Source organism: Allobosea rubneri (assembly GCF_032464875.1).
Taxonomy (GTDB): Bacteria; Pseudomonadota; Alphaproteobacteria; order Rhizobiales; family Beijerinckiaceae; genus Allobosea; species Allobosea rubneri.
In genome coordinates this window covers 57,341-111,778 of sequence record NZ_JAWDID010000002.1, presented here as the reverse complement: position 1 = coordinate 111,778, position 54,438 = coordinate 57,341, and the positions used below count along the sequence as shown (strand labels likewise).

At 67.4% G+C, this 54,438-nt stretch carries 56 protein-coding genes and 1 tRNA gene; 20 read left to right on the top strand and 37 right to left on the bottom strand.

Going from position 1 to position 54,438, the window contains the following annotated elements; genetic code table 11:
- Nucleotides 1-27 precede the first annotated feature (27 nt).
- The 3 genes from truA to def all read right to left on the bottom strand — a co-directional run bounded on the left by truA (nucleotide 28) and on the right by def (nucleotide 2,413).
- The gene (gene truA, locus RKE40_RS01925) at nucleotides 28-777 is read right to left on the bottom strand and encodes a tRNA pseudouridine(38-40) synthase TruA (RefSeq protein WP_316016562.1); all 750 of its coding nucleotides are present in this window, start codon (nucleotides 775-777) and stop codon (nucleotides 28-30) included.
- Between the two features lie 156 nt (nucleotides 778-933).
- Nucleotides 934-1,863, bottom strand: a complete 930-nt coding sequence (gene fmt / locus RKE40_RS01920; RefSeq protein ID WP_316016561.1) for a methionyl-tRNA formyltransferase — start codon at nucleotides 1,861-1,863, stop codon at nucleotides 934-936.
- A gap of 16 nt (nucleotides 1,864-1,879) precedes the next feature.
- Nucleotides 1,880-2,413: a peptide deformylase gene (gene def / locus RKE40_RS01915; RefSeq protein ID WP_316016560.1), complete on the bottom strand. Its 534-nt coding sequence runs from the start codon at nucleotides 2,411-2,413 to the stop codon at nucleotides 1,880-1,882.
- A 103-nt stretch (nucleotides 2,414-2,516) separates the two neighbouring features.
- Between def and RKE40_RS01910 the strand changes: the two genes are divergently transcribed.
- Both RKE40_RS01910 and RKE40_RS01905 read left to right on the top strand, forming a co-directional pair.
- The gene (locus tag RKE40_RS01910; protein WP_316016559.1) at nucleotides 2,517-3,701 is read left to right on the top strand and encodes a DNA recombination protein RmuC; all 1,185 of its coding nucleotides are present in this window, start codon (nucleotides 2,517-2,519) and stop codon (nucleotides 3,699-3,701) included.
- Between the two features lie 75 nt (nucleotides 3,702-3,776).
- On the top strand, nucleotides 3,777-5,018 hold the full coding sequence (locus RKE40_RS01905) for an MFS transporter (protein WP_316016558.1): 1,242 nt from the start codon (nucleotides 3,777-3,779) through the stop codon (nucleotides 5,016-5,018).
- Between the two features lie 3 nt (nucleotides 5,019-5,021).
- Here the strand turns inward: RKE40_RS01905 and RKE40_RS01900 are convergent, their stop codons facing one another.
- The 5 genes from RKE40_RS01900 to RKE40_RS01880 all read right to left on the bottom strand — a co-directional run bounded on the left by RKE40_RS01900 (nucleotide 5,022) and on the right by RKE40_RS01880 (nucleotide 9,154).
- Nucleotides 5,022-5,531 (bottom strand): OsmC family protein, encoded by a 510-nt coding sequence (locus RKE40_RS01900; protein WP_316016557.1) that lies wholly within the window; start codon nucleotides 5,529-5,531, stop codon nucleotides 5,022-5,024.
- Between the two features lie 107 nt (nucleotides 5,532-5,638).
- Nucleotides 5,639-6,364 carry an ATP-binding cassette domain-containing protein gene (locus tag RKE40_RS01895; protein ID WP_316016556.1) on the bottom strand — a complete coding sequence of 242 codons (726 nt, stop codon included), beginning with the start codon at nucleotides 6,362-6,364 and terminating at the stop codon, nucleotides 5,639-5,641.
- Between the two features lie 170 nt (nucleotides 6,365-6,534).
- Nucleotides 6,535-7,317 carry an ABC transporter ATP-binding protein gene (locus RKE40_RS01890; RefSeq protein ID WP_316016555.1) on the bottom strand — a complete coding sequence of 261 codons (783 nt, stop codon included), beginning with the start codon at nucleotides 7,315-7,317 and terminating at the stop codon, nucleotides 6,535-6,537.
- A 12-nt stretch (nucleotides 7,318-7,329) separates the two neighbouring features.
- Entirely contained in the window at nucleotides 7,330-8,160 is an 831-nt protein-coding gene (locus tag RKE40_RS01885) for an ABC transporter permease (protein ID WP_316016554.1), read from the bottom strand.
- 19 nt (nucleotides 8,161-8,179) lie between these two features.
- Entirely contained in the window at nucleotides 8,180-9,154 is a 975-nt protein-coding gene (locus RKE40_RS01880) for an aliphatic sulfonate ABC transporter substrate-binding protein (RefSeq protein WP_316016553.1), read from the bottom strand.
- A gap of 323 nt (nucleotides 9,155-9,477) precedes the next feature.
- Here RKE40_RS01880 and RKE40_RS01875 point away from each other — a divergent pair, with 323 nt between their 5' ends.
- Together RKE40_RS01875 and grpE are read left to right on the top strand one after the other, a co-directional pair.
- Nucleotides 9,478-12,240 carry a [protein-PII] uridylyltransferase gene (locus tag RKE40_RS01875; protein WP_390893190.1) on the top strand — a complete coding sequence of 921 codons (2,763 nt, stop codon included), beginning with the start codon at nucleotides 9,478-9,480 and terminating at the stop codon, nucleotides 12,238-12,240.
- A gap of 93 nt (nucleotides 12,241-12,333) precedes the next feature.
- Nucleotides 12,334-12,939, top strand: coding sequence for a nucleotide exchange factor GrpE (grpE, locus tag RKE40_RS01870; RefSeq protein WP_390893176.1), 606 nt, complete (start codon nucleotides 12,334-12,336; stop codon nucleotides 12,937-12,939).
- Between the two features lie 70 nt (nucleotides 12,940-13,009).
- Here grpE and RKE40_RS01865 read toward each other — a convergent pair whose 3' ends face one another.
- The 3 genes from RKE40_RS01865 to RKE40_RS01855 form a co-directional block, all read right to left on the bottom strand.
- Nucleotides 13,010-13,633, bottom strand: coding sequence for an alpha-ketoglutarate-dependent dioxygenase AlkB family protein (locus tag RKE40_RS01865; protein ID WP_316016551.1), 624 nt, complete (start codon nucleotides 13,631-13,633; stop codon nucleotides 13,010-13,012).
- Nucleotides 13,634-13,797: 164 nt separating this feature from the next.
- The gene (gene dapB, locus RKE40_RS01860; RefSeq protein WP_316016717.1) at nucleotides 13,798-14,604 is read right to left on the bottom strand and encodes a 4-hydroxy-tetrahydrodipicolinate reductase; all 807 of its coding nucleotides are present in this window, start codon (nucleotides 14,602-14,604) and stop codon (nucleotides 13,798-13,800) included.
- Nucleotides 14,605-14,745: 141 nt separating this feature from the next.
- On the bottom strand, nucleotides 14,746-15,720 hold the full coding sequence (locus RKE40_RS01855) for a TIM44-like domain-containing protein (protein ID WP_316016550.1): 975 nt from the start codon (nucleotides 15,718-15,720) through the stop codon (nucleotides 14,746-14,748).
- 183 nt (nucleotides 15,721-15,903) lie between these two features.
- On the opposite strand from RKE40_RS01855, the gene RKE40_RS01850 reads away from it, so the two are divergent.
- Entirely contained in the window at nucleotides 15,904-16,227 is a 324-nt protein-coding gene (locus RKE40_RS01850; RefSeq protein WP_316016549.1) for a hypothetical protein, read from the top strand.
- A 504-nt stretch (nucleotides 16,228-16,731) separates the two neighbouring features.
- On the opposite strand, the gene RKE40_RS01845 is transcribed toward RKE40_RS01850, so the two are convergent.
- From RKE40_RS01845 to RKE40_RS01835, 3 genes are all read right to left on the bottom strand, one after another.
- Entirely contained in the window at nucleotides 16,732-17,976 is a 1,245-nt protein-coding gene (locus RKE40_RS01845) for an amidase (RefSeq protein ID WP_316016548.1), read from the bottom strand.
- 164 nt (nucleotides 17,977-18,140) lie between these two features.
- Nucleotides 18,141-18,923 carry an SDR family NAD(P)-dependent oxidoreductase gene (locus tag RKE40_RS01840; RefSeq protein ID WP_316016547.1) on the bottom strand — a complete coding sequence of 261 codons (783 nt, stop codon included), beginning with the start codon at nucleotides 18,921-18,923 and terminating at the stop codon, nucleotides 18,141-18,143.
- On the bottom strand, nucleotides 18,923-19,621 hold the full coding sequence (locus RKE40_RS01835; protein WP_316016546.1) for a hypothetical protein: 699 nt from the start codon (nucleotides 19,619-19,621) through the stop codon (nucleotides 18,923-18,925). Before RKE40_RS01835 ends, RKE40_RS01840 begins: the two co-directional genes overlap by 1 nt.
- 119 nt (nucleotides 19,622-19,740) lie before the next feature.
- Here RKE40_RS01835 and RKE40_RS01830 point away from each other — a divergent pair, with 119 nt between their 5' ends.
- From RKE40_RS01830 to RKE40_RS01815, 4 genes are all read left to right on the top strand, one after another.
- Nucleotides 19,741-20,583: an IclR family transcriptional regulator gene (locus RKE40_RS01830; RefSeq protein WP_316016545.1), complete on the top strand. Its 843-nt coding sequence runs from the start codon at nucleotides 19,741-19,743 to the stop codon at nucleotides 20,581-20,583.
- The gene (locus RKE40_RS01825) at nucleotides 20,580-21,398 is read left to right on the top strand and encodes an ABC transporter permease (protein ID WP_316016544.1); all 819 of its coding nucleotides are present in this window, start codon (nucleotides 20,580-20,582) and stop codon (nucleotides 21,396-21,398) included. Before RKE40_RS01830 ends, RKE40_RS01825 begins: the two co-directional genes overlap by 4 nt.
- 69 nt (nucleotides 21,399-21,467) lie before the next feature.
- Entirely contained in the window at nucleotides 21,468-22,460 is a 993-nt protein-coding gene (locus tag RKE40_RS01820; protein WP_316016543.1) for an ABC transporter substrate-binding protein, read from the top strand.
- 128 nt (nucleotides 22,461-22,588) lie between these two features.
- Complete coding sequence (locus tag RKE40_RS01815) at nucleotides 22,589-23,371, top strand: ABC transporter ATP-binding protein (protein WP_316016542.1); 783 nt, start codon at nucleotides 22,589-22,591, stop codon at nucleotides 23,369-23,371.
- Nucleotides 23,372-23,384: 13 nt separating this feature from the next.
- Here the strand turns inward: RKE40_RS01815 and RKE40_RS01810 are convergent, their stop codons facing one another.
- The 7 genes from RKE40_RS01810 to RKE40_RS01780 all read right to left on the bottom strand — a co-directional run bounded on the left by RKE40_RS01810 (nucleotide 23,385) and on the right by RKE40_RS01780 (nucleotide 29,572).
- Nucleotides 23,385-24,062 (bottom strand): DUF2848 domain-containing protein, encoded by a 678-nt coding sequence (locus RKE40_RS01810; protein ID WP_316016541.1) that lies wholly within the window; start codon nucleotides 24,060-24,062, stop codon nucleotides 23,385-23,387.
- A 2-nt stretch (nucleotides 24,063-24,064) separates the two neighbouring features.
- Nucleotides 24,065-25,444 carry a TRAP transporter large permease gene (locus tag RKE40_RS01805; RefSeq protein WP_316016540.1) on the bottom strand — a complete coding sequence of 460 codons (1,380 nt, stop codon included), beginning with the start codon at nucleotides 25,442-25,444 and terminating at the stop codon, nucleotides 24,065-24,067.
- Entirely contained in the window at nucleotides 25,441-26,079 is a 639-nt protein-coding gene (locus RKE40_RS01800) for a TRAP transporter small permease subunit (protein WP_316016539.1), read from the bottom strand. The genes RKE40_RS01805 and RKE40_RS01800 overlap by 4 nt, the downstream gene beginning before the upstream one ends.
- Before the next feature lie 14 nt (nucleotides 26,080-26,093).
- Nucleotides 26,094-27,164, bottom strand: a complete 1,071-nt coding sequence (locus RKE40_RS01795; RefSeq protein ID WP_316016538.1) for a TRAP transporter substrate-binding protein — start codon at nucleotides 27,162-27,164, stop codon at nucleotides 26,094-26,096.
- A gap of 100 nt (nucleotides 27,165-27,264) precedes the next feature.
- Nucleotides 27,265-28,338 (bottom strand): TRAP transporter substrate-binding protein, encoded by a 1,074-nt coding sequence (locus RKE40_RS01790; protein ID WP_316016537.1) that lies wholly within the window; start codon nucleotides 28,336-28,338, stop codon nucleotides 27,265-27,267.
- The gene (locus tag RKE40_RS01785; RefSeq protein ID WP_316016536.1) at nucleotides 28,335-28,766 is read right to left on the bottom strand and encodes a cupin domain-containing protein; all 432 of its coding nucleotides are present in this window, start codon (nucleotides 28,764-28,766) and stop codon (nucleotides 28,335-28,337) included. Before RKE40_RS01785 ends, RKE40_RS01790 begins: the two co-directional genes overlap by 4 nt.
- Entirely contained in the window at nucleotides 28,763-29,572 is an 810-nt protein-coding gene (locus tag RKE40_RS01780) for a putative hydro-lyase (RefSeq protein ID WP_316016535.1), read from the bottom strand. The genes RKE40_RS01785 and RKE40_RS01780 overlap by 4 nt, the downstream gene beginning before the upstream one ends.
- 117 nt (nucleotides 29,573-29,689) lie before the next feature.
- Between RKE40_RS01780 and RKE40_RS01775 the strand changes: the two genes are divergently transcribed.
- Nucleotides 29,690-30,574, top strand: a complete 885-nt coding sequence (locus RKE40_RS01775; RefSeq protein ID WP_316016534.1) for a LysR family transcriptional regulator — start codon at nucleotides 29,690-29,692, stop codon at nucleotides 30,572-30,574.
- A gap of 4 nt (nucleotides 30,575-30,578) precedes the next feature.
- Here RKE40_RS01775 and RKE40_RS01770 read toward each other — a convergent pair whose 3' ends face one another.
- From RKE40_RS01770 to RKE40_RS01740, 7 genes are all read right to left on the bottom strand, one after another.
- Entirely contained in the window at nucleotides 30,579-31,727 is a 1,149-nt protein-coding gene (locus RKE40_RS01770) for an NADH:flavin oxidoreductase/NADH oxidase (RefSeq protein ID WP_316016533.1), read from the bottom strand.
- A gap of 204 nt (nucleotides 31,728-31,931) precedes the next feature.
- Nucleotides 31,932-33,470 (bottom strand): MFS transporter, encoded by a 1,539-nt coding sequence (locus RKE40_RS01765; RefSeq protein ID WP_449248200.1) that lies wholly within the window; start codon nucleotides 33,468-33,470, stop codon nucleotides 31,932-31,934.
- Nucleotides 33,471-33,741: 271 nt separating this feature from the next.
- Nucleotides 33,742-34,671, bottom strand: coding sequence for a dihydrodipicolinate synthase family protein (locus RKE40_RS01760; protein WP_316016531.1), 930 nt, complete (start codon nucleotides 34,669-34,671; stop codon nucleotides 33,742-33,744).
- A gap of 25 nt (nucleotides 34,672-34,696) precedes the next feature.
- Nucleotides 34,697-35,383, bottom strand: a complete 687-nt coding sequence (locus tag RKE40_RS01755; RefSeq protein WP_316016530.1) for a fumarylacetoacetate hydrolase family protein — start codon at nucleotides 35,381-35,383, stop codon at nucleotides 34,697-34,699.
- Nucleotides 35,384-35,534: 151 nt separating this feature from the next.
- Nucleotides 35,535-36,032 (bottom strand): GNAT family N-acetyltransferase, encoded by a 498-nt coding sequence (locus RKE40_RS01750; RefSeq protein WP_316016529.1) that lies wholly within the window; start codon nucleotides 36,030-36,032, stop codon nucleotides 35,535-35,537.
- Between the two features lie 42 nt (nucleotides 36,033-36,074).
- On the bottom strand, nucleotides 36,075-36,479 hold the full coding sequence (locus RKE40_RS01745) for a GNAT family N-acetyltransferase (RefSeq protein WP_316016528.1): 405 nt from the start codon (nucleotides 36,477-36,479) through the stop codon (nucleotides 36,075-36,077).
- Nucleotides 36,480-36,646: 167 nt separating this feature from the next.
- Nucleotides 36,647-37,117, bottom strand: coding sequence for an Lrp/AsnC family transcriptional regulator (locus RKE40_RS01740; RefSeq protein WP_066478449.1), 471 nt, complete (start codon nucleotides 37,115-37,117; stop codon nucleotides 36,647-36,649).
- Nucleotides 37,118-37,272: 155 nt separating this feature from the next.
- On the opposite strand from RKE40_RS01740, the gene RKE40_RS01735 reads away from it, so the two are divergent.
- The 3 genes from RKE40_RS01735 to RKE40_RS01725 all read left to right on the top strand — a co-directional run bounded on the left by RKE40_RS01735 (nucleotide 37,273) and on the right by RKE40_RS01725 (nucleotide 40,009).
- On the top strand, nucleotides 37,273-38,298 hold the full coding sequence (locus tag RKE40_RS01735; RefSeq protein ID WP_316016527.1) for an ABC transporter substrate-binding protein: 1,026 nt from the start codon (nucleotides 37,273-37,275) through the stop codon (nucleotides 38,296-38,298).
- A 206-nt stretch (nucleotides 38,299-38,504) separates the two neighbouring features.
- The gene (locus RKE40_RS01730; protein WP_316016526.1) at nucleotides 38,505-39,257 is read left to right on the top strand and encodes an ABC transporter permease; all 753 of its coding nucleotides are present in this window, start codon (nucleotides 38,505-38,507) and stop codon (nucleotides 39,255-39,257) included.
- The gene (locus tag RKE40_RS01725) at nucleotides 39,233-40,009 is read left to right on the top strand and encodes an ABC transporter ATP-binding protein (RefSeq protein ID WP_316016525.1); all 777 of its coding nucleotides are present in this window, start codon (nucleotides 39,233-39,235) and stop codon (nucleotides 40,007-40,009) included. The genes RKE40_RS01730 and RKE40_RS01725 overlap by 25 nt, the downstream gene beginning before the upstream one ends.
- A gap of 42 nt (nucleotides 40,010-40,051) precedes the next feature.
- Here the strand turns inward: RKE40_RS01725 and RKE40_RS01720 are convergent, their stop codons facing one another.
- On the bottom strand, nucleotides 40,052-41,059 hold the full coding sequence (locus RKE40_RS01720; protein ID WP_316016524.1) for an alpha/beta hydrolase family protein: 1,008 nt from the start codon (nucleotides 41,057-41,059) through the stop codon (nucleotides 40,052-40,054).
- Between the two features lie 190 nt (nucleotides 41,060-41,249).
- Nucleotides 41,250-42,152: a M23 family metallopeptidase gene (locus tag RKE40_RS01715; RefSeq protein WP_316016523.1), complete on the bottom strand. Its 903-nt coding sequence runs from the start codon at nucleotides 42,150-42,152 to the stop codon at nucleotides 41,250-41,252.
- 149 nt (nucleotides 42,153-42,301) lie between these two features.
- Here RKE40_RS01715 and RKE40_RS01710 point away from each other — a divergent pair, with 149 nt between their 5' ends.
- Together RKE40_RS01710 and RKE40_RS01705 are read left to right on the top strand one after the other, a co-directional pair.
- Nucleotides 42,302-43,495: an O-succinylhomoserine sulfhydrylase gene (locus RKE40_RS01710; protein ID WP_316016522.1), complete on the top strand. Its 1,194-nt coding sequence runs from the start codon at nucleotides 42,302-42,304 to the stop codon at nucleotides 43,493-43,495.
- A gap of 151 nt (nucleotides 43,496-43,646) precedes the next feature.
- On the top strand, nucleotides 43,647-44,012 hold the full coding sequence (locus RKE40_RS01705) for a hypothetical protein (RefSeq protein ID WP_316016521.1): 366 nt from the start codon (nucleotides 43,647-43,649) through the stop codon (nucleotides 44,010-44,012).
- A gap of 6 nt (nucleotides 44,013-44,018) precedes the next feature.
- Here the strand turns inward: RKE40_RS01705 and RKE40_RS01700 are convergent, their stop codons facing one another.
- The 5 genes from RKE40_RS01700 to fabA form a co-directional block, all read right to left on the bottom strand.
- The gene (locus RKE40_RS01700; protein WP_316016520.1) at nucleotides 44,019-44,264 is read right to left on the bottom strand and encodes a DUF2188 domain-containing protein; all 246 of its coding nucleotides are present in this window, start codon (nucleotides 44,262-44,264) and stop codon (nucleotides 44,019-44,021) included.
- Between the two features lie 113 nt (nucleotides 44,265-44,377).
- Entirely contained in the window at nucleotides 44,378-45,211 is an 834-nt protein-coding gene (fabI, locus tag RKE40_RS01695; RefSeq protein ID WP_316016519.1) for an enoyl-ACP reductase FabI, read from the bottom strand.
- Between the two features lie 93 nt (nucleotides 45,212-45,304).
- Nucleotides 45,305-45,577: a DUF3303 domain-containing protein gene (locus RKE40_RS01690; RefSeq protein ID WP_316016518.1), complete on the bottom strand. Its 273-nt coding sequence runs from the start codon at nucleotides 45,575-45,577 to the stop codon at nucleotides 45,305-45,307.
- Between the two features lie 8 nt (nucleotides 45,578-45,585).
- Nucleotides 45,586-46,812, bottom strand: coding sequence for a beta-ketoacyl-ACP synthase I (gene fabB, locus RKE40_RS01685; RefSeq protein ID WP_316016517.1), 1,227 nt, complete (start codon nucleotides 46,810-46,812; stop codon nucleotides 45,586-45,588).
- Between the two features lie 119 nt (nucleotides 46,813-46,931).
- Entirely contained in the window at nucleotides 46,932-47,444 is a 513-nt protein-coding gene (gene fabA / locus RKE40_RS01680; protein ID WP_316016516.1) for a 3-hydroxyacyl-[acyl-carrier-protein] dehydratase FabA, read from the bottom strand.
- Between the two features lie 284 nt (nucleotides 47,445-47,728).
- Between fabA and irrA the strand changes: the two genes are divergently transcribed.
- Nucleotides 47,729-48,193: an iron response transcriptional regulator IrrA gene (irrA, locus tag RKE40_RS01675; protein ID WP_316016515.1), complete on the top strand. Its 465-nt coding sequence runs from the start codon at nucleotides 47,729-47,731 to the stop codon at nucleotides 48,191-48,193.
- Between the two features lie 56 nt (nucleotides 48,194-48,249).
- Nucleotides 48,250-49,011: a YbaY family lipoprotein gene (locus tag RKE40_RS01670; protein WP_316016514.1), complete on the top strand. Its 762-nt coding sequence runs from the start codon at nucleotides 48,250-48,252 to the stop codon at nucleotides 49,009-49,011.
- Nucleotides 49,012-49,039: 28 nt separating this feature from the next.
- On the opposite strand, the gene RKE40_RS01665 is transcribed toward RKE40_RS01670, so the two are convergent.
- Entirely contained in the window at nucleotides 49,040-49,579 is a 540-nt protein-coding gene (locus RKE40_RS01665) for an SH3 domain-containing protein (protein ID WP_316016513.1), read from the bottom strand.
- Between the two features lie 299 nt (nucleotides 49,580-49,878).
- On the opposite strand from RKE40_RS01665, the gene RKE40_RS01660 reads away from it, so the two are divergent.
- Nucleotides 49,879-50,874 carry a 2-hydroxyacid dehydrogenase gene (locus RKE40_RS01660; RefSeq protein WP_066478476.1) on the top strand — a complete coding sequence of 332 codons (996 nt, stop codon included), beginning with the start codon at nucleotides 49,879-49,881 and terminating at the stop codon, nucleotides 50,872-50,874.
- Between the two features lie 158 nt (nucleotides 50,875-51,032).
- Here RKE40_RS01660 and RKE40_RS01655 read toward each other — a convergent pair whose 3' ends face one another.
- Nucleotides 51,033-52,037, bottom strand: coding sequence for a complex I NDUFA9 subunit family protein (locus RKE40_RS01655; protein WP_316016512.1), 1,005 nt, complete (start codon nucleotides 52,035-52,037; stop codon nucleotides 51,033-51,035).
- 191 nt (nucleotides 52,038-52,228) lie between these two features.
- Between RKE40_RS01655 and RKE40_RS01650 the strand changes: the two genes are divergently transcribed.
- Nucleotides 52,229-52,315, top strand: a tRNA-Leu gene (locus RKE40_RS01650).
- Between the two features lie 574 nt (nucleotides 52,316-52,889).
- The gene (locus tag RKE40_RS01645) at nucleotides 52,890-54,398 is read left to right on the top strand and encodes an acetyl-CoA hydrolase/transferase family protein (RefSeq protein WP_316016511.1); all 1,509 of its coding nucleotides are present in this window, start codon (nucleotides 52,890-52,892) and stop codon (nucleotides 54,396-54,398) included.
- Nucleotides 54,399-54,438: the final 40 nt, after the last annotated feature.

Here is a 54,438-nt window from a genome sequence, read left to right as displayed (position 1 = left end):
GATCCGCAACCTTGAGTAGAACGCACTTCAGCCAAACGGCGGATAGTCGACGCCGGCGAGATAGAGTCCGCAGGAGGGGGCGAGCGCAGCGCATTGCGAGCGGTCGCGTGCAGCCAGAACCTTGCCGACCTTGTTCTCGGGCCAACGCCCCATGCCGACCATCTTCAGGCAACCGACCATGGAGCGGACCTGATGGTGCAAGAACGAGCGAGCATGGGCATAGACCACGATCTCGGCGCCCTCGCGCCGGCAATCGAGCCGGTCGAGCGTGCGCAGCGGGCTGTTGGCCTGGCATTCGGCAGCCCGGAAGGTGGTGAAGTCGTGATGGCCGAGGAGAGCCTTGGCGGCGCGGTCCATCGCCTCATGGTCGAGCCGAACCGGAACATGCCAGACACGGCCGGCATCGAGCGCCGGCTGCGCCCTACGGTCGAGGATGCGGTAGATGTAATAGCGACGCAGCGCCGAGATCCGGGCATCGAACGTGTCGGGCACCGCCTCGGCGCTGAGCACCGCGACCGACAGGCGCTTCAGCCTGGCATTGCTGGCGTCACGCACCACGTCGGTGCGCCATTGCTTGTCGAGATCGACATGGGCGACCTGATGTGTGGCATGGACGCCGGCATCGGTGCGCCCGGCGCAATGCAGACGCACGGGATGGCCACAGAAGGCCTCGACCGCCTCCTCGACACTCTGCTGGACGGAAGGGCCGTTGAGCTGGCGCTGCCAGCCCGAGAACGGCGTGCCGTCATATTCGATGACGAGCTTGTAGCGCGGCATCAGACTCGCTCCACCAGGGAGACTGTACCTTTGTCGGTCGTCCCGGCCGAAGCGAAGCGGAGAGCCGGGATCCATGCCTGAACCGCTCCGGCATGGATCCCGGGTCGAGCTGAGCTCGCCCGGGATGACGGCGTGAAATGAGAGTGCTGCAACACGCTAGAGCTTCGCGCCGGCCGAGAGCCGGGCGCCGCGCAAGAACTCGCCGCCGCTCATCGGGGCGCGGCCAGCGCGCTGGACCTGCAGCAGCTTCACCGCGCCGACCTTGCAGGCGACGGTGCCCTCGTCGTCGAGCAGCGTGCCGGGCTCGGCCGCGCCGCCGGCACGTGCCGTGCGCAGCAGCTTGAGGCGCTCAGGCCCCTTGCCGAGGTCGACTTCGACGAAGGCGCCCGGAAAGGGCGAGAGGCCACGTACCAGATCGTGCACCTGCTGTGCCGGCCTGGTCCAGCTCAGCCGCGCCTCGTCATTGCCGATCTTGCTGGCATAGGTGACGCCGTCCTGCGCCTGCGGCGTGAAGCGCAGGCCCCCGCGTCCGAGCGCCGCCAGCGCCCTCACCATCAGGTCGGCGCCGAGCACGGAAAGCCGGTCATGCATGTCGCCGGCAGTGGCATCGCTGTCGATGGCGAGCCGCTCGACCATGCCGACCGGGCCGGTATCGAGCCCCTCCTCCATCTTCATCACGCAGACGCCGGTCTCGGCGTCGCCGGCCATGATCGCGCGCTGGATCGGGGCGGCGCCGCGCCAGCGCGGCAGCAGCGAGGCGTGCAGGTTCAGGCAGCCGAGCTCGGGCACTTCGAGGATCGCCTTGGGCAGGATCAGCCCATAGGCGACGACGACCGCGACGTCGGCCTGGTGCGAGGCCATGATCTCGGCGGCCTCGGCGTTCCGCAGCGTCTTCGGCGTGAACACCGGGATGCCGAAGCGCTCGGCGGTGCGCTGCACCGGCGACGGCTTCAGCTCCATGCCGCGCCCGGCCGGAGCCGGGGGGCGCGTATAGACGGAAACGACCTCGTGGCCCTGGCCGATGATCTCGGTCAGGGTGGGCACGGCGAAGTCCGGCGTGCCCATGAAGATGATGCGCAGGCTCATGTGATTTCCCGGCCGCTCAGGCCGCACTCTCCCGGCGGGCGGCCTTGGCGAAGCGCTTGGTTACACGCTCGCGCTTCAGGCGCGACAGGTAGTCGATGAAGAGGACGCCGTTGAGATGGTCGATCTCGTGCTGGAGGCAGGTGGCGAGGAGGCCATCGGCCTCGATCTCCTGGATCGCCCCGTCGAGATCCATATAGCGCACCTTGACGCGCGCCGGCCGCTCGACCTCCTCGTAATATTCGGGGATCGACAGGCAGCCCTCCTCATAGACGTTCTTCTCCTCCGAGCTCCAGGTGACCTCGGGATTGACGAAGACCATCGGGGTCTTCGGCGTCTCCTCGTCGTCCTCGCTCTTCTTCGAGACATCGATGGTGACGAGGCGGACCGGCTTTCCGATCTGGATCGCGGCAAGGCCGATGCCCGGCGCGTCGTACATCGTCTCCAGCATGTCCTCGGCGAGCTTGCGGATCTCGGGCGTGACCGAAGCGACGGGGGCCGAGACCAGCCTGAGCTGACTGTCGGGCAGGATGACGAGGGGGCGAATGGCCATGGAGCGCTCTGCAGCAAATGTCTTGAGATTGAGGCGACATAAGCACTTGTGCAGGAGCGGTCAAACTGTTCCGCTTTCGTTCGCATTAGTGTAGGCTCTTTCCATGAACCAGATCGCCTTCGTCGTGCTCGAACGGCCCGTCAGCTGGGCGGAAGCCGCCTTCGGCTTCGCCGGCCTCACCCTGCTCCTGCTCGCGCTGGCGCTGCTCTCCGCCTGGCGCGGCGGCCACCGGCACGCGGCGGAGGCGGCCGCCGCAGCCGAGCGGGCGCACGAAATGGACGACAAGGTCGCCGAGATGAACCGGATGCAGTCCGAGCTGACCGGCCGGATGCAGACCATGGCCGAGATTCTCTCGACCCGGCAGGGCGATCTCGCCCGCCTCGTGGCCGACCGGATCGACGGCCTGCGCCAGCAGGTCGGCGCCGGGCTCGAGCAGAATGTCCGCCAGACCAATGAGAGCCTCGGCAAGCTGCAGGAGCGCCTCGCCGTGATCGACAGCGCCCAGAAGAACCTGACGGAACTGACTGGCGAGGTGGTGACGCTGAAGGACGTGCTGGCCAACAAGCAGGCGCGCGGCGCCTATGGCCAGGGTCGCATGGAGGCGATCATCCGCGACGGGCTGCCGGCGGCATTCTTCTCGTTCCAGCCGACGCTCTCCAATGGCCGCCGGCCCGACTGCCTGGTGACCCTGCCCGGCGACGGCCGCGGCCTCGTCATCGACGCCAAGTTTCCGCTGGAGAGCTTCACCCTGCTGCGCGAAGCACGCGGCGAGGAGGCGAAGAAACAGGCAGCAGCGCGGGTGCGCGGCGATGTCGGCCAGCACATCAAGGACATTGCCGAGCGCTATTTCCTGCCCGGCGAGACCCAGGACGTGGCGCTGCTCTTCGTGCCGTCGGAGGCGATCCATGCCGATCTGCACGAGCATTTCGAGGACGTGATCCAGAAGGCCAGCCGGGCCCGCGTGATGATCGTCTCGCCCTCGCTGCTGGCGCTGGCGATCCAGCTGATGCAGTCGCTGGTCCGCGATGCCCGCATGCGCGAAGAGGCTCGGGTGATCCAGTCCGAGGTCGGCAAGCTGCTCGACGACGTCCGCCGGCTCGGCGAGCGGGTCGACAAGCTCGACGTACATTTCCGCCAGGCGCAGGAGGATGTCGGCCTGATCAAGACCTCGGCCGGCAAGGTCACCGGCCGCGCGGAGAGGATCGGCGCGCTCGAGTTCGACGACGGTCCGGGCAGCCAGCCGGCACTGCCCTTCGCGAGGGAAAACCGGCTCAAGGCGGCAGAATAAACCCGGGCCGCCATCTGCAGATCACATTCCGGCGTAGCCTGCGCGCCCTACCCGCTGCGCAGGAGACCGCCAGACGTGCTCGTCCAGATCGGAACGCTCATCGCCGCGACGAGCCTCGTCCAGCTCGCCAACGGCTTCTTCAACACCTTCCTGTCCCTGCGGCTGACCACCGAGAATTTCGGCCCGACGCTGACCGGCATCGTACTCAGCGCCTATTTCATCGGCTTCTCGATCGGCGCCGTCGGCAGCGGCGCCATCATCCAGCGTATCGGGCATATCCGCGCCTATGCCGCCTTCGCCGGCATGGTCGTCGTCGGCACGGCCGGGATGGCGCTCTTCGTCTCGCCGCTCGGCTGGATCCTGTGCCGGATGGCGATCGGCATCGGCTGCGTCGGCCTGTTCATCACCACGGAGAGCTGGCTGAACGCCAAGGCGCCGGCGGACCAGCGCGGCCGGATCTTCTCGATCTACATGGTCGGCACCTTCCTGGCGCTGGCGATGGGCCAGCTGCTGATCGGCAAACTGCCGATCGCCTCGTTGACCCCGTTCTTCATCATCATCGCATTGTTCGCGCTGGCGCTGATGATGGTGAGCGCGACGCGCGCGGAGGCTCCGGCCCTCTCGCCCGAAGCCTCCCTGCCCTATGGCGAGCTGACCCGGCAGGCGCCGGTCTCGGTGATCGGCTGCATCGTCTCGGGCATCGTGACCAGCGCCTTCTACGCGCTAGTGCCGGCCTGGATGGCGCGCAACGACATTCCCCAGGGAACGATCGCCCTGTTCATGCTGGTCGCGGTGCTCGGCGGTTTCGCGTTCCAGGTCCCGGTCGGCAAGGTCTCGGACCGTGGCGACCGCCGGGTCGTGCTGGCGGGACTGGCGATCGGCTTCGCCGTCGCGGCCATCCTGATCCAGCTCGTGCCGCCAAGGCTCGTCTTCGTGCTGCCGATCGCAGCATTGCTCGGCGGCTTCATGTCGACGCTCTACCCGGTCTGCGTCGCCCATGCGCTCGACCGCATGCCTCAGGACCGCGTCGTGGCGGTGAGCGGCCGGCTGATCCTGGTCAGCGGCATCGGCTCGGCGCTGGGGCCGATCCTCGGCGCCCAGGTGATGGGACAGCTCGACATCAACGGGCTGCTCTATTTCATGGCCGCCGCGGCGATCGCGCTGGCTGCGGTCGCAGGCCTGAGGATCAGGCACCGCGCGCCGCCGGAGCAGATGGCGGAGCGGCCCTTCGCGATCATCGACCCGCTGGCGGCGCCGATCTCGCAGGAGCCGGAAGCCACGGACGCGGACGGAACGCCGCGCCCGCTGCCTGCCTGAGTCTCAGGCCGTCTGCAGGGTCGCCGACAGCTCCGGCTTGACGTTCAGCGTCTGGAAGACGACGCAATAGCGCTCGGTCAGCTTGAGCAGGCTGTCGAGCTTCTCCTGCGGAGCGTCGGTCTCGACATCGAAGAACAGGCGGATCGCCTTGAAGCCGACGGCGGCGTCCTTGGCGACGCCGAGCGTGCCGCGGAAGTCGAGGTCGCCCTCGGCGCGGACGACCCCCTTCTTGAGTTCGATCTCGAGCGCGGTCGCGACCGCCTTCAGGGTGACGCCGGCACAGGCGACCAGCGCCTCGAGCAGCATGTCGCCGGAGCAGAGCTCGGCGCCTGAGCCGCCGGTCGCCGGGTGCAGGCCGGCGAGCGCGATGGCGCGGCCGGTCTCGACCTTGCAGGCGATGTGCTGGTCGTCGAGTTCGCCCTTGGCCTTGAGGGTGATCACGGCGGCGTCGGGCGCCTCGCGGTACTTGTCCTTGAGCGGAGCCTGGAGGGCGCGCAGCGCGGTGACGTCCATGATGGCTTATCCTCGATCGATCGAAACGGATGCCGGCAGGGTTTACCGCATCGGGCGCAAAAGTGGATGCGGTTTTCGGTAGGGGCGTTGCCCGCCTCGCGACCTTGTCAGGCAGCGACTTCCGCGACTTCCGACTGCACTGCGCCCAGCTCTTTTTCCAGAGAACGACGCAGTTCGCGGCGCAGGGCGACGAAACCGACCGAACGGGAATCGCGCGGGTATGGCAGGAGATTGTCGAGCCTGAAGGCAAGCGGCCCCGGCGTCTGCGGCAGCACGAGGATACGGTCGGCGAGACGAACGGCCTCCTCGACGGAGCTCGTGGCGATCGCAACCGCCGGGCGCCCCTGCCTGCAGAGTTCGGCGAGCGAGCCGGCGAGAGCGTCTTGCGCCTCATCGTCCAGCCCTGCGAAAGGCGCGTCGACCAGCAGCAGCTTCGGGCGCAGCAGCGACAGCCGTGCGATCGCGAGAGCTTGGAGCTCGGCCGCCGACAAGGTGCCCGGGCGCCGGTCCTTGAACTCGCCGAGGCCTGCCCTGACCAGCGCGTTGGCGATCAACCCTTCGCGGGCGAAAGCCGTCGCACCGGGGAGAGCGAAGGCGAGGTTCTCGGAGAGGTTGAGCCAGGGAAAGAAGCTCGGCCTCGCACCGAGCAGGCCAAGCTCGGCCGTCGGCACCGGGTCGGCAGCGGCATCGAGGCCGCCCAGAGTGCGCAGCAACGCGCTCCCGCCACCAGCCGGCCCGCCGAGCAGCGCAACGACCTGCCCGGGCGCCGGGCGCAGCGCGGCGGCGTCGAAACCAGCAGCGAAAAGCGTTGGATCATTGGGACAGATGGACATCGGACGCTTCCTTCCAGATCAGGCGAAGGGAAGCGCCGGCGGCTGAGGCCACCATCTCGTCTCCCACGCTTTAGCGGCATTTATTTCGCGCCCGCAAGCTGAGGCTCAAATCGGCGCGTATCCTTTAATAAGGTTCTTCCGTCCGTTTTGTCAAACGCAAGGGCGCTGCCTCACCACCACATTCCCGCGCTCTCGGCGGCCTTGTGCTGCTGGGGCTGGTCGTCGCGCAGCGAACGCTCGAGCGTGCGCAGCACCTCGCGCTTGCTCGCCTCGAAGGCCGGCGAGAGTCGGTCTCGCGGCCGGGTCTGCGGGTTCTCCAGCTCGTCGAAGACGCGGCCCGGCCTCGGCTGCATCACCATGATCCGGTCGGCCAGCGTCACCGCCTCCTCGACGTCATGGGTGACCATCACCACGGTCGGCCGGCTTTCCTCCCAGAGCGCCAGGAGGTGCTCATGCAGGCTGGTGCGGGTGGTGGCGTCGAGCGCCGAGAACGGCTCGTCCATCAGCAGGAGCTTCGGACGGGTGATCAGCGCCCGCGCGATGGCGACGCGCTGCTGCTGGCCGCCGGAGAGCTCGCGCGGCCAGCGCCTGTCGTAACCGCCAAGGCCGACGCGTTCGAGCGCATGGCCGACGAGGCGCTGGCGTTCGCCGGCCGCGAGGTCCGACAGGCCGAAGCCGACATTGTCGGCGACGCTGAGCCAGGGGAAGAGCCGCGGTTCCTGGAAGATCACCCCGACATCGGCGCGCGGCTCGGTGATCGCCTTGCCGTCCAGCACGATCCGGCCCTCGCTCGCTCGGTCGAGCCCGGCGACGAGGCGCAGCAGAGTGGTCTTGCCGCAGCCGGAGCCGCCGACGAGGGCAAGGATTTCGCCCGCCGCCACCTCGGCTGTGATGCCCGCAAGCGCCCTTGTGCCATCGGCATAGGTCTTGGAGAGGTTGTCGAAGGTCAGCATCGCCCCTCCCCTTCAGAGCTTGTCGCGCGCCGTGTCCTGCCAGCGCAGGAACGGCCGGGCGAGCGCGACGAGCACGCCGTCCGCGAGCTTGCCGAGCACTGCGAAGGAGATGATGGCGGCGATGATGGTGGCGGGCCGGCCGAGCTGCTGGCCGTCGACCAGGAGATAGCCGAGACCTTCGCTCGCGCCCATGATCTCGGCGGCGACGACGAACATGAAGCCGAGCCCGAGACCGCCGCGCAGCGCCGTGAACCAGTCCGGCAGGATCGCCGGGAGCAGCACGCGCCGGACCATGGCGAGCCGGCTCAGGCGAAAGACACGCCCGACCTCGACGATCTTGCGGTCGATCGAGAGGATCGCGGCGGCGACGCCGAGATAGATCGGGAAGAAGACGCCGACCGCGATCAGCGCCACCTTCGACGCCTCGAAGATGCCGAACCAGAGGATGAATAGCGGCACCCAGGCGATCGAGGGGATGGCACGCAGCGCCTGCAAGGTCGGATCGAGCAGGCTGCGCGCCACGGGCAAGGCGCCCGTCAGCGCTCCCAGCACGGTGCCGGCGACCGCGCCGATCCCGAAGCCGGCCAGCACGCGCCAGAGCGTCGCGGCGGCGTGCGTGGCAAGCTCGCCGCTGCGCGCGAGCTCCCAGAGCGTCGCGCCGACGACGCTGGGCGGCGGCATCAACCGGCCATTGGCGAGGCCGGTCCTGACCAGCGCCTCCCAGATCACGGCGAGCACGACCGGCAGCACCAGCCCCGCGAGCCGCAGTTGCGCCCGGCCCGCCCGTTTCGCCGGGGCGACTTCAGGCGCTGCAGCCGCCGTTCCGATCTCGATCGCGCTCATCGCCGCCCGGTCACGCCGCTCAGTTGGTGGCGGCGAAGCGCCGGTCGAGCAGCGCGTCGACCGCCGCCTTCACATCGGTGCTCGCGGGCAGCACCCCGGCCTGCTGCAAGGCGAGGCCGGCAGCGAGGATCGTCTCGGCCTGGGCCGGCCCGATATTGCTGTGGGTCAGTTCGGTGCGGGTGAGCTGGCGCTCGATCACCGCGTCCGAAAGCTTGGTCGCTTCGACCAGCGCCTTCTTCACCTCACCCGGATTGGCGAGGGCGATGGCGCGCGCCTCCTCATAAGCCTTCAGCACCTTGCGGACGAGATCCGGGTTCTTTTCGGCGAACTCCTCGCGGACGTTGAGCACGCCCCAGGTGTTGTCGGCCGCCTTGCGGTGGAAGAGCTTGGCACCGCTCTCGACCTCGGCAGCCGCCATAAGCGGGTCGAGCCCTGCCCAGGCCTCGACGTCGCCGCGCTCGAGCGCGAGGCGGCCATCGGCATGCTGCAGCAGGACGAGCTTGACGTCCTTCTCGGTCAGGCCGGCATCGGCGAGCGAACGGACCAGGAAGATGTGCGGATCAGTGCCGCGGGTGACGGCGACGCGCTTGCCCTTGAGATCAGAAACCTTGGCGATCTCGCTCTTGGCGCCGGTGACCAGCGCCGTCCATTCCGGCCGGGAATAGACATAGACAGACTTGATCGGATTGCCGTTAATCTTGCCGATCAGCGCGGCGGCACCGGCCGTGGAACCGAAATCGAGCGAGCCGGCATTGAGGAATTCGAGCGCCTTGTTGGAGCCGGCGGAGAAGACCCAGCGCACCTTGATGCCGTCGGCTTCCAGCGCCTTCTCCAGGATGCCGCGCTCCTTCAGGACGAGGCCGACCGGATTGTAGGTCGCGTAGTCGATGCGGATTTCCTTCGGCGCCTGGGCCAAAGCGGTGCCGGCGGTGATGCTGAGAGCGGCGAAGCCGGCAAGCACAGCGCGGCGGCTCGGAAGCAGAGTCCGGATCATGGCGTTTCCCTTTTGTCACATGGCTGCGAAGGGATCGGAGGCCTTTGCCGGACCTCCCGCGCCCCACGCTTTAGCTGCACTTGTTTCGCGCCCGCAAGCTGGTGGCTCAAATCGGCGCGTATCCGGTTTTTAGGTTCACGCGTTCTGTTTGTCAAACAATCCTTCTCAGAATCGGTTTATTAAATTTCTACATCAAAATTATGTTTAATAAGGATTTCAGCCATGGCCGCCATCGTGCTAGGGATCGTTCCCGACCCCTACGCCGCGAAAGCGCAGCCGTGCCGCCAGCGAACGACAAGCCTGCCCTAAAACTGGCCGAGCTGATCGAGGACCCGGCTGCGGCCGTCGCAAAGCTGGCACGACCAACCCGCGGCGGAAGCGATGCGTTGCGTGCCGAACTCGTCGCCGTGCTGCGCGACGCGCTCGAGGACGGCCGCGCCTCGGCCAAGGACCTCCTCGCTCGCACCCGTAACGGTCTAGCCTGCGCCAAGCGGCTCTCGGCCGCGATGGATGCCGTCGTCGCCAGCCTGCATGCTGCGGCAACCCGGCATTTCTATCCCGTCCAGAACCCCTCTTCCGGCGAGCGCATGGCGGTCGTCGCCGTCGGCGGCTATGGCCGCGGCACGCTGGCCCCCGGCTCGGATGTCGACCTCTTGTTCCTCTTCCCGGACAAGCAGACCGCCTGGGGCGAGAGCGTGGTCGAGGCCGTGCTCTATCCGCTCTGGGACCTGAAGCTGAAGGTCGGCCACTCCGTCCGCTCGATCGAGGACTGCATTCGCGAAGCCCGCGGCGACATGACGATCCGCACCGCGCTGCTGGAATCCCGCCTCGTCGCCGGCGATGCCACGCTGTTCAAAGAGATGCAGCGGCGCTATGGCGCCGAAGTCGTCGAGGGCACGGCGCCCGCCTTCACCGAGGCCAAGCTCGCCGAGCGCGAGACGCGGGTGATGCGGGCCGGCACCTCGCGCTATCTGGTCGAGCCCAACGTCAAGGACGGCAAAGGCGGCCTGCGCGACCTCAATACGCTGTTCTGGATCGCCAAATACGCCTATCGCGTCGACGATCCCGCTGATCTCGTCGAGGCCGGCCTTTTCGACGCAAGAGAGCTGGCGATCTTCCAGCGCGCCGAGGAGTTCCTCTGGCGGGTGCGCTGCTGGATGCATTTCATCACCGGCCGTGCCGAGGAGCGCCTGTCCTTCGACCTGCAGCGTCAGGTGGCGGCGGCGATCGGCTATGCCGGCCGCAACGGTCAGGCGCCGGTCGAGCGCTTCATGAAGGCCTATTTCCTCACGGCCAAGGATGTCGGTGACCTCACCGCGATCGTCTGCGCCGCGCTGGAGGCGCGCCAGCAGAAGCCGCGCGCCACGCTGACGCGACTTCTGGGTTCGCTGACCAAGCGCAAGCGCGTGCGGGCGCTGGGCCATCCCGATTTCACGCTGAAGGGCCAGCGCCTCGCAGTCGTCGATGACGACGCCTTCAAGCGCGATCCAGTCAACCTGCTGCGGCTCTACGAGATCGCCAGCCGCGACGACCTCGCGATCCACCCCGACACCAGCCGGCTGGTGACGCAGTCGCTCCGCCTGGTGACGGCCCAGTTGCGTCATGATCGCGAGGCCAACCGGATTTTCCTAGAGATCCTCACTTCGCGTCGCTCGCCCGAGGCCGTGCTGCGGCGCATGAACGAATCCGGCCTGCTCGGCCGCTTCATCCCTGATTTCGGCCGCGTCGTCGCGATGATGCAGTTCAACATGTATCATCACTACACGGTCGACGAGCATCTGATCCGCTCGATCGGCATCCTGGCCGAGATCGATGCCGGGGCGCTGGAGGCCGAGCATCCCCTGGCCAATTCGATCTTCGCCTCAATCGCCAACCGGCGCGCCCTCTATGTCGCGCTCTTCCTGCACGACATCGCCAAGGGCCGGCCGGAGGACCATTCGGTCGCCGGTGCACGCATCGCCCGCAAGCTCTGCCGGCGCTTCGGCCTGAGCGAGGCGCAGACCGAGACCGTGGTCTGGCTGATCGAGAACCATCTGGTGATGTCCACCGTCGCCCAGAGCCGCGATCTCGGCGACCCCAAGACGATCGAGAGCTTCGCGGCGATTGTGCAGACGCTGGAGCGGCTGAAGCTGCTGCTCGTGCTCACTGTCGCCGACATCAAGGCCGTCGGCCCCGGCGTCTGGAACGGCTGGAAGGGCCAGCTCCTGCGCACGCTCTATTACGAGACCGAGATGGTTCTCGCCGGCGGCCACTCGGCGATCGAGCGCAAGGCCAGGGTCGAGCTGAAGCAGGACGCGCTCGCCGCCCGGCTCTCGGACTGGCAGCCGGCGGCGCGCGAGGCCTATCTCGCCCGGCACTACCCGGCCTACTGGCTCAAGGTCGAGCTCGACCGGCAGGAACAGCATGCGCGCTTCCTGCACGCCGCCGAGGCGGCCGGGCGCACCACTGCCACCAAGGTCGAGACCGACAGCTTCCGCGGCGTGACCGAGCTCACCATCCTGGCGCCGGACCATCCCCGCCTGCTCGCCATCGTCACCGGCGCCTGCGCGGCAGCCGGCGGCAACATCGTCGACGCCCAGATCTTCACCACCAGCGACGGCCTCGTGCTCGACACGATCTTCGTCTCGCGCGCCTTCGAGCGCGACGACGACGAACTGCGCCGGGCCGAGCGGATTGCAGCTGCGATCGAGCGCGCCCTCAAGGGTGAGATCAAGATCGCCGACCTTGTGGCGCAGCGCCGCGCCCCGCCGCCGCGCGGCCAGACCTTCCAGGTCGCGCCCGAGGTCATCATCGACAACGTGCTCTCGACCCGGCACACCGTGCTCGAGGTCTCCGGCCTCGACCGACCGGGCCTGCTCTACGATCTCACCACCGCGATCTCGAAGCTCAATCTGAACATCGCCTCGGCCCATATCGCCACTTTCGGCGAGAAGGCGGTCGACGTCTTCTACGTGACCGACCTCACCGGAGCGAAGATCACCACGACCGCGCGCCAGCTGATCATCCGTCAGGCGCTGCTCGCCGTGTTCAGCTTCGAGCACGACAAAGCCCAGACGGCGCGGGGCAAAGCGCCAGCCCGAGCTTGATTTCAGGCGACCGAAATCCGATATCGGCCTCGAAACAGGTGCGGGACCCGCTTCCGCCCCTGACAGTTTGCATGACCGGAGTTTGATGACGCGATGACGCAGAACCCTGCGATGGACGATCCCAAGCCCGAGACGGAAGCCCAGATCGAGACCGAGGGCCAGACGCCCGACGCCCTCGCCGCCGCCGAGGCCGAACGCGACGACCTCAAGGACAAGCTGCTGCGCACGCTCGCCGAGATGGAGAACCTGCGCCGCCGCACCGAGCGCGAGATCGCCGATGCCAAGGCCTATGCCGTGACCAGCTTCGCCCGCGACATGCTGGGCTCGGCCGACAATCTCCGCCGCGCCATCGAGAGCGTGCCGGCAACGGCCGAGGCTGCCGCCGACAGCGCCTTGAAGTCCGTCGTCGAGGGCGTCGAGCTGACCGAGCGCGAACTGCTCAAGACGCTGGAGCGCCATGGCGTGCGGCGCATCGAGCCGCATGGCGAGAAGTTCGACCCGAACTTGCACCAGGCGATGTTCGAGGCGCCCGACGAGAGCATCGCCAAGGGCCTGGTCTCGAAGGTGGTGCAGACCGGCTACAAGATCGGCGAGCGCGTGCTGCGGCCGGCGCTGGTCGGTGTCTCGGCCGGCAGCGCGAAGCCGGCGGCGAACGGCGCCCAGACTCCCGAGGCCGGCGACAAGCCTGCCGGAAACTAAGAACGGCGCGAGGGCGCGCGACGTCGCCCGCCCTCGCCTTGCTCAATCTTCTTGGCCGAGCCGTCGCGCCTCAGACCGGCGGCTTCGTCACTCGGCGCAGCGTCAGGTTGATCCGCCCGCTCTGCGGCAACAGGCTCGACGAACCGGCGAGGATGCGGTCGATGCCGTGATAGGCCAGCCTCGCCTCGCCGCCGAAGACGAGCGCATCGCCCGAGGCCAGTTTCAGTGAAATCGTCTTGCCGCCGCGCACCGTGCCGCCAATGCGGAAAACGGCGGTGTCGCCGAGCGAGAGCGACAGGACCGGAGCGGCGAACTCCTCCTCGTCACGGTCCTGGTGCAGGCCCATCTTCGCGGTCGGCTCGTAGAAATTGATCAGGCAGGCCTGCGGCGGCTGCGGATAGCCCGCGAGCTCCTCCCAGGCGCGTAGCAGCCGCAAAGGCATGGCCGGCCAGGGCTGCCGGGTTTCGGGATGGCTGGGCTGGTAGCGATAGCCACCCTCGTCCGAGACCCAGCCGAGCGAGCCGCAATTCGTCATCCTGACCGAGAAGGGCTTGCCGGTCTTGGGCATGCGCGGGGTAAAGAACGGCGCCTGACGCGCGACCTCGCGCAATTCGTCGACCAGCGCCGCCTGCTCGGCCGGATCGAGGTAACCCGGCCAATGGGTGACACCGGGGGCGACCGCGAGCGCGGTCATGGTGGCTCTGGCTCCGCCCGGGAATTAGCCCTCATCCTGAGGAGCGCCGCAGGCGCGTCTCGAAGGATGTTCCAGCTGTCTCCGGAACCTCCTGAAGCATCCTTCGAGACGCCGCTGACGCGGCTCCTCAGGATGAGGGCTGTGGAGGTTTGCAAGACGGACGTTCAGAGCTTGTCGAGGCCGAGCACGTCGGCCATCGAATAGAGCCCGGGCTTGCGGCCGCGGCCCCAGAGCGCCGCCTTGACCGCGCCCTGTGCGAACAGGCTGCGATCCTCGGCGATATGGGCGAGTTCGAGGCGCTCGCCGGCACCGGCGAAGATCACCTTGTGATCGCCGACCACGGTACCGCCGCGCAAGGCGGTGAAGCCGATAGCCCCGGCCGGGCGAGCCCCGACCTGGCCGTCGCGCACGGCAACGCGGGCCTGGGCGAGATCGACGCCGCGGCCTTCCGCCGCCGCCTCGCCGAGGAGAACCGCCGTGCCCGAGGGCGCGTCGACCTTCATGCGGTGATGCATCTCGGCGATCTCGATGTCCCAGTCGGTACCGAGCGTCGCGGCGACCTTGCGCACCAGCGCCGCCAGGAGATTGACGCCGAGGCTCATATTGCCGGAGCGGATGATTGCGGCATGCCGGGCGGCGGCCTCGAGCCTCGCAAGATGGCCGGGCTCCAGCCCGGTCGTGCCGACGACATGGGTGATGCGGGCCTGGGCGGCGAGGCCGGCAAAGGCGACGGTGGCCTCGGGCGAGGTGAAATCGAGCACGCCCTCGGCCTCGACGAAGGCCGGCAGGGCATCGTCGGTGACGATGACGCCGCCGGCGGGCAACCCAGCCAGCACCGCCGCATCCTGGCCGATCGCAGGCGAGCCGGGACGCTCGATCGCGGCGCTGAGCACGCAGCCCTGCGTCTCCGCGACCGCCTTGATCAGCGTGCGGCCCATCCGGCCGGCGGCGCCGACGACGACAAGGCGCATGTCGCTCATGATGAAACGCTCCAGAAATGCCAGGCCACCGCCCAAGCGGGCGACGCGAATGCCTATAAGCCGCTTCGGCCTCGGCCGAAACGAAAAACGGCCGGGCGAACCCGGCCGTTCCGATAAGAGGTGAAGCTGGCCCTACTCGGCCGGCTGGATCGCCGAGACCTGCCACTGGCCGCCGCGCGGACGCACGAAGGTCCAGAGCTCGGTGACCTCGCGCGGGATCGTGGCGTGGCCCTCGACGACGCGGCCGCCCTCGCGCTCGACCAGCGCATTGAGCGAGCTGAAGCGCATCGCGACCGTGGCGTATTCGAGGCCGGCCTCGCGCCAGGACTCGGCGAGATCGCCCTGCAGCAACTTGACGTCGGCGACGCGGTCGACGAGGCCCTTGCTGGCGTTCTCGGCGATGTCCTCGGCAAAGTAGCCGGCCATCTCCGGGGTCGCCATCTGGCGCAGCCGCACGACATCCTCGTTCGAATAGGCGATCTGGACGTCGTTGAGCAGACGCTCGAAGCTGCCGTAATCGGCAGGCGCGAGCTCGAACTCGACCGGCTTGGCCGCGGCAGTCGCCGCGCCCATGCCGCCCATCATGCCGCCCACGCGCTGCGCAGCCTGGGGCTGCTGCGGCTCATAGGTCTCGCGGCCGAGCGGCGCGCCGGCAGAGGCGAGCTGCGGCTGCGAGCGGCGACGGAAGAAGCGCAGCGCGAGCCAGATCAGGCCGCCGATCAGCGCAATCTGGAACAGCATGCCGAGCATGCCGGCAAGGCCGCCGAAGCCGGCGCCCGAGAGCAGGCCGAACAGGCCGGCGCCGAGCAGACCGGCGCCGATGCCCATCATCATGTTGCGGGCGAAAGACGGACGCGCCGCCTGGGCGGCGGCAGCGCCGGGGGCGGCCGCCGAAGCGCTGGGCGCAGGGGTCGCGGTACGCTGCATCGGCGCAGCGCCGGTCGGCGCCGTCTGGGTCGGCGCTACCTGCTGCGTGGTGCGCGAACCGCGGCTGCCAAAGCCCTTGCCACCGCCGGGCCGAGCCTCGGCGAGGACGGGAACGAGCAGCAGCGCACCAGCCACAAGGGCGACGGCCCGGCCACGCCGGGCAAGCGAAATCAAAGACATGGTCCCTCCCGGGGCCGGATTGGCCCTCTTCGCGCAAATATGGAGGGGTCGTACGACTTTCGCAAGGTGAGAGCCCCGCTCGAAAGCGCAGTTTCCGCACGCCGCGACCGGTTTGGGCCGCGAGCGCGCCGTGCTATGCTTTCGGCTTCGTTACGCCTCGACAGCGAACGAAAGGAGCAGGCCATGATCCGGATCATTCGGAGGCTGCACCGCACCGGCGCGACGGCACCACGCCTCGCCGCGCTTCTCGCGACATCGCTGCTGCTCTTGACGCTCCAGGCGCCACTCCTGCCGGCGCAAGCGCAGGAGCATGCCGAGGCGCTCGACCAGCCGCGGCTGGCCCAGGCGCCCGAGCCCTATTGCTTCTGCTGGAGCGACGGCAAGAAGATCGCGGAGGGCGCGACCGCCTGCATTCGCACCACCAAGGGGCGACGCCTCGCCCTGTGTGGCCGGGTCATCAACATGATGTCCTGGGAGGTCAGCGAGAATCCTTGCCCCGAGAGCTGAGCACCACATCACGGCAGCGCGTCGCGAAGGCCGAGCGCCGCCCATGCGCAGGCCACGGAAAAGGAAAAGCGCCGCCGGATTCTTCCGGCGACGCTCCCCTAACCGTCTCTATGGTCTTTCGACTTCAGACTGACTTTTGTCAGAACGCTCCGACCACGATCGCCAGAACCAGCAAAAAAGCCGCTCCCATGGCCAACCGGTCGAGACTTAGCGCAAGGCTCATTGAACCCTCCTTTGTCATTGACCTGTCACCGACGTTAGCAGAATCGAGCCTCGCCGCAAGCGGAAACGACGCGGGAAGCGGAAGCCGGCGAGAGCAATGACCTTAATCAAGGGTTAAAGCATTCATTCGCTTTGTATACGGTCAAGATCAAGACCTTTCCTGTAAAAGACTTTAGTATTCACAGGTCAACAATAGACGGCGACCATCACAATCCCGCCCGAGTTGTTGCGACGCAATATTGTCCCACGCGGAACAGACGCCACGCTCCGGCCGACGTTTCGTCAAGCGGCGGCCACGATGAGCCGCTCCAGCGCCTTCGCCACGGCGATCACCTGCGCGTCGGCGCCGAAGCGTCCGACGAGCTGGAACGAGACCGGCAAGCCGCGCGGACCGCGCATCAGCGGCACGGTCAGGCATGGCGTCCCCATCAGGGTCCACAGCCGGTTGAAGCGGGAATCGCCGGTCGAGGCCAGCGTCGCCGGCGCCTCGCCGGGCGCAGCATAGGTCACGAGGACATCGACCTCGCCGAGCCAGGCCTCGGTGACGTGACGCCCGCGCCGCGCAACGCGTCTCGCCTCGTCGTATTGCGCCGGCGTCGTCAGGCGGGCCTGGTCGAGATAGGCGCGCAGCTTGGGCGGCAAGGCGTCGCGATGGTTGGCATATTCCCAGCCCAGCGCCTGCGTCGCTTCCCAGTCCTGCAAGGGCCCATGCGCCTTGTAGGCATCGGCGAGTTCGGCAGGGGCGGCCCGTTCGATCACGCTCGCGCCAGCCTGCCCCGCCAGCGCGGCGATGCGCTGCAAGGCCTCCTCGCAGGCCGGCTCCGGCGCCTCGGCGAACTCCTGGCGGTTGAGGCCGAGCCGGAGCCCTTCCAGCGACGCCTCGGCTGCGTCGAGTTCCGGCCGGGCGGTCAGCGCCGCCAGGGCGAAGCCGAGATCGTCGGCGCTGGCCGCCATCAGGCCGAGCGTGTCGAGCGAGCGCGAATACGGCTTCACGCCGACGGTCGGCAGCAGATCATAGGAAGGCTTGATCGCGGCCGCACCGCAATAGGCAGCCGGGCGGATCACCGAGCCGCCGGTCTGCGTGCCGATCGCCAAGGGGATCAACCCGGCCGCGACCGCCGCCGCCGAACCGGCCGAGGAGCCGCCCGGGCTCGCCGTCGGGTCATGCGGATTACGGGTCGGCGCCGGGTCGAGAAAGGCGAAGGCCGTCGTCTGGGTCTTGCCGGCGATCGTCGCGCCGGCGGCCTTCAGGGCCATGACGATCGCCGCATCGGCGCGCGGCTGCCAGCCTTCATAGATCGACGAGCCCATTCCGGTCGGCAGATCGGCGGTGTCGATGATGTCCTTGACGCCGCAGGCTACCCCCGCGAGCGGGCCTTCGCCCGGAACCAAGGCCTGCGGGCGACTGGCGAAAGCGCGCAGCTCGCCGTCACGTGCCTCGATGCGGCTTTCGCTCTCGACAAGGGCGGCCTGAGCCGAAATCTCGCCATTGGCGACACGGCGGGCAATCTCGCGAACCGAAAGCATGGCACGTTCCTGGATAGCTTGGCGGCCGCAGGATCGGGCCGGACGCGGGCATGCTGGCACGAAGCCGCCGGCCCCCGGTAGCCGGCAAATCGCGGCCGGGGGCAGCGATCACGCATGCCCTCGGCAGCGCCAGGCGCCGTTCGGCCAATGACGGACGGCTGGGCTCAGTAGCTCGCCCGCCCACCCGAGAGGTCGAAGATGCCGCCGGTCGAGAAGGAGCAATCGTCGGAGGAGAGCCAGAGCACCATGCGGGCGACCTCGTCGACCTCGACGAAACGTCCCATCGGGATGCGCGCCATGATCTCGGCCCGGCGTTCGGCCGAGATCTCCTTCGCCATCGCCGTCTCTGCCGCGGAGGGCGTCACCGCCGTGACCATGATCCCATCCGTGGCGGTGTCGCGAGCGACGCTCTTGGTCAACGCGATCATCCCGGCCTTGGAGGCGGAATAGGCGCTGGCCATCGGCATGCCCTCCTTGCCCTGGATCGAGGCGATGTTGACGACATGGCCGCGCAAGGGATGACCGCCGGCGCTCGGCGCCCGCGCGGCCTGCTGGCGCATCAGGCCGACCACGGAACGAGTCACCAGATAGGTGCCGAACAGGTTGACCTGCAGCACGCGCTGGAAATTCTCCGGCGAGGTCTCCCAGATCGGCTTCACCTCGCCGAGCACGCCGGCATTGTTGACGAGGATATCGATCCGGCCATGGCTGGCGAAGGCCGCCTGCGCCGCCTCCTCGACCGCCCCGGCCACCCGGATGTCGAGCTGGCGCCGGCTTACGCGGCGGCCGAGATCGACGACAGCCTCGGTCAGCGCATTCGCATCCTGATCCCAGAGCTCGACGCTCGCCCCGGCGGCGAGAAGCGCCCGGGCGATGCCTCGCCCCAGACCGCCTGCACCGCCGGTGACAATGGCGCAGCGGCCGGAAAGATCGTAGCGCACGCTCATCAGCCGGCACTCCATTGCGTCTTGGTGCGGGTGATCTGGTGGCGATAGAGGCCGAGATTGAATGGCCCCTCGCCGCCCAGCGCCGCCAGCCGGTCGCCGGCGAGCTCGGCCTTCGCCAATGCGGCGAAATCGGCCTCGTCGCCCCAGCCCTCGACCAGCAGAACCCAGCGCGGCACGGCATTGGCGACGCCGCGCGCCTTCTGCTCGGCGGTGGCGACACCGCTCGCCTGCGCATCGGCGTTGAGCAAATGAACACCAGCAACGCCCGGCCGGGCCAGCAGGTCGGGAATGAGGCCGTGCTGCAGAGCCGCCTTGTGGCTCTCGGCGGCCTCGTCGGGAACGTCATAACGCAGCGTCGCGATCAGCCCGCCCTGGGCCGGCCCCGCCGTGTGCGTGACCCGGCAGATCGAGCGCGCGACGGCGCGGAAATGCTTGACCGCCGAGAGGGTCCAGGGCGTCGGCGCATTGACGCGGGCGGTGTAGTCCTGCCCCTTCAGCACCTCGACGGTTTGCGCCTCGTAGAGATTGAAGAATTCGAGATCGGCCTCGATCGCGACATAGCGCCGGCCGCGCAGGAAGCCGGGAATGCCGACCCGCTCCGGCATGTGCTCTTCGCCATGCCAGGCGTAGAACTCCGCCCTGCCCTCCGGCGCGATGTCGTGCCAGATCGCGACCGCCCCCTCACCCGCCAGGCTCATCTTTCCTCCGTCAGGCTCGCTGCCGGGCACATTGACTCGGCCCATTTCCGTCTCTATACGAAAATCAAATCCAAATTGGAAATCATTTCCAATAACAATATCGAACGGGGACGGAACGGGTGACGATCGCTGCGGTCGAGCGCGCATTGAAGATGCTGGAAGCCCTGGCCGGCGAGGCCGAGGGCGCCGATCTCAGCCTGCTCGCCGAACGGCTCGACCTGCCGGTCAGCGCCACGCATCGTTTGCTGGCGACGCTCGCCGAGCGCGGTCTCGTCGCGCAGGATGCCAGCTCCGGCGCCTATGGGCTGACCCTGAAACTTGCCCAGCTCGCCTTCCGCAATCTCGACCTGCGCGGCCTGCCCGATGCCGGCCAGCTGGTGCTCGACGACCTTGCCCGCGCCACCCGCGAATATTGCCGGCTCGCCGTCATCGAAGGTGAAGACCTGGTCTGGATCGCCCGTGCCCAGGGCGCGACCGCAGGCCTGCGCTACGAGCCGCCAATGGGCACAGACATCGTCCTGCACGCCACCGCGACCGGAAAAGCCTGGCTCGCCAGCCTGCCCGAGGCGGAAGCGCTGCGCATCGTCTGCGCCCGCGGCTTCAAGGCAGAGGGGCGCACCGGCCCGAACGCGCTCAGCGATGTCGATGCGCTGCGCGCCCATCTGGACGAGACCCGCAGGAGCGGCTTCGCGCTCGCCGTCGAAGAGGGTGAGATCGGCACCGTGGCCATGGCGACGACGTTCCGTGCCGGCCCCGAGCCGGAGGCAGCCATCGCCGGGACATTGAGCGTCGCCGGCCCGCTTCAGCGCATGCACGAGGCCCGGCGCGAAGAGATCGCCGCCGCCTTGCGGCACGCCGCGCAGGCCATGGCCGACATCTGGCCGCTCCGCCGCCGACAGATCACGCCGGCCGGCGCGCAGGCGCCGCGCCTGCGGGCGACGGCAACGGGAACAGCCGCATGAGCCAGGACAGTACCGCCACCACTTCGGCCCCATCGCCGGCCATCACCGGCAGTGCGAAAGCCGGCGCCCTGGCCTCGGCCATCGCCTGGCCGCTCGCGAGCTTCGCCGTGCTGCTGCTCGCCTGGCAATGGTTCGTGCCGATAGCCGGCATTCCGGAGTACATCCTCCCGGTTCCGAGCGCCTTCTTCGAGCGGCTCTGGACCGACCGCGCCCTGATCTTCCAGCACACGCTCGTCACGGCGAACGAGATCGTGCTCGGCTTCCTGATGGCGGCGGTGATCTCGATCCCGCTCGGCTACATCATCGTTTCGGTGAAGCTGCTCGAGAAGGCGATCTATCCGGTCATCGTCTTCTTCCAGCTGGTGCCGAAGATCGCGATTGCGCCGCTCTTCGTGGTCTGGTTCGGCTTCGGCCTGTTCCCGAAGGTGCTGCTGACCTTCCTGCTCTGCTTCTTCCCGACGCTGGTCGCCAGCATGACCGGCTTCCGTGCGCTGGACGAGCGCGTGCTTTACCTCACCCGCTCGATGGGCGCCTCGGCCTGGCAGACTTTCCGCTACGTCCGCGTGCCGGCGGCGCTGACCTACATCTTCTCGGGACTCAAGGTATCTGCGGTATTCGCCGCGACCGGCGCGATCGTCGGCGAGTTCGTCGGCGCCAATGCTGGGCTCGGTTACCTGCTGCTGCGCGGCACCAGCTTCCTCGACATGCCGCTGATCTTCGCCTGCCTGGTGGCGCTGAGCTTCGTCGGGATCCTGTTCAGCTATCTCGTCGACGGGCTCGAAGTGCTGCTGATGCCATGGCAGCGCAAGGGCTGACGACCGGCTGAAGACCAAGGGAACGACCATCAATCCGGGCAAACCGGAACCATAAGGGAGGACAGGACCATGCTGAGACGGACACTACTGACCGCCGCCGCCGTGCTGGCGCTCGGCACCACGGGCGCGCTCGCCCAGGCCGGCGGCAAGCCGATGAAGATCACGCTGAACTTCCTCGCCGCCGCGCCGAATGCCGGCTTCATGATGGCCAAGCAGATGGGCCTCTACGAGAAGGCCGGGATCAACTTGACGATCGAGGAAGGCAAGGGCTCGGGCACGACGGCGCAGATGGTCGCGACAGGCCAGACCGATGTCGGCTTCGCCGATGCGCCGGCCGCGATGCAACTGCGCACCAAGGGCGCGCCGGTGAAGATCGTCGCCCCCGTGCTGCAGACCAACGGCTTCGCGATCATCTCGCTCGAGGAGAGCGGCATAGCCTCGCCGAAGGACCTCGTGGGCAAGAAGCTCGCGGTCCAGCCCGGCACGGCGCAGACGATCCTGCTCGACGCGATCCTCGCCTCGAACCAGATCGACAAGAGCAAGGTCGACGTCATCAACATCGATCCCGGCGCCTTCGTCGGCGCGCTGCTCGAGAAGAAGGTCGACGCCATCCTCGGCGGCGCCGACTTCCACTCGATCCAGATCCGCGAGCGCGGCTTCAAGGTGCGCGACATGTTCTACCGCGATGTCGGCGTGCCGACGGTCGGGCTCTCGATCATCGCGCGCGACGACAGGATCAAGGCCGATGCCGATCTCTACAAGAAGTTCATCGAGGCGAGCCTGCAGGGCTGGGACGCCGCCCGCAAGAACCCCGACGCCGCTGCCGATGCGGTCGTCGCGCAGTTCCCCGCGGTGAAGAAGGCGCAGGTGCTGGCCCAGTTCGAGGTCGTCAACAAGCTGCTCTGCGCGCCCGGCGCGACCGCGCTCGGCAAGGTGCCGGAGAAGAACTGGAACACCAGCTTCGAGCTGCTGACCCAGTATCTCGGCCTGCCCAAGGATAAGCCGATCACCGATTACTACACCACCGAGCTGCTGCCGGCTTCGCCGCCGGCCTGCTCTTAAGCTCAGCTCGGCCAGTCATCCCGGACGAAGCGAAGCGGAGATCCGGGATCCATGCCTGAACCGTTCCGGCATGGGTCCCGGGTCTCCCTCCGGTCGCCAGGGACGACCGCGAAATTGGACGTGAAAGCATGACGATCACTGCCGTTTCCGCCGCCGCCTCGATCGAGGGGCGCGGCATCGTCAAGACCTTCGGCGGCTTCACCGCCGTCGATGGGCTGACGCTCGACATCAGGAGCGGCGAGTTCGTCAGCCTGATCGGCCCATCCGGCTGCGGCAAGAGCACCTTCATGCTGATGGCCGCCGGGCTGATCCCGACCAGCAGCGGCGAACTCCTGGTCAACGGCAAGCCCCTGCGCGAACCGCTGACCGATATCGGCATCGTCTTCCAGGACCATCTCCTGCTCGAATTCAGGACGGCGCTGGAGAACGTCATGCTGCAGGCCGAGATCCGCGGCCTGCCGCTCGCGCCAGCGAAGGAGCGGGCGCTCGATCTCTTCAAGAAGCTCGGCATCAGCCATGCGGTCGACCGCTACCCGAAGCAGCTTTCGGGCGGCATGCGCCAGCGCGTCTCGATCGCCCGCGCGCTGATCCACGACCCGTCCGTGCTGATGATGGACGAGCCCTTCGGCGCGCTCGACGCGATCACCCGCACCCAGATCCGGCACGACCTCGAAATGCTCTGGCTCGAACAGGCCAAGACCGTGGTCTTCATCACCCATTCGATCGACGAGGCGATCGGCCTCTCCGACCGGGTTCTGGTGATGTCGCCGACGCCGGGGCGGATCGTCGACGAGATCAAGATCGAGCTGCCGCGGCCGCGCCCGGCGCATCTCGGCGACTATCCGAGCTTCAACGCCTATGCCGACCGCATCCACGACGCCTTCCGGCGCTTCGGCGTGATCAAGTACTGAGCGTCGGCGCGCCTCAGCTCACCACCGGCAGGACCTCGACGTCGTAGCCGTGCGAGATGCTGCGGCCGAGCCTGGGGTCGTGCAGCTCCATCTCGAAGCGGCTCGCCGAGCGGATGCCGCCGATCGCGCCGAGCGTGCCGCAGAACATCGCCGAGCCCGGAGGCAGGCCGCCGCCGGGCTTGCGCGACAACAGGTCCGCCGGCGTGCGCAGGCTCGCGAGCTTGCCTTCCTGATAGAGCTCGCGCTTGCCGTCGATCACGGCGAAGGCGCGCATCTCGATCTCGTCCCAATGGCCTTCGACCTCGGCGAGGCGCCAGAGTGCGCCGGCGATCGGCTTGCCGCAGAGCTGCTTCGACAGGGCGATGCCGAAGGTCTCGGCCTTGCGGTCGGTATGATCGGAACCGAGCCCGAGCCAGAGCCCGTCGGCGAGCGAGACCAGCAACGGCTCGACCTCGCCTGAGGAATCCGGGCCGAGCACGGAAAGGCTCGGCGCCTGCGTCAGCGTCTGCGCACCGACCCGGTAGAACACCGGCATCGCGCTCGGACGCGGCACGCCGATGGCGGCGAGCTCCTCGACATGGTGGCGCAGAGCCGCCTCGTCGCGCCCGGCCCAGCCGGCAATGACGAGATGGTCGACCTCGACCGCGACCCTGTCGCGGCCGGCCATGGTGAAGCGATCGAAGCTGAGCATGATTATTGTGCCACTGATGGGAGCCAAAGGGCGAGTTGCGGGAACCACATCAGGATCAGGACGCCCAGGATGTAGACGAGGAAGAAGGGGATGACGCCGGAGAAGACGTCGGTGATCGGGCCGCCGTCGCGGCGCATGCCCTGCAGCACGTAGAGAACGGTGCCGTCAGGCGGCGAGATCAGCGCGATCTCGACCAGCATGGTGACGATGACGCCGAACCAGACCGGGTCGTAGCCGAGCGCGACGACGACCGGGAAGATCACCGGGATCGTGGTGATCACCATGGAGAAGCCCTCCATGAAGGTGCCGAGCGCAAGGTAGAAGCCGATGATCAGCAGCATCACCGCCCAGGGCGGCAGCGGCATCTCGCCGACGAGCTTCGCCAGCGCCTGCGGCACGCCGAGACCGACGAAGACGTAGTTCAGCACATAGGCGCCGAACAGGATCAGCCCGATCAGCGCAGTGTTGCGCGCCGTCGCCTCGGCCGAGTCATTCAGCATCTTGAAGGAGAGCCGGCCCTCGATCGCGGCGAAGACGATGGCGCCAATCACGCCGAGCGCGGCCGATTCCGTCGCGGTGGCGAGACCGCCATAGATGGTGCCGAGCACGATCAGGATCAGGATCGCGGTCGGCGCGAGATCGACGAGGCTGCGCAGCTTGACCGAAAGCGGAATCCGCGGCGTGGCGGGGTCGACATGCGGCGCGTCGGTCTTCGCCTTCCAGAGGATGACGAGCACGAAGAGGATGACGACCAGAATGCTGGGTCCGACGGCGGCGAGATAGAGCGCGCCGACCGAGGTCTCGGTGATCAGCCCGTAGATGATGAAGGTGATGCCGGGCGGGATCAGGTTGCCGAGCGCGCCGCCCGCAGCAAGCGAGCCGAGCACCATCTTGGGATTGTAGCGCGTGCCCTTGAAGAAGGGCAGCGCGACCGAGCCCATGGTCGCTGCGGTGGCGACCGATGAGCCCGAGATCGCCGAGAAGACGCCGGACGCCGCGATGTTGGTGTGCAGCAGGCCGCCGGGCAGCCGGTCGAGCCAGACGTTCAGGGCTTTGTAGAGCCGGTCGGACAATCCGGCGCGCAGCAGAATCTCGCCCATCAAAAGGAAGAGCGGCACCGCGACGAGGACGAAGCTCGAGGACGGGTTCCAGACGGTCTGGCCGATGAAGGTCCAGAACGGTCGGTCTGAGAAGGAGAAGCCGATGATCAGGCCGAGCACGCCGAGTGCCGCGCCGATATAGATGCCGGCGCCGAAGAACAGCAGGAACAGGCCGACGAGCAGCAGCACCTCTCCGATCAGGAGGTTGCCGGGGCCGATGCCCATGAAGCTCATCGCCACCATCATGCCGACGAGGACGAGCAGGAAGACGATGGCGATCATTTCGTCGCTCCGTTGGCGATAGCCGTGGGCGCAGCATCGGCCGCGCCGCAGGCTTCGAGCGCTTCGGCTGCCTCCTCGTCATAGGTGCGCTGGTGCAGCAGCGCCTCGGCCTCGCTGCCGCGCCCGGCCAGCACCAGCAGGGTGCTCTCCGCCAGCATAAGCAGGATCAGGACGAGGAAGACGAGGATGCCGAAGGTCCACAGGCCCTGCGGGATCCAGAGTGGGGTACGCAGCACGCTGATGTCGGTGGCGCCGAAGAGCAGGGATTCGTCGACCAGCTCCCAGGCGCCCTTTGCGACGAAGCCGATGAAGACCGCGAGCGCCGCGAGGCTGAGCAGATGCATGGGATAGCGGATCTTCGCCGGCAGGAAGTTGATCAGCACGTCGATGCGGACATGGGCGCGGCAGGTCAGCGCATGGGCGAGCGCCCATGAGATGCCGAAGGCCAGCGCATAGCCGGTCAGTTCGGTGGTCGACTGTGATGAGAAGCCGAGGAAGCGGCGCGCCAGCACGTCGAAGGTGATGAAGGCGGCGCAGAGGATGAACCCCCAGCCGGCGGCATAGCCCATGAAGGTGCCAAGCCTTGCCACGAGCCGCCGACATAAGGCGGCCGCGACGATCATTCGGTCGAGCATCGCGGCCGTTCCCTTCAGCGTGCTTCGTAACGGACACCGGTGATCGGAGCGACCAACCGGTTATAAGCTTCACCACAGCGCTCGCCGCAGCGCTTGACCCAGGCCGGCAGCACCGCTGTGCGCAGGCTGGCCCGCAGCGTCTCCATGTCGGCATCGGTCGGGCGGGTGATGGTCATCGGCTTGTTCTCGACGACATGGCCGATCTTACAGCCGTCCTTCTGGCCCGCATTGCAGGCGATGCCGTCCTCCGTCGCCTCCAGTCCGAGCGCCCATTGCTGGTCCTCGACCTGCTTGAAGGTGGCCTGCAGGAAGTCGCGCACCGCCGGGTCGAGCTTGTTCCACCAGGCGAGGTTGGCGACGTAGGCCGAGTTCCCCCAGGAAACCGGCAGCGCGTACATGTGCTTGGTCACCTCGTACCAGCGCGCGCCATTGCCGGTCGCGGTGCCGGTGATGGCGCAATCGACGATGCCGCGTTCGAGCGCGCCATAGACCTCGGGGAAGCCGATCGCGGTGGGCTGGGCGCCGAAGGACTGCACGAAATCATTGGTCGAGCCGCCGGCGGTGCGGATGCGACGCCCCTTGAGGTCGGCGAGGCTCTTCACCGGCTCGCGGCAATAGAAGACCTGCGCCGGATAGGGGAAGGTCGCGATGATGCGGACCCCGAAGCGCTCGAGCTCCTTGTTCACCTCCGGCAGCACGGCGTCGATGACCTTGCGCGACTGCGCATGCGACGGGTTGAGTCCTGCGAGATCGGACATTTCCAGCATCGGCACGTCGCCGGCGACGGTCGGCAGGGCCGGAGCGCCGATGTCGATCTGGCCGGAGCGGATGACGCGCAGCAATTCCGGGCCGGTCAGGGCCCGCTCGGGCCAGCTCGCCAGCGTGACCTTGATGCGGCCGCCGGACTTCTCCGGGATCCCCTCACGCAGCATCGGGATGTCGACCTTCGTGTATTGCGGAATGGTCGGCGAGAGCTGCGTCACCATGGTGACGTTGACCGCCGGTCCCGGCGGCACGGTCTGGGCATGAGCCGTCCCGATGGCGCACACGGCCAAAGCCGCCGCCAGAGATCTGGAAATCCTCATATGGTTCTCCCGGTGCGTGGCCGCGACGCGACGGCCACGCATCATGGATGCAATCGCGATGCCCGCAACGACCTTGTGCCGTTGCGTCATCAAGAGCGCATTACTTGGCCTGGTAGGTAACGCCGGAGATCGGCGCCACGGCGCGGTTGTAGACCTCGACGCAGCGGGCGCCGCAACGCTCGATGAACTGCGGCAGGATCGCCGAGGTCAAGGTGGCGCGCAGCACGTCCTGGTCGGCCTGGACCGGGCGGAACAGGCCCATCGGCTTGGTTTCGACGACCTTGCCGATCCTGCAGCCGGCCTTGTCGCCGCTGTTGCAGGCGAGACCGTCCTCGGTGGTCTCCTCGCCGAGTTTCCACTGGGCGTCCTCGACCTCCTTCATCGTGGTTTCGAGGAAGGCGCGGACCTGCGGATCGAGCTTGTTCCACCAGTTGAGGTTCACGACATACATCGAGACCGACCAGAACAGCGGCAGCGCATATTGCGACTGGCTGACCTCGTACCAGCGCGCGCCGTTGCCGGAGCTGGAGCCGGTGATGGCGCAGTCGACCACGCCGCGCTCCAGAGCGGTGTAGACCTCGGGGAAGCCGATCGCCGTCGGCTGGGCGCCGATCGAATTGACGAAGGTGTTGGACGAGCCGCCGCCGGTGCGGATGCGCTTGCCCTTGAGATCGGCGAGGCTCGCGACCTTGTCGCGGCAGAAGAAGACCTGCGCGGCGAATGGGTACATGCCAACGATGCGGGTATTGAAGCGCCCCAGCTCCTTGTTGAGCTCGGGCAGCAGAGCCTGCGCAACCTTGCGCGCCTGGCCGACCGTCGGATTGAGGCCCGCGAGGTCGACCATGTCGAGCATCGGCACCTCGCCGGAAACCGTGTTAAGCGGCACGGCGCCGATATCGACCTGGCCGGAGCGGACGAGGCGGATGATCTCGGGCCCGGTGAGGTTGCGCTCCGGCCAGCTCGCCAAGGTGACGTTGATGCGCCCGCCCGACTTCTTGGGCACGCCCTCGCGCAGCAGCGGGATATCGACCTTGGTGTATTGCGGCAGGGCCGGGCCGACCTGCGTCACCGCCTGGATGTTGACCGTCGGGCCGGCCGGCAGGGTCTGCGCCGATGCCGGGCCGGCAAGGGCGAGCATGAGGGTCGCGAGCGAGGCATAGCGAAGACGTTTCATGGCAAGCGCTCCTGTCGGGTCGAGGGGGACGGCGGGTAGTAGTTGAACTCGATCATCAGGCAGCCGCCTTCGGTGAAGAACGGGCCATGCAGGACCTGGGCCGGGCGGCAGGCATAGGAGCCGGCCGGCAGCAGCTCGGAGCCACCAAGATCACCGGGGCGGCCGATGCGGAGCGAGCCCGAAATCAGGAGGACCTCCTCGCACCAGTCGTGCACCACCGGCTCTGCAACGAAGGCACCGGGCGCCCAGCGCGAGAGCCGCGTCACTGCCCCGCTGCGCGCGGCATGGTCGAGCCCGCCGGAGAGGAGCTTCTGCTCGACACCGGCGTAGCCTGCGACCGGCTCCCAGCCTTCGGGCGCCAGCGCGTCGAAGAATTCGCGATGAGCTTTCGCGAAGGCGCCGAAGCCGGGGTGAGCGGCGGCACTCACAGGATCGACAGCCGGCTGTTCTTGAGGTCGGTGACCAGCATGGCGCCGGGCGCATGCGTGATCGCGAAAGGCGGCCTGGCTGCGGCAATCACCGCCTGCGGCGTCACCCCGCAGGCCCAGAACACCGGCAGCTCGCCATCACGGATCGCGACCGGGTCGCCATAATCGGGCTTCGACAGGTCGCGGATGCCGATTTGCTCGGGCTGCCCGATATGGATCGGCGCGCCGTGGACCGAGGGGAAGCGCGAGGTGATCTGGATGGCGCGGATCGCGTCCGCCGGGCTGAACGGGCGCATGGTCACAACCACCGGCCCGGCGAAGGGACCCGCCGGCGCGCAGGGGATCGAGGTCCTGAACATCGAGACGTTGACGCCCTCGGCGACGTTGCGGACCTCCAGCCCATCGGCGAGCAGCGCTTCCTCGAAGGAAAAGCTGCAACCGATGACGAAGCCGACGAGATCGTCGCGCCAGTGCGAGAGCAGATCACCCGGCTCCTCGACCAGTTCGCCGTCTCGCCAGACCCGGTAGCCCGGCAGGTCGGTGCGCAGATCGAGATCGACGCCGAGATCCGGGATATGCGGATCGCCCGGCTCGGTCATGCCGATGATCGGGCAGGGTTTTGGGTTGCGCTGGCAGAAGCGCAGGAAATCGCCGGCAATGTCCTGGGGCAGGACGACGAGATTGCCCTGGACGTAGCCCGGCGCCAGCGAGGACGTCTGGCAGGAGAGCCTGCCCTCGCGCACGGCGCGACGCGCTTCTTCTCCGGTCATGGAGCCGCGCTCCGACCTGGTCGACTGTTCCAGCATTCCCCTCGTGCCCCTTGGCGGTGCCTCTGCGTCAATATTGGGCGGAAGCTGGCGATGTCGTCCAATTGTCATTTAAGATCGGATTCGATAAATCTGATTTATCGAAAGGGACGACCTTTGATCGAGTTCCGCACGCTCGAAACCTTCGTCTGGGTGGCGCAGCTGAAGAGCTTTCGCGGCGCCGCGGCGCGGCTCAACACCACCCAGCCGGCGGTTTCGCAGCGCGTCGCGCAATTGGAGGAGCAGCTCGGCGTGCGTCTGCTGGAGCGCGGACGGCGTTCCTTCGCGCTGACCGAGGCCGGGCGCTCGGTGCTCGCCCAGGCCGAGCGCCTGCTGCGGCTGCGGACCGAGCTCGTGGCTTCGGTGACGGATCGCTCGCAACTGCGCGGCACGCTGCGGCTCGGCGCGGCGGAAACCATCGTCCACACCTGGCTGCCGCGCTTCATCGAGGCGATGTCGGCGCGCTACGAGCACATCACGCTGGAGATCGAGGTCGACATCTCGCCGAATCTGCGCGAGCGGCTGCTCGGCCAGCAGATCGACCTCGCCTTCATGCTCGGCCCGATCAGCGCGCCTTCCATCCAGTCCCAGCCGCTGCGCAACGAGCCGATACGCTTCTTCGCCAGCCCGAAGCTCGGCTTCGCCGCCGGCGTGAATCCGCTCGCGCGGATCGCCGCCTTTCCGATCATCACCTTCGCGCGCAACACCCAGCCCTATATGCGGCTGCGCGAGCTGCTCGCCGACCCTCATCTGCCGCCGACCCGCATCCATGCCAGCGCCGCGATGGCGACGGCGGTACGCATGGCGCTGGACGGGCTCGGCGTGGCGCTGATCCCGGCCTCGATCGTCACCGAAGACGTCGAGGCCGGCCGGCTGGTCGAAGTCGGCTGCACTCGGACGATCCCCGACCTGCAGTTCGTCGCCGGCTGGCTGGCGGCCCCCGATACCCGCATCATCGACCTCGCGCTCGAGATCGCGGCAGATTCGGCCGCCCGGCGCTGAGCCTTTAGAAGATGTTCGAGCGCTCGTACTGAACCGGCCAACTCGCGGCGTTGGACTTGAGCGCTCCCGCGGCGCGCAGCGGCCAGACCGGGTCGGCGAGGAGGGCCCGGCCGAGCAGGACGAGATCGGCCGAGCCATTGGCGATGATGCTCTCGGCGAGGTCCGGCGAGTGGATCAGCCCGACGGCCCCGGTCGCGATGCCGGCACCATCGCGGACGGCACGCGCCAGCGGCACCTGATAGCCGGGATGGATCGGGATCTGCTGTCGCGGATCGTTTCCTCCGGAGGAGCAGTCGATCAGGTCGACCGTACCGAGCTCCTTCAGCAGCCGCGCCAGCCTGACGCTGTCCTCCAGCGTCCAACCGCCTTCGACCCAGTCGCTGGCCGAGAGCCTGATGAAGAGCGGCAGCTCCTCCGGCCACTCCGCCCTGACCGCCTCGATCGACTGCAGCAGGTAGCGGATGCGGTTCTCGAAGGAGCCGCCATAGGCATCGCTGCGGCGATTGCTGAGCGGCGAGTAGAATTGGTGGATCAGGTAGCCATGGGCGGCGTGGAGCTCGATCAGCTTGAATCCCGCTTGGCGGGCCCGGCGGGTCGCGGCGGCAAGTGCCCGGAGGGTTTCGTCGATGCCGGCCTGGTCGAGCTCCGCCGGAACCGGCCAGCCCTTGGCATAGGACTCGCCGGACGCGGAAACCACCGACCAGCCGCCTTCCCCTTCCGGAACCGGCCTCGTCCCCTCCCAGGGCCGGCCCACCGAGGCCTTGCGGCCGGCATGTCCGAGCTGGATCGCCGGAACGGCGCCGCGCGAGGCGATGAAGGTGGCGATGCGGGCGAGCGCGTCGCGCTGCGCGTCGTTCCAGAGGCCGAGGCAATGGCTGGTGATGCGGCCACGCGGCTCGATATGGACCGCTTCGGTGCAGACGATGCCGGTGCCGCCGGCAGCCCGGGCGCCGAGATGGACGAAATGCCAGTCATTCGCCAGGCCGTCCTGCGCCGAATACTGGCACATCGGCGAGAGCATGATGCGGTTGCGGGCGGTCACCGAGCGGAAGCTGATCGGCCGGAACAGGTGCGGATTGGGGTCGCGCCGGAGGATACGGCGCTCATTCTCGCCGCTGATGCGGGAGTCGATGGTCGTCAGAAGCTCGCTCACCTAGGATGTCCGATCTCGTCGCCGGTTGCCGGGACTGTCCGGGCGGCCGCGCATTCGCACCACCGCCCGAGCTTCCCTTAGGTCGGCATGTAAGCATCGGCCGACGAGATCAGAAAATCATCATTTCTGATGCAGATCGATAAGTGGGATTTATCCGAACGATGCCATCTCGCAGCGGCGTTCGCATCGGGTCCGGCAGGACGCCTAATGGGTATGCGATGCCTGCGGCTCCCTAAGGAAAGCCAGCGCCAGCGCCGCCGTCGCCAGCAGGCCGACCACCGCCAGCCAGGCGTTGAGCTGCATGCCGCGGGTGAAGGCCTCGCGGGCGAGGCCCAGCATCGGCTCGGCATAGGCCGGGGCCTGGTGGGCGGCCATGACGGCGCCGCCAAGCGTCGCCCGCGCCGCCTCCGCGATGTCGGCAGGCAGGCCGGCGGGCACCGAAGCCGCCATCTGCACGCGGTAGATCGCAGTCGCGGCGCTGCCGAGGATCGCAATGCCGAGCGCGCCGCCGAGCTCGATGCTGGTTTCGGACAGTGCGGCGGCGGAACCGGCGCGCTCCGGCGGCGCGGCGGAGACGACGAGATCGGTGGTCAGCGCCACGACCGGGGTAAAGCCGAGCGAGAACACCACCGTGCCGATGACGGTCACGGCGATCGAGCTGCCCGCCGTGATCTGCGTCATGACCAGGAAGCCGAGCGCCGCAACGGCGAGGCCCGCCACCATGATGTGGCGCACGCGCAACCGGCCCGCCAGCGCCGGCACGAACATCGAGCCAACGATGAAGGCCAGCGCCGAGGGCAGCGTGTAGAGCCCGGCGACCAGCGGCGAAAACCCGGCGACGAGCTGCAGATATTGCGCGACGAACAGGAAGATGCCGAACAGGAAGAAGAAGCCGAGCACGTTGATCGCCAGCGCGACGCGGAACGCCGCGCTGCGGAACAGGCTGAGATCGACGAAGGGGTCGGCGAGCCGGGTCTGCCGGCGCAGGAAGATGACGCCGATGGCGAGGCCCGCAAGCATGATCGCGACCGGCAGCCAGGCCAGCCCGTCTTCGGCGATGCGCTTCAGCCCGTAGATCAGCGCCAGCACGGACGCGACCGACAGCACCGCGCTCGGCAGGTCGATGCTGCCGGCATCGGGGTCCTTGTACTCGGGCAGGAGCAGCGGGCCGAGGATCAGCAGCAGCACCATTACCGGCACATTGGCGAGGAAGACCGAGCCCCACCAGAAATGCTCGAGCAGGAGGCCGCCGGCCAGCGGTCCGATGGCGCCGCCGGCCGAGAAGCTGGAGATCCAGATGCCGATGGCGAAGCGGCGCTCGTCCGGATCCTCGAACATGCTGCGGATCAGCGACAGCGTCGAAGGCGCCAGCGTCGCGCCCGCAAGCCCGAGCAGAGCACGGGTCGCGATCAGCATCGGCGCACTGGTCGAGAAGGCGGCGACGATCGAGGCCAGGCCGAAGGCTGCCGCGCCGATCAGCAGGAGCTTGCGCCGGCCGATCCGGTCTCCCAGCGTGCCCATGGTGACGAGCGCGCCAGCGACCATGAAGCCATAGATGTCGACGATCCAGAGCAGTTGCGAGGCACTCGGCCTGAGGTCCGCGGTGAGATGCGGCACCGCCAGGTTGAGCACCGTCAGGTCCATCGCGTAGAGCAGGCAAGGCAGCGCAATCACGGCCAGCCCGACCCATTCGCGTTTCGTCGCCTTGCGGTGGGTCGCTGTCGTTTCCATGCCTTGCCTCATCAAGCCGGTCACCCGCGGACCTGCCGCGGGGGGCGCCCGCTCTGACGGCAGCTCCTGTCACCTATTGTCAGGACGCCGCAACGTCAGCCCGGCTTTCGTCGATTCTTGCGCCGTGCCATCGCAAGGACGCACGGGGTTGCGCGAATCCGACACTGAAAGAGAAGCCGGCAATCGCCGGTTGCGCCGGCATCCAGCGCCCAGAAACAATGAGGGCGCTCCGGATGCGACCGGAGCGCCCTCCTCATGAGGATGATCTGGTCCTGCCGCGCGCTCAGATGTCGGCGCGCGGATCGTGCTTGGCGAGGCGGGCGAGCAGGTAGTCGACCTCGGCCTTCGCCGCGGCGGAAAGGGCAGAGCCCGGCTTGCGCTGGGCGTTATGAGCGAGAATGCCGCGCTTCATCATCGTATATTTGCGCACAGCGAGGCCGACGCCCTGCTGCTGCTCGTAGCGCATCAGCGGCAGATGCGCGTCGAAGATGTCATGCGCCTCGTCGCGCTTGCCAGCCTTGCTCAGCCTGACGACGTCGATCAGCAGTTCCGGGAAGGCGTAGCCGGTATTGGCACCGTCGACACCGCGTTCCATCTCGAAGTCGAGGAAGATGCCGCCATTGCCGGTGACGATCGAGACATGGCGCAGGCTGCCTTCGGCCTCGAACTTGCGCAGGGCCGAGATCTTCTCCAGCCCCGGCCAGTCCTCATGCTTCAGCATCACGCAGGAGGGGTTGTCCTGGATGATCTTGCGGATCACGGCCGGCGTCATCACCACCGAGAGCGTCAGCGGATAGTCCTGGATGACGAAAGGGATGTCGGTGCCGATCGCCTCGACCGCCTGGGCGTAGTAGCCGGTGATCTGGTCGTCGGTGCGCAGCGACGGGGGCGGCGCGATCATCACGCCGCCGGCGCCGAGATCCATGACCTGGCGGGCGAGCGAGCGCATCGCCGCGAAGCCAGGCGCCGAGACGCCGACGATGATCGGCTTGCCGCCCATCTTGGCGACGGCACGCTTGACGAGGCCGACCGACTCCTCCGGCTCGAGCTTGGGCGCCTCGCCCATGATGCCGAGCACGGTAACGCCATCCGAGCCGATGTCGGCGTAGAATTCGAAGAGCTTGTCGGCGGAGTTCCAGTCAACGGCGCCATCCGGCATGAACGGCGTCGGGGCGATCGGGAAGACGCCGCTGGCTTCAGGGGTCAGGCGCATGATCGGGTTCCTTCGGAGGTCTTGGTCAGACGATACGGGCGCGGACGCTGCCGACGCCGGCGATGGTGCCTTCCAGCAGATCGCCCTTCACAACCGCGGCGACGCCTTCCGGCGTGCCGGTCATGATCAGGTCGCCGGGCGCGAGTTCGACCAGGCCGGAGAGATAGGCGATGGTCTCGGGCACGTTCCAGATCTGCTTGGCGAGATCGGAGGTCTGGCGGACCTTGCCGTTGACCTTGAGTTCGATCAGCCCGGCGGCGGGATAACCGGCCTTGGCCGCCGGCACGATCTCGCCGACCGGCGCCGAAAGGTCGAAGCCCTTGGCCATGTCCCAGGGACGGCCGGCCTTCTTGGCGGCGGCCTGCAGGTCGCGGCGGGTCATGTCGAGGCCGGCGGCATAGCCGAAAACGTGCGAGAGCGCGTCGGCCTCGGCGATATCCTTGCCGCCCTTCCCGATCGCGACGACCAGTTCCATCTCATGGTGCAGGTCGGCGGTCTTCGGCGGGTAGGGCATGTCGGCGCCGCCGGTCAGCACGGCGTCGGAAGGCTTGGTGAAGAAGAACGGCTCCTCGCGATCGGGATCGCCGCCCATCTCGCGGGTGTGCTCGGCGTAGTTGCGGCCGACGCAGAAGATGCGGCGCACCGGGAAGAGCCCCCCGCCGGCCACGGGGATCGCGGCGGCCTTCGGCGGATCGATGACGTAGCTGGACATTGCGGCGCTCCCCTGAGGCGTTCTCGCTCGCTTCATGAGCGACGGCGAAGGCCGGGGCAAGTGCCGGCCGGCTGGGGGCGGGGCTGCGCGGCGCTCAATCCGCCAGTGCGGGGCGAATGGTCTCGCCCTCGCCTCGGGTGCGTCGCTCCCCTCACCGCTCAGCGAACTTGAGGACGACTTCGACCTCCTCGTCGAACATGCCGCCGGTGGGAGTAAAACCGAGCTTTTCGTAGAATGCCTGCGGGCCACCCTCCCCGAGACCATAGCTCGTATAGAGTTCCCCGATGCCCCGTGACCGCAGGCGATCGGCGATCTGGACGATCGCGCGCTTTCCGAAGCCGCAGTTCTGGTACGGCCTCGCGATCATGAAACGCCAGAGATAGGGGCCGGGGCAGTCGATCCCGTCATCCCAGTCCGAGCCGTCATGCAGCATGACGAAGCCGACCAAGGTCTCGTCCGCGTAGATTCCGCGAAACCAGGCCGATTCCGAGCAGAAACCCTCCGCGATCGAGACGCCGTTGTCGGCGACGAAATTCCTCTGTTCATCGGGGAGGGTTTCGCTCAGCTCGCAGATCTCGGAGACATTGGCCGACGTCACGCGGCGGAACGTGACTTGAGCACTCTTGGGAAGCATCTGCATCGACTTCATTTATCTGTATTCGAAGAACTGACTGGAATTGACGTATCGGCGCTAGCCAATGACGAAGCGGTAGAACGGACCGTCCTCGTCGAGGCCGTGCCGCACGCGCTGCGCGTCGGCCGCCGCAATGGCCTTCGGCCAGAACGCCTTCGCCGGCTCGTTGCCGGCCATGATGGCGACATTCCAGGAGCCGGGGTGCCGGCGCATGACCGCGGAAGCCATCATCCGTCCATAGCCACGCTGGCGCGAGCCGGGGACGATCGAGAACTCGGCCATCGAGAAGTCGACCCCGCCCTCCTCCGGAGCGCGCACCAGCGCGAAACCGACCGGGCTCTCTCCTTCCAGAAAAAGGTACGGCCACCTCGCATCGACGTCCTGCCAATAAGCATCGAAATAGGGGTAATCGCCGTCCATGTCGCCAAAGGCCGACAGCTCAGACAGATACGACTCAAGCATGTCCTTGAGGATCGGCTTGTCTGATATTTGGGCCTGCCGCAGGTCAGGAAGGTTGCATACTTTGCTCATAGCCTGCGGAAAGCTCGCTCAAGAAGGGCGAGCTTCTAAACAGGTCTTCCCAGCCTTGCATAGCCCCTGCGGCATGGTTGGCGCCGCAGGCTCCGCCGTCACGACGCCTTGGGCAGGTCCGGCACCTTGTAGGCGGTGGTCGCCTTGATCCGCTCCATGGCGAAGCGCGAGGTGACGTTCTTCAGCGGGATCGTCTCGATCAGCTTCTTGTAGAAGCCGTCATAGGCGGCCATGTCGGCGACGACGACGCGCAGCATGTAGTCGACATCGCCGGCCATCCGGTAGAACTCCATCACCTCCGGCATCGCCGCGACGCTCTGGGCGAACTTCTCCAGCCAAGGGCCGGAATGATCGGCCGTCTCGATCTGGACGAAGACGGTGAGACCGAGCCCGATCCGCTCCGGGGCGACCAGCGCGACGCGCTTGGTGATGACGCCGGACTGCTCGAGCCGCTGGATGCGCTTCCAGCACGGCGTCTGTGACAGGCCGACCCGGTCGGCAAGCTCCGCGATCGAGATGTTGGCGTCCGCCTGCAGGACGGTGAGAATCTTCCGGTCGATCGCATCCATTCCTTAGATCCTTGAATTTCGAGACTAATTATCTCTCTCGACCGGCGTAACGAGAAGAAATTTCTTTTTACCGGCGAGTTATTGTCTTTAGATAGAAAATCCTTTTATCAGACGTCAATAGGCTCGAATACACACACTGATCGAGGGATTAAGCCATGGACCGCCGCCAGTTCCTGCTCGCCGGCTCTTCGCTGCTCGCTGCGGCGCCCTTCGCCGGCGCGCGTGCCCAGGCGGCTATCCCCGCCCGCATCGGCTACATCCCGATCATCGGCACCGCCCCGATCTTCGTCGCCAATGGCGAGGGCTGGCTGAAGCAGGCCGGCATCGAGCCCGCCTTCACCGTGTTCGAATCCGGCCCGAACATGATCCAGGCGCTCGCCTCGGGCACGATCGACCTCTATGTCGCCGGCGTCGCGCCGCTCGCCGTCGCCCGCTCGCGCGGCGTCGACATCCGCGTCGTCGCCTCGACCGCGACCGGCGAGAACGTCTTCGTCGCAGCCCCGGCGCTGGCCAAGTTCTTCACCGCCGGCACCGCCGCGGCAGCTGCCTTCAAGGCGCACAAGGCCGCGACCGGCAAGGTCGCGCGGCTCGCGACCCAGCCGGCCGGCTCGGTGCCCAACACCGTGCTGCAATACTGGCTCTGGGAGGTCGCCAAGGCCGACAAGGGCGATGTCGAGATCGTGCCGATGGGCATCGACGCGACGCAGCAGGCGGTGCTCGCCGGCGCGGTCGAGGGCGCGATCGTGCGCGAGCCGGCGCTGACCATCGTCCAGACCCGCAACCCCGGCATCAAGCTGATCGCCGGCGGCGAGGAGCTTTTCCCGGGCCAGCCCGGCACGGTCGTCGCTGCCTCCGGCAGTTTCGTCACCAAGAACCCCGATGCGGTCCAGAAGCTGGTCAACGGCCTCGTCCGTGCCGCCGACCTGCTTGGCAAGTCGCCCGACAAGGCCGCCCCGCATGTCGGCGCCGCGCTCGGCAAGGGCATCGTCGACCCAGCCTTGATCCAGAAGGCGCTGGTCTCCCCGGCCAGCAAGTTCGAGATCGATCCGCGCAAGATCATCGAGCCGGCGCGGGCCATGCAGGCCTATCAGGTCAAGCTCGGCTCGCTGGAGAAGGAACTGCCCTTCGACGGCCTGTTCGAGACGCAGTTCTACGAGCGCGCGCTCAAGGCGGCCGGCTGACGGCGGCTGCGAGACCGCCGCGCAGAAGCAACTCCCTCATCCTGAGGCGCGATCCGCGGGGATCGCATCTCGAAGGATGTTCCAGCTCCTGCCGGAGCCTCCTGGACCATCCCCGAGACGCCGTGGAGCTTATCCTTAGGCCGGCCAAAGGCCGGACCCGAGGGCGGCTCCCGAGGGTGAGGTCCGAGTATTCGATAGGAACGAACTTGCAATCACTGCGGGCTCCGGCCCTAGCCCTGACGGGCCTCGTCGCCTTCCTGCTGCTGTGGGAGGCGATTCCCTATTTCGGCATCGTCAACCCGGCCTTCCTGCCGGGGCCGAGTGCGCTGCCGGCCGCGTTCCTGCGCGAGGTGCAGTCCGGCGCCTGGCTGTCGGCGATTGCCGGCTCGCTCGGGCACTATTTCATCGGGCTCTTCACCGGCGCAGGCCTCGGTATCGCGCTCGGCGTGCTCACCGGCATGTCGAAGATCGCCGAGGAGCTGAGCTCCTGGGTGGTGCGTCTGCTGCGGCCGATCCCGGGCCTCGCCTGGGTACCGTTCGCGATCATCTGGTTCGGCGTCAGCCCGCAGGCGGCGGTGTTCATCATCGCGATCGGCGTGTTCTGGATCGTCTTCTTCGCGGCGCAGGGCGCGATCCGCGGCGTCGACCGCGACCTGATCGAAGTCGCCGACGCCTTCGGCTTCCACACGGCCTGGCAGCGGCTGAGCAAGATCCTGCTGCCGGCGGCGATGCCCGGCATCCTCGTCGGCGTGCGCACCGCGCTCGGCCAGGCCTGGATGGCGGTGGTCGCGGCGGAAATCTTCGGCGTCGCCGGCGTCGGCCAGCGGATGATGCAGGCCTCGAGCCTGCTCGCGACCGATCTCGTGGTGATCTACATGCTGACGATGGCGGCGCTGTACGGGCTGCTCGACACGGCCTTCGTCGCCTTCCAGAAATGGGTGCTGCGTTGGAAAGCGTGATCGACATCAAGGGCCTGTCGCTGACCTTCACCCGCGACGGCGAGGCGACCGAGGTGCTGCGCAAGCTCGACCTTCAGGTCGCGCGCGGCGAATTCCTCGCCATCGTCGGCCCTTCCGGCGTCGGCAAGTCGACCCTGCTGCGTGTCATCGCCGGGCTGGCCAAACCGAGCGGCGGCGAGGTTACGATCCATGCAAAGGACAATTCGCGCCGGCCGGTCGCGCTTGTCTTCCAGGATTCGCGCCTGCTGCCCTGGCGCAAGGTGGTCTCCAACGTCGGCTTCGGTCTCGAAGGCCGGGCCTCGCGGAGCGAGCGCCACGCCAAGGCGCAAGAGACGCTCGACCTCGTCGGCCTCGGCAGTCTCGCCGAGCGCTGGCCGCACCAGCTCTCCGGCGGCCAGCGCCAGCGCGTTTCGCTTGCGCGGGCGCTTGCGGTCGAGCCCGAGATCCTCCTGATGGACGAGCCGTTCTCGGCACTGGACGCGCTGACCCGCGAGACGCTGCAGGACGAGTTGATCCGCGTCTGGCAGCGCACGGGCAAGACGGTGCTCTTCGTAACCCACGACATCGACGAGGCCGCCTATCTCGCGGACCGGGTCGTGGTGCTCTCCGGCGCGCCCGGCCAGATCATCGCCGAGCACCGGATTTCGGCGCCGCATCCGCGCCGGCGCGGGGCGGCAGCGGAAGCCGAGATCGTCCGCGCAGTCCGCGTCGACCTCGGCGCCGATACGGTCAGCGACGGCGCGGCGATTTGAGTATTCCGGGGCTTGCGGAGGCCGATATCACCGCTTCGCTGGTCACTCGGTGGGCTGCATTCCCACCTCCTGCAGCGCCGCCCTGATGGCGCCAATCGGCTCCCCGCGTGCGACCAGCTCGGCTGCACGCCGGCCATGTCGCGCCAGGGCGTGGTGGTTCTTGTCCGTGGCGGACAGCAGGATTTGCTGCGGCTCGAAGCCGGCGGCCTGCAATCGGCGAACATAGGTCAATTGGCTCGGATAAGGCACAATCCGATCCTGAGGATCGGACAAGACCAAGATCATCGGCCTGGGGTCACGGCGAATGCCAGCGAGGTGATCGATCGGATCGTATAGCACAGCCCCGTCGCTCTGGACCGTGCGCCGCTTGTTCCAATAGTCGGTCACCTCGCGCACGGACAGCAAGGCTGACGACAGGACCACTGCCGAGACGTCCCGCCGCCTGTTGAGCAGCGAAGCGGCGATGTGCCCGCCTCCCGATTGCCCGACCAGAATGAAGGTCGAGACGCGATGGTGTCGCTTGATCGCATCGAGAGTGCGCTCCATCAGCATGACCTCGCGCGGTTCACGACGCTGATTGTGATCGCCGGAAGAGCCGAACATGCCGGGACGAGCGATGAAGATCGCCGGGACGCCCGCCCGCTCGGACCAGCGCGCCATGTCGCGCTCGATGAGCTTCGGCGACCGCCGTTCGTAGCCTGATCCGACGAAGCGGACGCCCTGCTTAGTCTTCAGCAGCACGTCGCCGCTGAAATAGACCAGGACTGTCGGGTTATCCGCCGTGCTGAAGCCCTGCGCATAGCTGCGCAGACAATCGCCCTTGCCGCCGAGCTCGACCCAAAAGCCTCCGGGAACGCCGGCGCAATGCGCGGATGAACTGAATGATCCATGCAACGCCTCATAGGGCTCGAAGCGCTCGCTCGCGCTCGGAACCGCGAGTTCCTTTGGTGCGACCGGAGCAGCCGAGGGCAATTCCAGCCTTTCAGCGAAAGCGCTCGGCGCGGCAACCGTTGCAACGGCGACGATCAACCAGCGAAGCAGCTGTTTCATGGCTCAACTTCAGATCAGCGTTGAAAATGCGAACCGACGACAACCAACTGCGCCTTCGCCAATCGCTCAGCGGACCTTCGGTTGTGGCTGATCCAGATTATCGATCAAAAGTTGCCAATGCATTCGCGCCATACTCCCGCACGAAAATCCACCTGCTTCAACGCAAGAGACCATTCCGCATGATCCGCAATCACCGCTCGAAGCGTGTATTGCGGACGGGAACAACCCCGTCGAAGGACATTTGCACCGCCGTTCCGGAGCGCGCATCGACGGCGTGGATATGCAGATGCGGCTCCGTGCTGTTGCCGGAGTTGCCAACCTGGCCGATCGGCGCGCCGGCGCCGACCTGCTGACCGACTTCGACGACGACGCTGCCCTTGCGCAGATGCCCGAGCTCGACCTGCAGCCCGTCGCAAGCGAGGACGACATGATTGCCGGCGGGGTTGCCGCGATCGGCGGTCGGCGGCGGCAGGTCGGGCAGGCCGTCGACCGCCGCGGTCACCGTTCCGCTGCAGGGGCTGACGACAACCTTGCCGAAGACCGCATAGCGGGCGGGATCGCCCGGCAACAGGCCCGGAGCCCGGAAGCCGGCCGCATCGACCGCCGTGATGTCGAGCGCATGGCGCTGCGCGGGATGACGGCTGTGATGGTTGAGGATGCCGACGCCGCCGCCATGCGCGACGACGAACGAGCCCCCCTTGAGCGGAAACAGGAACGGCCGCGGGTCTTGCCGCGCCATGCCCCAGGCAGTGACGTAGACCAGCGCTCCGCCGATGAGCACGGGCGAAGCCAGCATCGGGCCGTGGCCATGCCAGAAGGATGCTTCGCCGCGGACGCGCCACGGACGCTGTAGATGCCGGACGCCTGACACGACCGCCGCGACGAGAACCAGACAAGCCAAAGCGGCGCGCGTCCACATGCCGGCGATGTCCCATCGTCCGAGCAGCAGGATCAGCCATACAAGCCCCGCCGTTTCGGCCGCGACGATCAGCCAGGCAAGGCGGGTCGGCAGATCCAGGCGCCATAGTCGCCACGCGAAGGTGAGCGGAATGGCGATGCTGATGAACACGAACAGGCCGACGGCATAGATCATCGCGCTGATCTATGCCGCTCGGCGGGTTTGGCTAGAGCAGCAGACTTGCCATAAGTGTTCCCCACAAAGGAAATTCGTTCGCCTTTACGAACGAGAGCAGAGCTGATATTCCCTTTGTCCGTTATAACGAACGGAACGGACGACAGGTCATGACCATCGAAGCGGCGAGCACGGCTGGCCTGCATCCCGAGACCCGGCTGGTCCATGCCGGCACGCTGCGCTCGCAGTTCGGCGAGACCTCCGAAGCGCTGTTCCTGACCCAGGGCCATGTCTACGACAGCGCCGAACAGTGCGAGGCGCGCTTCCTCAACAAGGATCCCGGCTTCCAGTACGGGCGTTTCTCGAACCCGACCGTCTCCATGCTGGAACAGCGCATGGCCGCCTTCGAGGGCGCGGAATCCTGCCGCGCGACCGCGACGGGCATGGCGGCAGTCACAGCCGCGCTGATGAGCCAGGTCAGGGCCGGCGACCATGTCGTCGCGGCGCGCGCGCTGTTCGGCTCCTGTCGCTACATCATCGAAGACCTGCTGCCGCGCTACGGCGTAGCGTCGACCTTGGTCGACGGCACCGATCTCGCCGCCTGGCGCGCCGCCGTCCAGCCTAACACCAAGGCCTTCTTCCTTGAGAGCCCGGCGAATCCGACGCTAGAGGTGATCGACATCGCCGCCGTCTCCGGGCTGGCGAAAGCCGTCGGCGCGAAGCTCGTGGTCGACAACGTCTTCGCAACGCCGCTATTCCAGCGCCCGCTCGAACTCGGTGCCGATCTCGTCGTCTATTCCGCGACCAAGCACATCGACGGCCAGGGCCGCTGTCTCGGCGGGCTCGTTCTCGGCTCAAAGGAACTGATCGAGGGCGAGATCCAGATCTTCCTGCGCCAGACCGGCCCTGCCCTGTCGCCCTTCAACGCCTGGGTGATGCTGAAGGCGCTGGAGACGCTGCCTTTGCGCATCCGCCAGCAGGCGCAGAACGCGACGGCGGTCGCCAAATGGCTGAAGGGCCGCAAGGAATTGCCACATGTCGCCTTCATCGGCGATCCCGAGCATCCGCAGGCAAAGATCATCGCCAAGCAGATGAGCGGCCCCTCGACGCTGATCGCCTTCGAGGTTGCCGGCGGCAAGGATGCCGCCTTCCGCTTCCTCAACAAGCTCAGGCTGATCCGCATCTCCAACAATCTCGGTGACGCGAAGAGCCTGATCGTCCATCCGGCGACGACGACGCATCAGCGCTTCACGCCGGAGGTCCGCGCCAGCATGGGCGTCAGCGATGGGCTGATCCGCCTCTCGATCGGGCTGGAGCATGCCGACGACCTGATCGCCGATCTCCAGCAGGCACTGGGCGGCTGAGCTCCGGCCAGACGCCATCATTCCGGCCGGCGCGAGGGGGAATGACGGAGCTGCACCTCGCTGCGGCCCATCCTGAATGACGCTCGCCACGGGCAAGAATTGAACCGGGCAGGCCGATCCGCGTTGAACCTCGACAGCAACCGAGGTTCACATGTTCCGACACATCGCCTGCGCGACCGCGCTGCTCGCTTCTCTCGCCGCCCCTGCCCTGGCGCAGAACGCCTCGCCGGCCTCGCCCGCACCTGTCGAAAAGCCCGCCTCGCCGGAGCTTGCTGCCTGCAAATCGACGGCGATGGTGGCGATCTCCGCGCGCGAGCCCGAGATCAAGGACATCGTGATCGACGAGGACGGGCTGACGATCGCGACCTCGGAAACCAAGGTCGAGGATACGCGGATCACGCGCATCATCATGGGCGAGGCCTATCTGAAGACCGATCGTTCCGACAAGCCGCGCCGCTTCCTCTGCCTGCTCGGCGAGAAGGGTAAGGTGCTGCTGACCTTCTTCACCCAGAACTGAGGCGGCTCAGGGCTCGTCGACGACGCGCGTCCCCGGCCGGTCGCGCCCGTCAGCGAGTTCCTCATGCCATTGGCCATCGGCGTCCTGATAGACGATGCCGTCGGTCGCTCCGGGGCGCTTCTGGCGCGCCGCCGCCTTCTCGGCGGCCTTCAGCGCCGCATCATGCGTGCGGTACGTCTCGGACAGCGCCCCGCCCACCTTGTAGGCCCAGCCACCATCGTGCTGGACGACCTCGTACTTGACGATGACCATGAGCATTCTCCATCGCTCACAGGTCGAACCGCCGCGGGCGCGCCGGGTTCCACCATGAGCGAGGATAACGCCGTCAGGCCGACCGAGGGAAGGGCCGCGCCCCGCCCCTAGCCTTATTCGCCATTGCCGGTGTCGGCGGCACGCAGCCCGTCCAGCACCGGCATCGAGGTGATGTTGTAGCCGGCGTCGACGTGATGGATGTCGCCGGTGACGCCGCCCGAGAGATCGGAGAGATAATACAGCGCCGCGCCGCCGATATCGTCGAGCGTCACCGATTTGCGCAGGGGCGAATTGGCGCGCTGCCAGGAATACATCGCGCGGGCATCGGAGATGCCGGCACCGGCCAGCGTGCGCACAGGTCCGGGCGAGAGCGCGTTGACGCGGATGCCGCGCGGGCCGTAATCGGCCGCGAGATAGCGCATGCTCGCCTCCAGCGCCGCCTTGGCGACGCCCATGACGTTGTAGTTCGGCATCACCCGGGTCGAGCCGCCATAGGTCAGCGTGATCATGCTGCCGCCCTTAGGCATGCGCTCCGCCGCGCGCTTGGCGGCCTCGGTGAAGGAGAAGCAGGAGATCACCATGGTACGCGAGAAATTCTCGCGGCTGGTGTCGGCATAGAGCCCCTTGAGCTCGTTCTTGTCGGAGAAGCCGATGGCATGGATCAGGAAATCGAGCGTGTTGCGCTCGGGATCGCCGCCCCAGGCCTCGTCCAGCGCCGCGAAGGTCGCGTCAACTGAAGCAATGTCCTCGACGTCGCAGGGAATGACCAGCTTCGAGCCTATGCTCTCGGCGAGCGGCTTGACGCGCTTGCCCAGCGCCTCGCCCTGATAGGTGAAGGCCATCTCGGCGCCATGGGCGTGCAGGGTGCGGGCGATGCCCCAGGCGATCGAGTTTTGGTTGGCGACGCCCATGACGAGGCCGCGCTTGTTGTGCATCAAGGGGAGCATGGGATTCCGGTCTGGCTGCGGTCAACTGCCGCTCATAGCGGCATTTTCACCGCGCCGGAAGCCCGGGGCGGCTTAGGCGCCTCACGGCGCGGATCAGGTCTTGCCGCTCAGGGCTGCGGCGGTCGCCTTCGAACTCGCCAGCGGCACGATCTCGAAGCGGACGAGATCGTCCCAGGCGAGTACCCATTGCTGCAGCAAGGTGACGTCGTCGCATTCCATGACCTGGAAGCAACGTGAAAGATCGGCCGCAACCCAGCTGTCGACATAGCGCAGCCCGTCCGGCGCCATCCGGCCGCGCTCGGCGAACCGAGCGTAAACATCTTTCACGCGCCCCTGATCGAAATGCTCGATCACCATGAACAGCATGGCGGCTTTCAGGCCTCCAGGCGCTTCATCACGATGGTGGCGTTGGTACCGCCGAAGCCGAAGGAGTTGGAGAGGACACAGCCGAGGCCGGCATTGTCGATGCGCTTGCGCACGATCGGCATGTCGGCGAAGGCCGGGTCGAGCTCGTCGATATGAGCGCTCTCGCAGATGAAGTCGTTGTTGAGCATCAAGAGCGAGTAGATCGCCTCCTGCACGCCGGTGGCGCCGAGCGAGTGGCCGGTGAGCGACTTCGTCGCCGAGATCGGCGGGCTCTTGTCGCCGGCGCCGAAGACGGTACGGATCGCCTCGATCTCCTTGGCGTCGCCGACCGGCGTCGAGGTGCCGTGCGGGTTGATGTAGTCGACCTTGGCCTTCACGCCCTGGAGCGCCATGCGCATGCAGCGCTCGGCGCCCTCGCCAGACGGGGCGACCATGTCGTAACCGTCGGAGGTCGCGCCATAGCCGACGATCTCGCCATAGATCTTGGCGCCGCGGGCCCTGGCGTGCTCGAGTTCCTCGAGCACCAGGACACCGGCGCCGCCGGCGATGACGAAACCGTCGCGGTTGACGTCATAGGCGCGCGAGGCCCGCGCCGCGGTCTCGTTGAAGTTGGACGACATCGCGCCCATGGCGTCGAACAGGACCGACAGCGTCCAGTCGAGCTCCTCGCAGCCGCCGGCGAAGACGACGTCCTGCTTGCCCCACTGGATCAACTCATAGGCGTTGCCGATGCAGTGGTTCGAGGTCGCGCAGGCGGACGAGATCGAATAGTTCACGCCCTTGATCTTGAACCAGGTCGCGAGCGTCGCGGACGCGGTCGAGGACATGCCCTTGGGCACGGCGAAGGGGCCGACCTTCTTCGACGAGCCGCTCTCGCGCGCCTTGTCATAGGCGTCGATCAAAGCGCGGGTCGAGGGACCACCGGAGCCCATGACAATGCCGGTGCGCTCATGGCTGATCTCGCCGGCCTCGAGGCCGGAATCGAGGATCGCCTGGTCCATGGCGACATGGTTCCAGGCGGAGCCGCCGCCATGGAAACGCATGGCACGACGGTCGACGACATCGGCGGCGACGAGCGAAGGCACGCCGGCGACGCGGCTGCGGAAACCGTGCTCCTCGAAGTCCGGGACATAGGAGATGCCGGACTTGGCCTCGCGCAGCGAAGCCAGCACTTCCTGCGTATTGTTGCCGATGGACGAGACGATGCCCATCCCGGTGACCACAACGCGTCTCATGCTCGTTTCTCCGGCTGTTTGGTGGCGTGCCGGGTCGCCAGGCCCGGCTCGTTAATCATGTCGATACGGCGCAGATGGACCGAGCGGCCGCACAGCGCAAGACGGGCCGGCGATTTTGCTCAGGCCGCTTCGGGCTTGAACAGGCCGACCCGCATGTCGGAGACCGTATAGATACGCTTGCCGTCGGCCTCGAGCCAGCCATCGGCGATCCCCAGCACGAGCTTCGACTTGAAGACGCGCTTGAACTCGACGCCGTAGACCACCTGCTTGACGCTCGGCAGCACCTGATCGGCGAACTTGACCTCGCCGACGCCGAGCGCGCGGCCGCGGCCCGGCAGGCCGAGCCAGCCGAGGAAGAAGCCGGTGAGCTGCCAGAGAGCATCGAGGCCGAGACAGCCCGGCATCACCGGATCGCCCTTGAAGTGGCAGTCGAAGAACCAGAGGTCAGGGCGGATATCGAATTCGGCGCGGACGAAGCCCTTGCCGTGCGGGCCGCCATCCTCGCTGATTTCGGTGATGCGGTCGAACATCAGCATCGGCGGCAGCGGCAGCTGCGCATTGCCCGGCCCGAACAGCTCCCCGCGACCGCAGGCGAGGATCTCCTCGTAGCTGAATGACGATTGCCGCTCCATATCCCGTTCCGCTCCATTCCGGCCGCCCGATCTCATGGCGGTCATCTGTCGTGACGCGTGCCTAACACGGTGTCGCCGCGAAACGAAAGGGCGAAAGGCGTCGCAAAGCGTGGATGATCCGGCCGTTTCTTTGAGCAGCACCACCATGACAGGCCGCTGCAAAGACGAGATGACGCAGCCCTGCGCCGCAATGCTTGCGGCCCGGAGCTCGAAGCCTTAAATCGGTGAGAGGAGCCAGTCGCCTTTCCCGGCCCGGCATGCAAGCAAGGACGCAGACCCGAAGCATGAACGATCTGACGCCACAGGAACCGGGCTACGGATCGAGCGCGCGCCAGGGATGTCCATTCCACGACGTGCGCCAGCGTCTGCGCCGCGTTGGCTTGCGTCCGACGCGGCAGCGGGTCTCGCTGGGCTGGCTTCTGTTCGCCAAGGGCGACCGCCATGTCAGCGCCGAGATGCTGTTCGAGGAAGCGATGAAGGCCCGCGTGCCGGTTTCGCTCGCGACGGTCTACAATACGCTGCATCAGTTTACGCAAGCCGGCCTGCTGCGTGAGCTCGCGATCGACGGCGCCAAGACCTTTTTCGACACCGACAGCAGCGACCACCATCATTTCGTCGTCGACGGCGAGGACAAGGTGATCGACATCCCCGCTTCGGCGGTCGATGTCGCGGAGCTCCCGCCACCGCCGCAGGGTTATGAGATCGCCCGCGTCGACGTCGTCGTCCGGCTGCGAAAGATCGACGGCTGAGTCATTCCCCACTCGGGGCGAAGCGAAACGCCACGACAGAGAGGGGACTTCACATCATGACTGCATCGCGGCGCGACTTCGTCGGCACCCTTGCGCTCGGATTTCTGGCGCCCGCCGGCGGCGCCCTTGCGGCGACCGCGACCTTGCGCGGAACGGTCTCGTATCGCGAGCGCATCGCCTTGCCGCCAGGCGCCATCGTCGAGGTGAAGTTGCTCGACGTCTCGCTCGCCGATGCGCCGGCACGCACCATCGCCGAGACCAGGGCCAGCGGCGCGCGCAATCCCACGCGCTATGTGCTGCGGTTCGACCGGGCGCAGATCCAGCCGCGCCGACGCTATGCGTTGCAGGCCCGCATCCTGCATCGTGGCCAGTTGCTCTTCATCAACACCAGTCATCACGGCATTTTCGACGGCGGGTCGGAAGAGACCGATATCCGTGTCGAGCGGGTCGCCGCCGCGCCCTCGCCCGCCCCGGAGCGTCCTGCCTCGCCCGTTGGGCGCTGGCTGCTCGAGGACATCAGGCAAGGCGGGGTGATCGACCGGCTGCAGACCGTGCTCGAAATCGCGCCCGATGGCAGAGTGAGCGGCTCCGGCGGCTGCAACCGGATGAGCGGCTCGGCGCGGATCAGCGGCACGCGAATCAGCTTCGGACCGGTGGCCGCGACGCAGATGGCCTGCACGCCGGCCGCCATGAATCAGGAACAGAAATTCTTCGCCGGATTGCGCGAGGTGCGACGCTGGCGGGCCGATCCTGCGCGCGGCAAGCTCGTACTGCTCGATGCGCGCGGGCGGAAGCTGATGACCTTCGCTGCGATGTGAGCTGTTGCCGTCGGCGCGTCGTGCCGCCTCAGTTCAGCTTCTCGTTGGGGTAGACGCCCCAGAGCCGGTCCTGGCGCAGATAGCCGTTGATCTTGTTGACCGTGACATTGCACCAGCCCCCGCCTGGGCAGGAATGGACGTTGGCGATCACACCGGGCTCGAGGCTGGCGAGGATCGTGGCGTTGTCGCTGGCGGATTCGCGCAGGGCAAACGTCTCGCCTTTCGTCTTCGACCAGGGCGCGACGAGCACGGTGCGCCGCCCGGAGAGCAGGCTGTGCAGCACCCAGCCTTCGGTCCCGTCGGCATCGCGCACGCGCCGCCAGGTCTCGAACTCGGCGGTGACCTCGACCGGCAGTCCGGCGCGCTGGAAGACCCAGCTGGTGCGATGCTCCTTGGACGGCCCCTCGCGCAGATTGACCCGGTCCGACTTCAGGCTGACATAGCGCGGCACCGGCAGGCCGCTGACCTGGCCGGTCGCGAGTTCCTGCGCGAGCGCACCCGCCGAAGCGAGGGCAAGCCCCGCCATCACCGCCAGGCCTGCAAGACCGCCCCTCATGCTAGCCGCCATCCAATTCTCTCCTTCGCCCTGCCGGCCGGCGCTCCGTACAGGAGGCGCGGCAGGCCCGGGTCATGTTCGACGGCGTCGCAGCCCGGAGCCGGATCTGCGCGAAAAACCGGTTTCCACTTTTCCGCATCCTGCTCTAGACAACAGATCGGCTGCCGGCGTCGAAAATCCACCAGAACCCATTCCTGAAGCGCCTCGGTTAATGGCGGGTTGAGGCGGAAACGAGACCGGCGAAGCCGAAGCGTTGGGAGCATGCGGCGATCGGGCGCGGGCCTGGGCCAAATGCCCCGGAGGAGCCGCTTATGTCGAAGAAGAAGCCGCTGGTCGTCGTTACGCGCAAGCTGCCCGCCGTCGTCGAGACGCGGATGCGCGAGCTGTTCGACGCAAGGCTCAATCTCGACGATACGCCGATGAGTCAGGCCGCCCTGGTCGAGGCCCTGAAGACCGCCGACGTGCTAGTCCCGACCGTGACCGACAAGCTCGATGCCGGGCTGATCGCGCAGGCCGGAGAGCAACTGCGCCTGATCGCGAATTTCGGCAACGGCGTCGACAATATCGACGTCGCCAGCGCCGTTCAGCGCGGCATCACCGTGACCAATACGCCGGGCGTGCTGACCGACGACACCGCCGACATGACGATGGCGCTGATCCTCGCCGTGGCCCGCCGGATCGCCGAGGGGGCGCGCGTCATCACCGACGACGAATGGGGCGGCTGGTCGCCGACCTGGATGCTCGGCCGGCGCATCACCGGCAAGCGCCTCGGCATCGTCGGCATGGGCCGGATCGGCCAGGCGCTCGCCCGCCGCGCCTCCGCCTTCGGCCTCTCGATCCATTATCACAACCGCCGCCGCATCGATGCGCGCACCGAGGAGGCGCTCAACGCGACCTATTGGGATTCGCTCGACCAGATGCTGGCGCGCATGGACGTCGTCTCGGTCAACTGCCCGCACACGCCGGCGACTTACCACCTGCTCTCGGCCCGCCGGCTGAAGCTGATGAAGCCCGATGCAATCCTGGTGAACACGGCCCGCGGCGAGATCGTCGACGAGACGGCGCTCGCCCGGATGCTCGAGGCCGGAGAACTCGCCGGCGCCGGGCTCGACGTGTTCGAGCACGAGCCGGCCGTCAATCCGCGCCTGCTGAAGCTTGCCCGCCAGCACCGCGTCGTGGTGCTTCCGCATATGGGCTCGGCCACGCATGAGGGCCGCGCCGATATGGGCGAGAAGGTCATCGTCAACATCAAGACCTTCATGGACGGGCACAAGCCGCCGGATCGCGTGCTGCCGAGCATGCTCTGAGCGCAGCCCGAAGGCCTGCGCCGCGCAAAAAATCCCCGTCCGACGCGAATGATTGCTTAGCGCGCCGTCAGATCGACAGCGCGCTCACGCGGCCATGCCGTGTTCCCAGGAAACGGCCCGCGCTCCAGGCGACCCTGCCCCGGAGCGGGAGCTAACCTTCAGCCGCCGCGCGAGGTGGCGAACTGGCCCGCCTTGCGGAAGCGCCAGAGATAGGACGGCACCTCCGCCTCGAACGAGACCGGCGCAATGCCGATCCCGGCGAGCGTGCGGCCGTCCCTGCGGGCGGCTTCGGAGACGACATTGTCGCTCTCCAGCAGGGCGACCTGGTCGCGGGTCAGCAGGAACTCGTCCGGCAGCAGGCCGAGCGAGAGCGTGTTGACGATCTCCAGGATCCGGGCCTGGAAGCGGGCCAGCGGGAAAGGCAGCGAGGCGATGACGCGCCGGCGGCCGGTGACCTCGCAGACGTACTCGACCAGCTCGCGGAAGCTCTTCGCCTCCGGGCCGCCGAGCTCATAGATCTTGCCGCCCTCGACCTTGCCCTCGATCGCAAGCGCGACGGCCTTGGCGACGTCGCCGACGAAGACCGGCTGGAACTTCGTCTCGCCACCGCCGACGAGCGGCAGGACCGGCAGCATGCGGGCGAGCGAGGCGAAGCGGTTGAAGAAGGTGTCCTCGGGGCCGAACATGATCGAGGGCCGCATCACGACGGCACCCTTGACCAGCTCCAGCACCGCCGCCTCGCCTTCCGCCTTGGTGCGCGCATAGTGCGACTTCGAATCGCGGTCGGCGCCAAGCGCCGAGATCTGCACGAGGCGTTCGACGCCGAGGCTGGCGCAGGCATGGGCGACGGTATGCGCGCCCCGCGCCTGGACGTTGGAGAAATTCTGCCGGCCGCTCTCGCTGAGGATGCCGACCAGATTGATCACCGCATCCGAGCCGCGTACGGCGGCGGCGACCGAATCAGGGTAGCGCAGATTGGCCTGGACGGCATGGATCTGGCCGACGATGCCGAGCGGCTGCAGGAAATTGGCGAGATCGGGCCGGCGCACGGCGACACGGACGCGATAGCCGCGCCGGGCGAGCGCCCGCACGACGTGCCGCCCGAGGAAGCCCGAGCCGCCGAAGACGGTGACGAGTTGCTGAGCGGGAGGCTGGGTCGCCATGGTCACGCGAGCTCCGATTTGGAAGCGTTGGAAACTGTTCCTGTCGCGCCTGTCCTAGTTCATCGCATCCCAACTGTGAAGGCGGCGCAACGCCTCGCCGCCCGCTGCAGAGCCCTCTGCACAGCCGCTTGATAATTTCGTCGGCTAGGCCGTTGACAGGCGCGTCCGCCCCCCCTAAACGGACCCTCGTTGCCCAGGTGGCGGAATTGGTAGACGCACCAGCTTCAGGTGCTGGCGCTCGCAAGGGCGTGGAGGTTCGAGTCCTCTCCTGGGCACCACTCCTTCTCTTCAGCAAAGAGAAAGAGTTCCGCATCGAAGATCACCGGTTTGGCACCGCATTTATCTTGCGGTTGCATTGAACGGTTCATTGGATGCCACGACCCGTCACTACCAAGACGGGTTTTTATTTTCATAATACGAAGCAGGAACTGGCCTTTTGCCGCCTCGCCAAAGGTGGCGGGCCAGCCCGTCTGCAGGTGACGAAAGAGCGCCTCCGCTCGCGCCGAATGCCGTTGCAAGCCTCCCTGCGAATTACCCGGGGCAGGCGAAGGCTGCGAGCAGAGCCGACATATTGTCGAACCCCGCTGCCGCCAGGACCGGAGCCGCCCGCTGGCCATGGGGCCGTGGGGCGCCCCGCCCTGCGATAGATCTTGGAGCGCCCGCGAGGGTCTATTCCCATCTCCGCAACCCAAAACCTGCGTCCGCTGCGACCATGGCGATGCTTGACCTTGGCGCCGTCTCGGCATGGAAGAGGGCGAGGCGTCCTGCGACGCATTGCCGAGCTATATGAGCCGCGACCGGAGAGCCTTGACGGCAGCCGCGGCGGCGGAGCGATCAAGAACGGGTTTCGAGATGTCGAGAATTGCGAACGCGGCCCTGCGCGCGAAGGTCATGGGCGCAGAGGATGCAGCGGCGCTCATTGAAAGCGGAATGACCGTCGGCCTGAGCGGCTTCACCGGCTCAGGCTATCCGAAGGCGGTACCGCTCGCGCTGGCGGCACGCATCGAGGCGGCCCATGCGGTCGGCCATCCGTTTCGCGTCAAGGTCTGGACCGGCGCCTCGACCGGCCCGGAGCTCGACGGCGCCCTGGCCAAGGTCGACGGCATCGAGTTCCGCCTGCCCTATAATTCCGACCCCATCGCCCGCGAGAAGATCAACAGCGGGCAGATGGACTATTTCGACATGCACCTCTCGCAGGTGGCGCCGATGGCCTGGCAGGGCTTTCTCGGCCCGCTGGACGTGGCGGTGGTCGAGATCACCGGCATCCGCGAGGACGGCTCGCTCATCCCCTCCTCCTCGGTCGGCAACAACAAGACCTGGCTCGACCGCGCCGACAAGGTGATCCTCGAGGTCAACCGCTGGCAGAGCGCCGCGCTCGAAGGCATGCACGACATCTATTACGGCACGGCCCTGCCGCCGCACCGGGTGCCGATCCCGCTCGTCAAGCCGCAGGACCGCATCGGCGAGCCCTATCTGCGCTGCGAACCCGCCAAGATCGCCGCGATCGTCGAGACCGACGCGCCGGACCGCAACCTGCCGTTCTCGCCTCCGGACGCGACGGCGAAGGCCATCGCCGGCCATCTCATAGCGTTCCTCAGCCATGAGGTGGCGAAGGGACGCCTGCCCGCCTCGCTGCTGCCGCTGCAATCGGGCGTCGGCAACATCGCCAACGCCGTGCTCTCCGGCCTGCTGGACGCGCCATTCGACAAGCTGACCTCCTACACCGAGGTCATCCAGGACGGCATGATCGACCTGATCGATGCCGGCAAGCTGACGCTCGCCTCGGCCACCGCCTTCTCGGTCAGCCCGGAGGCGGCCGAGAAGATCAATGCCGGGATGGCGCGCTACCGCAACCATATGATTCTGCGGCCGCAGGAAATCAGCAATCATCCCGAGCTGATACGGCGGCTCGGCTGCATCGCCATGAACGGACTGATCGAGGCCGACATCTACGGCAACGTCAATTCGACCCATGTGATGGGCTCGCGTATCCAGAACGGCATCGGCGGTTCGGGCGACTTCGCCCGCAACGCCTACATCTCGATCTTCATGACGCCCTCGACCGCCAAGGGCGGCGCGATCTCGGCGATCGTGCCGCAGGCGAGCCATGTCGATCACATCACGCAGGACGTGCAGGTCATCGTCACCGAGCAGGGCCTCGCCGATCTGCGGGGCCTCAGCCCGAAGCAGCGCGCCCGCACCATCATCGCGAACTGCGCGCATCCGGACTACCGGCCGGCGCTGGAAGACTATTATCGCCGGGCTCAGGCCGGGTCCTACGGCCTGCAGTCGCCTTGCCTGCCCGGCGAGGCGCTGTCCTGGCACCAGCGCTTCATCGAGACCGGCAGCATGCGAGGCTGAAGAACCCGCCGGATATCGTCGCCCTCCACGCCGGTGCAGC

Bases quoted from the DNA above. Each gene is read 5' to 3' on its own strand.
- RKE40_RS01805 (WP_316016540.1), bottom strand. From the start codon at position 25,444: ATGATCGCCATCGTCTTCCTGCTCGTCCTCGTCGGCATGATGGTGGCG.
- RKE40_RS01740 (WP_066478449.1), bottom strand. From the start codon at position 37,117: ATGGATGCGATCGACCGGAAGATTCTCACCGTCCTGCAGGCGGACGCC.
- RKE40_RS01745 (WP_316016528.1), bottom strand. From the start codon at position 36,479: ATGCTTGAGTCGTATCTGTCTGAGCTGTCGGCCTTTGGCGACATGGAC.
- RKE40_RS01700 (WP_316016520.1), bottom strand. From the start codon at position 44,264: ATGGTCATCGTCAAGTACGAGGTCGTCCAGCACGATGGTGGCTGGGCC.
- RKE40_RS01660 (WP_066478476.1), top strand. From the start codon at position 49,879: ATGTCGAAGAAGAAGCCGCTGGTCGTCGTTACGCGCAAGCTGCCCGCC.
- RKE40_RS01760 (WP_316016531.1), bottom strand. From the start codon at position 34,671: ATGCGCCTGACCCCTGAAGCCAGCGGCGTCTTCCCGATCGCCCCGACG.
- RKE40_RS01825 (WP_316016544.1), top strand. From the start codon at position 20,580: ATGAGCCAGGACAGTACCGCCACCACTTCGGCCCCATCGCCGGCCATC.
- RKE40_RS01900 (WP_316016557.1), bottom strand. From the start codon at position 5,531: ATGGACGTCACCGCGCTGCGCGCCCTCCAGGCTCCGCTCAAGGACAAG.
- RKE40_RS01715 (WP_316016523.1), bottom strand. From the start codon at position 42,152: ATGATCTATGCCGTCGGCCTGTTCGTGTTCATCAGCATCGCCATTCCG.
- RKE40_RS01890 (WP_316016555.1), bottom strand. From the start codon at position 7,317: ATGCTGACCTTCGACAACCTCTCCAAGACCTATGCCGATGGCACAAGG.
- fabB (WP_316016517.1), bottom strand. From the start codon at position 46,812: ATGAGACGCGTTGTGGTCACCGGGATGGGCATCGTCTCGTCCATCGGC.
- fabI (WP_316016519.1), bottom strand. From the start codon at position 45,211: ATGCTCCCCTTGATGCACAACAAGCGCGGCCTCGTCATGGGCGTCGCC.
- RKE40_RS01895 (WP_316016556.1), bottom strand. From the start codon at position 6,364: ATGTCCATCTGTCCCAATGATCCAACGCTTTTCGCTGCTGGTTTCGAC.
- RKE40_RS01655 (WP_316016512.1), bottom strand. From the start codon at position 52,037: ATGGCGACCCAGCCTCCCGCTCAGCAACTCGTCACCGTCTTCGGCGGC.
- RKE40_RS01645 (WP_316016511.1), top strand. From the start codon at position 52,890: ATGTCGAGAATTGCGAACGCGGCCCTGCGCGCGAAGGTCATGGGCGCA.
- irrA (WP_316016515.1), top strand. From the start codon at position 47,729: ATGAACGATCTGACGCCACAGGAACCGGGCTACGGATCGAGCGCGCGC.
- RKE40_RS01670 (WP_316016514.1), top strand. From the start codon at position 48,250: ATGACTGCATCGCGGCGCGACTTCGTCGGCACCCTTGCGCTCGGATTT.
- RKE40_RS01880 (WP_316016553.1), bottom strand. From the start codon at position 9,154: ATGATCCGGACTCTGCTTCCGAGCCGCCGCGCTGTGCTTGCCGGCTTC.
- RKE40_RS01845 (WP_316016548.1), bottom strand. From the start codon at position 17,976: ATGCTTTCGGTTCGCGAGATTGCCCGCCGTGTCGCCAATGGCGAGATT.
- RKE40_RS01885 (WP_316016554.1), bottom strand. From the start codon at position 8,160: ATGAGCGCGATCGAGATCGGAACGGCGGCTGCAGCGCCTGAAGTCGCC.
- RKE40_RS01850 (WP_316016549.1), top strand. From the start codon at position 15,904: ATGATCCGGATCATTCGGAGGCTGCACCGCACCGGCGCGACGGCACCA.
- RKE40_RS01780 (WP_316016535.1), bottom strand. From the start codon at position 29,572: ATGCTGGAACAGTCGACCAGGTCGGAGCGCGGCTCCATGACCGGAGAA.
- RKE40_RS01720 (WP_316016524.1), bottom strand. From the start codon at position 41,059: ATGAAACAGCTGCTTCGCTGGTTGATCGTCGCCGTTGCAACGGTTGCC.
- dapB (WP_316016717.1), bottom strand. From the start codon at position 14,604: ATGCGCCTTGTCGTCGTCGGCGCCGCCGGCCGGATGGGCCGCACGCTG.
- RKE40_RS01765 (WP_449248200.1), bottom strand. From the start codon at position 33,470: ATGAGGCAAGGCATGGAAACGACAGCGACCCACCGCAAGGCGACGAAA.
- RKE40_RS01815 (WP_316016542.1), top strand. From the start codon at position 22,589: ATGACGATCACTGCCGTTTCCGCCGCCGCCTCGATCGAGGGGCGCGGC.
- RKE40_RS01855 (WP_316016550.1), bottom strand. From the start codon at position 15,720: ATGTCTTTGATTTCGCTTGCCCGGCGTGGCCGGGCCGTCGCCCTTGTG.
- RKE40_RS01865 (WP_316016551.1), bottom strand. From the start codon at position 13,633: ATGACCGCGCTCGCGGTCGCCCCCGGTGTCACCCATTGGCCGGGTTAC.
- grpE (WP_390893176.1), top strand. From the start codon at position 12,334: ATGACGCAGAACCCTGCGATGGACGATCCCAAGCCCGAGACGGAAGCC.
- RKE40_RS01800 (WP_316016539.1), bottom strand. From the start codon at position 26,079: ATGCTCGACCGAATGATCGTCGCGGCCGCCTTATGTCGGCGGCTCGTG.
- RKE40_RS01755 (WP_316016530.1), bottom strand. From the start codon at position 35,383: ATGTCCAGCTACGTCATCGATCCGCCGAAGGCCGCCGCGATCCCCGTG.
- RKE40_RS01840 (WP_316016547.1), bottom strand. From the start codon at position 18,923: ATGAGCGTGCGCTACGATCTTTCCGGCCGCTGCGCCATTGTCACCGGC.
- fmt (WP_316016561.1), bottom strand. From the start codon at position 1,863: ATGAGCCTGCGCATCATCTTCATGGGCACGCCGGACTTCGCCGTGCCC.
- RKE40_RS01835 (WP_316016546.1), bottom strand. From the start codon at position 19,621: ATGAGCCTGGCGGGTGAGGGGGCGGTCGCGATCTGGCACGACATCGCG.
- RKE40_RS01705 (WP_316016521.1), top strand. From the start codon at position 43,647: ATGTTCCGACACATCGCCTGCGCGACCGCGCTGCTCGCTTCTCTCGCC.
- RKE40_RS01810 (WP_316016541.1), bottom strand. From the start codon at position 24,062: ATGCTCAGCTTCGATCGCTTCACCATGGCCGGCCGCGACAGGGTCGCG.
- RKE40_RS01790 (WP_316016537.1), bottom strand. From the start codon at position 28,338: ATGAAACGTCTTCGCTATGCCTCGCTCGCGACCCTCATGCTCGCCCTT.
- RKE40_RS01750 (WP_316016529.1), bottom strand. From the start codon at position 36,032: ATGAAGTCGATGCAGATGCTTCCCAAGAGTGCTCAAGTCACGTTCCGC.
- RKE40_RS01820 (WP_316016543.1), top strand. From the start codon at position 21,468: ATGCTGAGACGGACACTACTGACCGCCGCCGCCGTGCTGGCGCTCGGC.
- truA (WP_316016562.1), bottom strand. From the start codon at position 777: ATGCCGCGCTACAAGCTCGTCATCGAATATGACGGCACGCCGTTCTCG.
- def (WP_316016560.1), bottom strand. From the start codon at position 2,413: ATGGCCATTCGCCCCCTCGTCATCCTGCCCGACAGTCAGCTCAGGCTG.
- RKE40_RS01690 (WP_316016518.1), bottom strand. From the start codon at position 45,577: ATGCTGTTCATGGTGATCGAGCATTTCGATCAGGGGCGCGTGAAAGAT.
- RKE40_RS01735 (WP_316016527.1), top strand. From the start codon at position 37,273: ATGGACCGCCGCCAGTTCCTGCTCGCCGGCTCTTCGCTGCTCGCTGCG.
- RKE40_RS01795 (WP_316016538.1), bottom strand. From the start codon at position 27,164: ATGAGGATTTCCAGATCTCTGGCGGCGGCTTTGGCCGTGTGCGCCATC.
- RKE40_RS01725 (WP_316016525.1), top strand. From the start codon at position 39,233: ATGGGTGCTGCGTTGGAAAGCGTGATCGACATCAAGGGCCTGTCGCTG.
- RKE40_RS01910 (WP_316016559.1), top strand. From the start codon at position 2,517: ATGAACCAGATCGCCTTCGTCGTGCTCGAACGGCCCGTCAGCTGGGCG.
- RKE40_RS01665 (WP_316016513.1), bottom strand. From the start codon at position 49,579: ATGGCGGCTAGCATGAGGGGCGGTCTTGCAGGCCTGGCGGTGATGGCG.
- RKE40_RS01710 (WP_316016522.1), top strand. From the start codon at position 42,302: ATGACCATCGAAGCGGCGAGCACGGCTGGCCTGCATCCCGAGACCCGG.
- fabA (WP_316016516.1), bottom strand. From the start codon at position 47,444: ATGGAGCGGCAATCGTCATTCAGCTACGAGGAGATCCTCGCCTGCGGT.